Raw genomic sequence first — 56,394 nt, forward strand, 5'->3', positions numbered from 1 at the left:
GGGATTGGCTATCAGGTTGGAAAAATCTACCGGAAATATTGCTGGGATATCCTCAGTATCATAGTGGCGATAACGAGTGCAGCTATTGTAATTTACTTTGGAGAATGGATTAAAAACGCTATTCCGATAAATCTCATGGTGTGTATGTATCACCTGATACGTGGACAGATGCGATGTTCCTTTTGCATTTGCGTTGTGGTCAAGCTGTATTTTCTCACGAAACTGCATTGTTTTTTCATGATTTAACGGACAGAGAGCCTTTGAAATACACCATAACAGTAAGAACTGGATATAATCCAAGCCGTTTGCAGGAAGACGGTTTTCAAGTGTATACAGTAAAAAAGGATTTACATGAAATAGGGATCACAACTATGCTGACATCATTTGGACATTCAGTTCCGGTTTATGATATGGAGAGAACGATTTGCGATCTGCTTCGCAGCAGGAAAAATATTGAAATGCAGGTATTCCAAGATGCATTAAAGCAATATGCGAAACGTAAGGATAAAAACTTACGAATGCTTATGAAATACGCAGCTATGTTCCATGTTGAAAAGATACTAAGACCATATTTGGAGGTGTTACTTTAGATGATAACAACGGCAAGACAATTAAAGGATTTGGTTCGTAATCTGTCAAAAAAAATCCGCAGATGCACAGATTTTGATGCGGAATTATATGATGGAACGTTTTTTAGAACGAATTTCTTTATCAGAGTATAAAAATCAGTTTATATCAGATGGGAGATGACTCCCACCTCTATAGGTGGTGAGAAACAAGCTAGTATCAGTGGTGGGAGCCAATCCCCCATCTGATATAGCCTCCGGCAGGATTACAGAGGTGCGCAGTTGAAGTATGTCATGCAATTGCATGACGCGCACCTCGCAACAAGAATGCCGGAGCATTCTTGAATTTACAAAAGTTGCATGGAGAACAACTCAAAAAGCAAGTTTTATGGAATGCACTTGTGGCAACTGCAAGAAAACGTGGAACATTGGAGCAGATAAACTCTGGGGATAGAAGAGAAATATTTGATGAAATAGAAATAAGTTCTGTTATGGAAAATTTATGGAAAACATATCAAAAAAATTATTCTTACGCTGCTGATATTTCATGGCATACAATTATGAAATCAATTTGTACATTATATGGAAGTATGTTAAAATGAAAGAAATTAAGTTAAAAGGGGAATAAGAAATATCCTTACAAGAGTATTCGGAATTTCTATAAAATATGAAGCAGGGAATCATCAGGATTCTTTGCCTGTTTATATTGCAAGGAGTTATGATTTTCACACAGCATATATTGGAAACAGACGCTGTATAATGCTTACTCCGACAGAAGAACTTGCCACACTTCCGGCATTGAAAAAGCAAAAGCATATTTGACGACTCCTTTCAGAGGATAACAGTGCTGACGATAGTTCCATTGTTTTATCTTTTGGAGATACAAACGATGAGAGAATTGAAGAAGCAGTACTCTGATATTAATTCAAGAATGCCTCGGCATTCTTGCTGCGAGGTGCGCGTCATGCAATTGCATGACATACTTCTACTGCGCACCTCTGCAATCCTGCCGGAGGCTATATCAGCTGGGGGATTGACTCCCCCACTGATACAAGCTTGTTTCTCATCATCTATAGAGGTGGGAGTCATCTCCCAGCTGATATATATAGTTAATAAAGAGAGGTGCATATGCTATGCCAGGTATACTTGTAATTGAAGATGATGAAAATTTAAATCGTGGAATTACATTCTCACTGAAAAAATCCGGATATGAGGTTTTTTCAGCAGAATCAGTGAAAAAAGCGAAAAGAATTGCAAGTGATCATAATGTGGATGTTACCATTTGTGATGTGAATCTTCCGGATGGAAATGGACTGGAATTTGTAAGGTGGATGAGATGCAGTCAAAATACATACATTATCTGCCTTACGGCACTAGATCAGGAGATGGATCAGGTTATGGGATATGAAGCAGGGGCAGATGATTATATTACAAAGCCGTTTAGTCTTTCGGTACTTCTTTTGAAAATAGAAGCACATTTCCGCCGCAGACAGGAGAAAACGGAAGCCGGAAAGATGATTTCGGGAGATATCGTATTTATCGCAGGAGAAATGAAAGTCCTGATAAAGAGTCGTGAAATCAGTCTGACAAAAACGGAGTTGAAAATGCTGACTTTTTTTCTTCAGAATCCGAAACAGATTCTTTCAAAAACACAAATATTGGAAAATGTGTTTGATCTGGAAGGGGATTTTGTGGATGAAAATACAATCGCTGTCAATATCAGAAGACTCCGTGAGAAAATTGAAGACAATCCGGCTGCACCGGTCTATATAAAGAATATCAGAGGACTTGGATATATATGGAATCAGGAGGTAAGGCAGTGACAAAGAGATATCACAGGAAACTCACATCAGCCTTGTCATTGGTATTGCCGGTCATATTAGTGTTTGCAATATTAAATTGCTTTACCACGTATGTGTTTTATGAAGATTATAAATATAAAATGAATCTTATGACAGAGATTGCTGCAAAGGAAGAATTTTCCGGGCTGGATGCTGTTTCGGAATTGCTTAAGAATAAGGATATTGAAACTAACGAACAGGGAAGGCGATTATTGGAGCAATATGGATACTGGGGGAATAAAGGGAATGCATTTTATTCGCAATTCCGGCATCAGGTTATGGTGACCGGTGCTGTAAGCACTGTGATATGCGTGCTTCTTTTGACTTTTTTACTTTATTGGAAGAAAAAAGAAGATGCGTGTCATCAGAAAATTTTAGACCAATTGGAAGAAATTCTGATCAGATTCCGTGAAAATAAATTTGATGATTTACTAAAAACGGAAAATCATGCAGAACTGGAAAAATTGAATGACCAGCTTGAAGCAATCGGACATCATATTCAGTTGATAAAGGAAGAAGCAAGGGCAGAAAAGGAGAACACGAAAGAAATGGTTTCTGATATTTCTCACCAGTTAAAGACACCGGTTGCAGCTTTGGATACATGTTTTAGTGTGCTGATGCAGAATGACTTAAGTGCCACAGAACAGGAGGAGTTTCGTATCCGTTGTCGGAGTGCTCTGGATGGACTGGAGACATTATTGCAGTCGCTTCTTGAAATATCCAAGATGGAAACTGGACTGATTCAGATTAATAAGAAAAAACTTCCGCTTATGGATACTGTCATATCTGCTGTGAATCGCACTTATACTAAAGCGGATGAGAAAGAAATTGAATTCGTTTTTGACTATGAAAAAGAGCTGGAAACATGCACGATTATGCAGGATAAAAGGTGGCTTGGTGAAGCTGTGATCAACGTTCTGGATAATGCGGTCAAGTACAGTCCGTGTGGTTCAAAAATATTTATCCGGTTACAAAAAAGAAACGATCTTGTAAGAATGGAAATTGAGGATCAGGGAATTGGTATTCCGCAGAATGAGTATCACAAAATTTTTCAACGATTTTACAGAGGAAGTTCCAGGGAGGTCATGGAAAAGAGTGGTACAGGAATCGGACTTTTTCTATCGAGAGAAATTATCGAAAAACACGCAGGTACGATTACGGTAATCTCCGGCAAAAAGAAAAAAGGAAGCACGTTTGTGATTCAATTACCATATGTTGGTTAAATTTTAATTGGGCAGAAATCTTACAATTCTGTAAGATTTCTGCCCAATTTTTGAAAGTGAAATGAAAGATTATATTGCTACAATCAGCATGTAGGTTGAAAAATGATATATAAACAGGCAAAGAAAGTGTGCTGAAAAGGTACGCTTTACAGAATTGAAAAGGAGGCAACACATGAGTGTGATATTAGAAACCAGGCAGCTTTGTAAGTTTTATGGTGCAGGTGAGAATCAGGTCAAAGCGGTAAATCAGGTGGACATTCAGATTGAGCAGGGAGAATTTGTCGCAATTGTTGGAAAGTCAGGTTCCGGTAAAAGTACATTACTTCATATGCTTGGAGGGCTTGATACCCCGACAAAAGGCAGAGTTACTTTAGCGGGGAAAGATTTATACAGGATGAAGGAAGATGCCCTTGCTGTTTTCCGCAGAAGAAAAATCGGATTTGTTTTTCAGGCATTTAATCTGGTTTCATCTGTTAATGTCTGGGAAAATATTGTACTGCCACTGGGGCTGGATGGAAGAAAAGTGGATGAAGCGTATGTAAATGATATTATTGCAACTCTGGGGATTGAAAACCGGATTTATAATCTGCCAAATCAGTTATCCGGAGGACAGCAGCAGAGAGTAGCAATTGCAAGAGCACTGGTGAATCGTCCGGAAATTATATTTGCGGATGAGCCGACAGGCAATGCAGAGTTAGTACGACAAAAATTATAAAAAATGAATGTCCATGCTTCCGTCTTCATGCACCAGCACAGATTCGACAAAAGACTTCCAGAAGACGTTCTTTTCCTGATTGCTGAAAGTGTTGTACACAGCTTCCCAGTCATCGTTCAGCAGCTTGCGGACGCTGTCGAGATTACGAACAGGGGCAGCAGGACACTTCTGAAGTTCTTCGATCTGTTTTTTGAATTTATCATATTCACTTCTGTATGCGTCTTTATCAATTAAGTCATCCATAAACAAATCATACAGCTTCTTGATCTTGCGTTCGATCTTTGACATTTCTTCGACAGGATTCTTCTGCACCGCACTGGCAGCAGTCACTTCATACTTCGCAACATAGTCTGACAAAGCTGGTCTGATATGATTCAGCATGTATTCTTCAACGTATTCTTCACGATACGTTTTGCCGCGATCACAAAGTTTTGACTGTGCCTTGAAGTTACACCGATAACTTTTGTATGCTTTTTCTGTGCCGTCTGCCATTTTCCTATATGTAACAGTGCCAGTCATAATGTGATTGCAGGATGAACAGATCAGAAGACCTGAAAAAATATAGAATTGCTGTGTGTGTCTGATCCGAACATTCCTGATCGCAAGTTTCTGGATGCGCTCAAAGCGTTCAGGACTGATTGTCGCAGGACAGAAGTCAGGATCATCACGATACTGACCTTTGAAAAGCGGATTCTTCAGGTATCGTGCAACTGTATCATAGCAGACACGAATGTTGTATTTGTCCTGAAGAAAAAGCTGCGTGTCACGCTTGCTGCATGTAGCTTCAAAGCGGTCAAACATATCAAGCGCAAAGCAGTTCCATTCAGGATCAATGATGACATGCTTTTCTGCATCCAGCTTCAGACCGCGTGGAAGGCTGCCTGACACATAGGTTTTATTCTTCAGCTTATAAGCGAACACATCTTTGATTCGGTCGGAATCACGATCACATTCATCCTGTGCAACAGACAGACGGATGTTGATGTGCAGTCTTCCGTTCGTGGTTGTGGTATCATAGTTTTCCGTGACAGCCTTCCATTGCACACCATTAGCTTCAAGTATTTCCTGAATTTTATGATAATCGCCGATATTCCTGAACCATCGGTCAAGTTTGGTAAATATGATCAGGTCGAAAGAATGAGCCTTCACACCATCCAGAAGTCTGACAAACTCTTTTCGTTTGTTGAACTTCTTTCTTGCTGTCAGGGCTTCGTCAATGAATGTGTCAACAAGTATCATCCGATTAACTTTGATGAAATCTTCAAGAATCAGATCTTGCGCTTCAAGCGTATCGCCATGAAGCACCTGATCATCGTGACTGCATCTGATATATTTAACTACACGAAGCCCGAAAAGTTGTGGGTTTGGAGTAAAAAAAGACATATAAAAACCTTCTTTCTGGTAGCGAAAGAAGGCTTGATATGATAGAATGTAAAAGGACATAATATCATCGTGGGCGGTCTTCCGCGATATATTTTGTTTAACATTTTGCAAGGGAAGTCGCTGGTCACGGCTTCCTTTTTTATTTGTATAGAGTGCCTGAAGCGTGTACATAATCAAAACTAGGAGGATGACGCAATGGAAATCCTAACGTGGCAGGCACGAACAGACAGACACTTGACTTTGAAGCAGCTGGAAGCCCTGACAGGAATCAGCAAGTCAACGCTGAACACGATTGAAAACGGCATCACATCGCCAACACTGCGCCAGCTTGAAACGATAGCAGCTGCACTTGATGTCAAGATCACTGATCTGTTTGATTCTGAATATAAATGATAAACTGTGCGCCGACAATGCTTCTGACGCTTATTTCCTGATATATGGAAATAACTGGAAGCGGTCTTTTATTCCAATAATTTCCATGATACAATCCCGACAAGAGAAGGGAGGGAAGCCGATGATCCGAAAGAGAATCAACACGCTTCTGAATAAGTTGTCGGATGCACAGCTGAAGCGCATATATAAATACATAAAGTATGTATACATACACGGATAAAGTAAAAGGAAGTAGGACTGGTCAGGTCACTGCTTCCTTTTTGTCATTCTGGCTTATCAGATAATAATTTTGTGATGCGATCCAGCTGTCGGATAATTATGAAATTTTGTTCAATCATTGCACGCTGGTAGTACATTTGATTCTTCAAGATGTCACGATCAGAACCAGCACCAAACGTCAGCCCCATTTCCATCAAGCCAGTACCAGACAATTCGGTCATAATATTTCTGATAGAAGCAATGTCGGTCGGATTCTGCAATTCTTCAAGACCATACTTGCGAAGCATGGCAAGATTCTTCTGATCAAGTCTTGCTTGTGCTTCAGCCTGTTTTCTTGCAGCCTTTTCTTCTTTAGATTCTCCGTTAAATAAGCCCATTATAAATCCCCCTTTATTATTCAGTTTTATCCCAGCCAACCTTCTTGACTAGCTGCTTCATATATTCTTTGATTCTTTCACGGCTTCCAGCTGGTAAAGACACATACATTTCAACAAGTGCCTTGTCAAAATCGTTCAAATCATACTGCACACACAATTCATCAACGATTGTCTGTGGCAGATTGTCAAACATTTCCCCTTCGCCATACATCAAATAATCATAATTTACATTGTATTCACGGCAAACAGAACGCGCCATCTGATCGGTTACATTGTTCACACCATTTTCAATGCGGCTGACAGTTTGCTTTGTGACACCTAACTTTTCGCCGAATTTATCAAGCGTCAAATCAAGCGTTTTGCGAATCTCTTTTATACGTTCGCCTTGCGTCATATTTATTCCACCTTTCTGCATATGTGCTTTTCTGATTGTAGAATAGCACGGAAAAAGTCAAAGGTCAATAAAAAAGTTCCATAAAGTGACAAAAAAGTGTTGACAAAGTCAAAGAAAGTGACTATGATGTAACTGTACGGAACAGAAGAAAGCAGGAAAGAACGGATGAAGCGAGAGGGCGGCACGCAAGTGACATGGCGGTCAGGCTGTAGGATAACAGACAGAGCGTGTGCAGAATAAACATGATCCGTCAAAGTAGTTGAAGAAAGCAGGAACATCAGGGCAAGAAAGCAAAGTGTTCATACTACTGGAAGAAAATGAACAGGTTGAGCCGATCAACACTTTACCCCTAAAACAAGAAGATGTTAAGCGGAAGAATCAATCGCGCGAGATGACACAGCACTTCTGTTTCTTACATTAAAAACCAGAAGGGAGAAGACAAGATGACAACAACAAAGATTTACAGAAACAAGAGAAATGAAAACAAGTTCATTGAAGTGAGAAATGACGGACATTATCACAATACAGTCAGGCAGTACATGTTCTGGAAGAATGCAGGAGTGAAGAACCTTCTGGGCGACAGATGTCTTCATAGATGGAAAGCAAGAAATCTGAAAGCATTGCTTGAAGATTATGAACTTGTCAATGCATAAATACCATACGAAGGGAGGAAACAACATGGCAGCAGTTACAAACGAAAAGAAAAACCTGAACAGCCAGACTGAAGATGTCAGCGAATTTATTATGCTGCTGAAGCAGATGTCTGACAGCGACAGAATGGTCATCAAAGGGATGATGATGTGGGCGGCAGGAGAAAACAGACCAGTGAAAACAGCCTAAAAGGGCATAGGATGTCCCCGACAGAAATGTCGGGGAGTAAATGAAAGGAAAGTACAACATGAACACAAAAGGAAAGATTGATTTTACAAAGACAGACAACATTCAGTTTATTGAAGAAGTAGCCAGCGAGATCAGCAAGGAAGACAAGAACTGGCAGTGGGAAGCAAGAGAGATAAAACAGCATAGCTTGTTGCTGTGGTGGGAATATCTGGAAGACGAAAAACAGGAAGGCTTCAGGATTGAATATGACGAAGCTGAAGAAGTATTCAGCGTATATGACGAATGGGACAACGACATCACATACGAACTGGAAGACACACTTGACCTAAAAAGTACGATGCGAAGTGTGTTCTGGTATGCATCAAGCAGATATTAAGAAGGGCGGTGCAGCAGTATGAAAAAGCAGAATTTATTCACAGAAGAAGAACTTGCAAAGGTTACAGACGAAGCGGAAAGAAAGCACCTGATCGAGTGCGCGCAGGATCAGTCAAAGATTGATTTGCAGTATATGAAGATCATGGGAAAATACGACTTATGGGAAAAAGGAAGCCGATCAAGATATTTTCACGCAACAACACATGAAAACGCAGAAAAGATCATGCAGGACGGAGTGATCCGAAAGGGAATGGACGGCGGCGTGTATATCTGCAAACAGCCACTTGAAGCAGCGCGATTTGTTGCGATCCGCGGACATGAAACAGGAACGATCTTTGAAGTCGAACTGGAAGAAAGGAAGATTGTGGAAGCACACGATCACAACGAAGCCTTCTTCGGTTGCAAAGCGTACATGTACATGGATGACATACCGACAGCAAAGATTGTGAAAATGTCAAGATATTCAACGAAGGAAGATTGACTGTAAAGCCGAAACAGCGCGACATGCGCTGTCGATGAATGATGGCTTCATTCATCCTGACGATGGCAAGCTAACAGCCAGCATCAGAACATTGTGAAAAAATAGCGGCGTGTGTGTACTGCCAGAATTACACATGGATGGTCAACAAGTTTTAGGGATGTTTTTAATGCGAAAACAAACGACACAATGAAAAATCAAGACCAGAAGGGGGAATGTTGAAAAAAATTATTTTGGACTTTGCGAAAGCAGTATGTGAAGGAGAATGAACGATGATTGATGAAAAGAAAATTGAACTGATAAAGAAGCTGCAAAGACTTGCGGAACGTGGAGTGGGCGGCGAAAAAGAAGGCGCACAGAAGAAATTGCAGCAGCTTATGAAAAAATACGACATTGAAGAAAGCGATCTGTCAGATGACAAGCTGGAAGACCATGAATGGAAATATCACAACGACTTTGAATTGCGCTTACTGAAACAGACAATATACAAAGTGCTAGGAAAAGACGGATTGAATCAGATGTATCACTACAGATCAGGAAAAGGAAAGAAAACCATTCAGGGTGTACAGTGTACAAAAGCACAGGCAATTCAGATCGGGATTGAATATGAATTTTACTGTGAAACATGGAAAGAAGAACACGACTTCTTCTTCAAGTGCTTCGTACAGAAACACAAGATTTTCCCAACCAAAGAAGAAATGATAATAAGACCACAAGACGATGTTGAAATGTCTGACGAAGATGCGATGCGGATGCAGATGGCTATGTCAGCAATGAAAGACAAGAGCATGACGCAGAGAATTGAGGGGTAGAAGATGCGAGGAATGAACCTGAAAGACAGAATACAAAAAGTCATTGACCAGAGAAGAAAACAACTGATCAAAGAACGTGACGAGTACGAAAGGAAAATGCACGACACAGTAAGTTATTACGGACTAGGCGGCGCATACAGAAGACAGGAAGCTGCGAGAGATAAAAGAGAAGAACAGCTGAACGAGTTGGACGACTTTGAAAAGCAACTGAAGAATACAACACGACATTTTGAAGCAACTGTGTACTTCTTCGGATGCAGTAAGTGTGGCGCGGTCTGCATGACAACGAAGCAGCCTTTTGATGATTGGCACGAATGTCCAACATGCAGACAGATGATCAATTTGCGCAATGTAAAGAGCAAAACGATCAGGATTGCAGATGACGGAACAGCATGGCTTGAAATGCTGAAGGAAGCAAAAGAATAGGAGGAAACACAATGGCGAACATAGATGTCATGTACAGCAGCAAGACAGATCAGTGGGCGACACCTGACGACTTCTTCAAAGAACTTGATCAGGAATTTCATTTCAACCTTGATCCTTGCGCTGACGAACAGAATCACAAGTGTGAAAAGTATTTCACGAAGGAAGACAATGGTCTTTCAAAGGACTGGGGGGTATCGCGTGTTTTGCAATCCTCCGTATGGTAGAGCAATTACAGACTGGGTTGAAAAGGCATACAGAGAAGGAACGAAAGACAACACAATCGTTGTTATGCTTATACCAGCAAGAACAGACACGCGATACTTCCACGACTTTATACAACATAGATCAGAAGTCAGATTTGTCAAAGGTCGCCTGAAGTTCGGGAACAGTAAACAAGCAGCCCCATTCCCTTCGATGGTTGTTATATTCAGGGGCGCAGGAATGTGAAAGGAAAGAACAATGAAATAGCACAGGAGAAAGCGAAATGATAGCAGGATTTAAAGAACACGGCTTCATGGTAGCTGCGGAACACATGCCAGACACATGCACAAACTGTCCATTCTGGCTGACTGATTTAGAAATGCAAGAAGACGGCATATGCTTCCTGACAGGCGAAGTGATCCCAACACCTGAAAGAACATGCGACACAAAGGTCATGGGAAACTGCCCGATCGTGCCACTAGACAGGCTGAGAAAGAAGAACACAAGGAAGGAGAAGAACATGAGCCGACCGACAAAGACATGTTATGACTGCAAGAACGCTTGCTGGGATTCTGTACCATACGGAAGCACAACAGCAACAATGTTCGGAGGTTGTGACAAAGAAGATGAAATGACAGAGGAAGAAGCAGAGAGATTCGGAGAAACAGAAGACTGCCCGTTCTGGGAAAACAGATACAAGGAGGAAAACGCATGAACACACCAGATGCAAGAAGAATATTTGAAGCAATAGCAATGATCCTGTCGAACAGGAATGATGGAATCAGGGTGCAGCTGTCGGAGATTAAGACAAAGGCAGCGAAAGCATCTTGAAGGACAAAAAAGAAAGCCTTCGGACTAGCTTGGCGGCTTCCGAAGGCGATCCAGATTGTGACTTTTTAAGGTCTGCACATCTATAAAAAATTATACAGCAGACTTCCAAAAAAGTCAATAAATCAGGGACTTTCAAAAGGCTTCGCGTCCTTGTAATAGATAGTAACAAATCAAAGAAATATATAAATATCTACAACAGGAGCAAAGAAGGACATGAAGAGAAGGAAGAAAGCTGTGTATATAGATTATGACTATGAAGCAGCATACCAGAAGATGTTGACTGACTTGGAAGAAGACAACATGTGCAGGATGCTGAATGAAGGCAAGGTCAGATCAATATATGCCACTAAGGAGATAAAGGCAGCAGAGCAGATGGATGTTGAAATATATCCAGAGTTCAGAAGAGGACAGAAAGAGCAAATACCAGACGAAGCAAAGCTGAAGAAGCAAAGACAGGCGCAAAGAAACCTGAATGAGAAGAACAGCAGGAAGGAATGTGAACGGACGATCAATGCGAATTTCACGGACAATGACATCTGGGGAACACTGACATATACAGACGACAACATGCCGAACAGCATGAAGGAAGCAAAACACGACATGACGCTGTACATAGGACGATTGAACTATGAACGAAGAAAGAAGGGGCTGGCGAAGCTGCGCTATGTGTATGTGACAGAGTGTTCAGACAAAGGACGCTGGCATCATCATTTTGTATGTGACGGCGACATGGGACTGGAAGCGGTTGAAGAAAAGTGGAAGAAGGGGCGCAGAAATCAGGTGCGCAGACTTCAGAAGGACGAAAACGGACTGTCAGGAATGGCGAACTACATCACAAAGCAGAAGCACCCTGACAAGAAGGGGAAAGAGTCAAAGCCAGTCGGGAAGTATCAGAAAGCATGGAAAGCCAGCAAAGGACTGAAGAAGCCAGAAGTACATAAAAACCACTATAAGTTCAAGCAAAAGGACATTGACGAAGTTGTGACAGGGAGATGCGATCTTGAAGACAAGCTGAAGAAATGGTATGCAGCAGACGGCTACAAGCTGACATCGTATGAAGTCAGATATAACAACATGAATGGCAGATTCTACATATACGCAAGAATGTACAGACAGCCAGAGAAAGGAGAAAAGATTGACAAAGCAACAAGTAAGGTTAAGCAGAAAACAGCGAAGAAGAAGACAAAGAAGAAGACAGCTGCACGATGCAGTACATAACTTCATCAGGACAGCAAAGAACTTTCTTCAGCGCAAACCGAAGACGGCAGCAGCAATCCTGATCACATTTATCACAATATATGTGTCGGTAATGCTGGGATTTGCGATCGGCGACATGATCAGCGCAAAAGGAAAGACGGCAACAGAACAGGAAAGCGAAGCAGAAGAACAAACAGAAAGTGACTTGGATGCAGATGAAGAATATCCATTCAATACAATGTCACAGGATTGGAGTGGCGAAGACATGGAAGGATTCTGCTATCACGAAATATCAGACGAATGCAAGGCAGCAGGCGGCAAGTTTCCAGTAATGGCGCAGATATATACATACATTGTTTGCCAGAACTATGGTGTTGACTATGAAATGGTGTTCGCACTGATCGAACAGGAAAGCGAATGCAACTGGAACGCTTCAGGCGATGGCGGCACATCATGGGGGTATATGCAGATAGCGCAGAAATGGCACAAAGAAAGAATGCAACGCCTGAACTGCACCGATCTGACAAATCCATATCAGAATGTGACAGTCGGCATTGATTACCTGAAGGAGATTCAGGACAGCTTGCAGGAAGTTCCAGAAGATGTGCGTCCATATTACGTTCTGGCAGTCTACAACTACGGAGCAGCAGGCGCAAAGGAAAACTTGTGGAATCATGGTGTGTATAAATACAGCTATAACACAGCGATCATGGAAAGAGCAGCACAGCTGAAGGCAGAGAAAGAAAGACAGGAAACGAAGGAGGAATAAAAGTGGACAACAAAAAAAGATTGTGCTTGGAAGATGCAGTCACGAACGCAGAAATCTACGCAGTGAAAGTGATTGAAGAAGAACTGAACCGAAAAGGAATCGCACCGAACAGCATTGAAAGAAAAATCATCATCACACGTACAGCGGATGTGCTGGCGGCACACAGGGAAGAAGTTAGGGATATGTATAAAAAGTCAGGATCACTTCTTCAGGACTGGATCATAAAGATGTCAGGCATAAAAGACCTGATCGCATTCAAGAAAATGAAGCAGTTGGGATTCACTGGCGATATCATGCAGGACATGAAGAAAATGGAGGAAGCACGATGAATATGAAGTATGCGATGCGTTCGGAAGATACCGAACAGATCAATGTCATCAGCTGGGCTTCTTGGCAGATGCAGAAATATCCTGAACTGAAATGGCTGCATCATATCCCGAACGGCGGCAGCAGGAACAGAGCCGAAGCAGTAAAGCTGAAGCAGATGGGCGTGAAGTCAGGCGTGTCGGACTTATGCCTTCCGTACCCAAAAGGAATATATTGCGGACTGTACATCGAAATGAAGTATGACAAGGGCAGACACCAGCCGTCACAGAAAGAGTTCTTGACCGATATGGCGACAGCAGGACACTATGTCGCGACATGTTACACGGCAAGGGACGCGGTTGAAGTTCTTGAAAAATACTTGAATTTGAAGCGCTTACAGACACACATTCATGTGTCAGATTCAGACACCGCAATCACGGAAACAGCAGAACGCATGAAAGAGCCAAACAACAGCGTATGGAAAGACGGCGAAGTGAAGCCGCTGAAGGTGTAGTGTAGGACATGAACGGATATGCGGCAGCAGTCAGACAGTTTTATGACATATACAGACCGATTGCAAGAAGGTATGGGCTGCGGATGTCAAGCCACACTTCAATATACGATGACGGCTGGATAAAAATATACAAGGGCGAAGGAGCAGACAGACAACAGATCATCAAGATTGAAGAAGCGAACGACACAGACCTATACGACAGGGCAAGGGAAGCGGTGATCAGCTGGGAGAACAGCAAGAAGGAAAGAAATGCAAGACGATAGGAAAGCACATCAAATCACATTGCAGGAACTTGGGATCATACCAAAAGAGCCAGAGCAAAAAGAAGTCAGAAAACAATATGCTTTTCCTTGCGGCGGTTGCGTGTGTAGCCACTGCGCAAACAATGTGGAAACGCCAGACACATGCACAGGAGAAATGAAAGAACCTTGCTTCACATGTGACTATTGCAAGCATTATGACGGAAAAGGAACAGACAGGCGACTTCAAGATTGTGACAAATACATTGTGACGGACGAACATGCAAGAAGGTTAAGAAGACACATGAAAATAATAAACAGGAGGAAAGCACATCAATGAAAATAATAGCAGTAATGAATCAAAAAGGCGGCATCGGAAAGACAATGACCGCAGCAGCTATCGCCTACATAATGGGCGAAGAAAAAGGAAAGAAGGTGCTGATCTGTGACGCGGATCAGCAGGGCAACATATCACTTCTTTACGACAGATTTGATCCTGAAGGACAGGGAATGTCAGAATTGCTTGAAAATCATCAGGCAGCAGGCGGCGCATATTCGACAACAGACCTGATCCGAACAACACCATATGGAAATATTGACATAATACCAGCGAACGGATATTTGATGCGAACAAACATGACACTGCTTCAGGAAGAAGGAGAAGATCAGATTCTTCGATTTGCAGCAGCAATGAATGAAGTCAGAACTATATATGATTATTGCATTGTTGATTGCGGTCTGATCATGGACATGACAGTCACAAATGTGATGATTGCAGCAGACCTTGTGATCGTGCCTGTCAAGATCGGCGGCTTCGAGATTGAAGCAGCTGCAAACATGGACAGTCAGCTGACATCGTTCAGAAGGATAAATCCTGACATTCGCATGAAAGTATTGATGACGATGCGTCAGAAGAACCAGACGACACTTCAGGTTGAAGAATGGCTGAAAACACAGTCAGGACACGATTGCTTTGCGACAGCGATCAGGCGATCAATAATCGCAGAGAAGTCAACAGTCGCACAAGTGCCGCTTCCAAAGTTTTCAAAAAACTGCATCGTGACGCAGGACTATCGTGCAGCAACATATGAATTGATGAAAGAGGTGTGAACATGGGAGTGTATGAGATAATCACAGGAATCACAGAAAACGAAGAAAATCTGAAAGTCGAAATCAGGCAGACGGAAGGAACGCTGGGAGGAAATCTTGTGTACATCAAAAACACAAAAACAAACAAGGCGTATTCCTTTACATTAGCGGACGGCGATGAATATGGCGCAGACGCAATGACACGAAATGCAGTCGCAAAGCTGCATTCGGATATGTGCGGCTGCAACGAAAAGACACTTGACAGAATCGAACATGCGCTGGGAATAAAACTTGAAACATGGCAGTCAGAATATATCCTGTCAGAAGGCATCACATATCCGTATGAAGGAAGAAGGACAGGGAAGACGCTTGCATATCAAATCAAGACGCTTCTGATTGCACACAACGACATAACGATCTACGGCAACGAAGCGCAATACTACGTTGACGAAATACATGGCAACATATACGAAAAAAATTATGTCATAGACCTTGCAAGGCTTTCAGAACACCTTCGCAAAGCTGGCATCGGAGTTCCGAAAGTGACATTGAAACTGGACAAAATGAGAAGAAGGGAGGACGGAATGCGATGGAATTGAAAGGACAAGTCACAATCAGCATTGAAGACTTTGAAAAGCTGAAGGCAGCAGCAGAGCAGAAAGAGTATGCGGAAAACAGACTGACTACATTCAAGGACAGAATGTCACAATTTTATGAGATTGAAGACACAGAGTTCTGGAAACAGGTCGAAGAGATTGACAGCAAACCAATGACAGACAGACAGATCGCTATGGCACTATCGAAGGCAAGGGAAACATTGAAGATTGTTGTCGATACAAAAGCACTGAAAAAGACGATCAGGTCAATGATAAATAAAAAAGCCTATCCAGATAATGACGCACACATTGACCTAAGCAACACGACAGACAAAGAACTGAAAGCAATAGAAATATGCTTCAGAGAACAGGAGGACTGACAATGGCGTGGAATGTAATGGAACAGCTGAACGCAAACGCAAAGAAGGCAGCAGTCGGGGACAACACACCGAAGGCACACTTCAGGACACAGGATGTCAGCATCAATAAAATGTACAGCAATGATAAAAACTTCTATTCGGTTGAGGACATCGAACCGCTGGCACAAAAGATTCTACTTGTTGGATTGATGGAAAATCTTGAAGTCGTCCACGATCCTTGCGACAGGGGCGAATATAGAATCATAGCAGGGGAAAGACGATGGCGTGCGCTGAAGATACTTGTTGAAAAAGGCTATACAGAATTTGAAAAGGCAACGTGTCAGATTCAGACACCAGCGTCAGAGGAAGAAGAAACACTTCGCCTGATCATCGCGAATGATTACAGAAACAAGACAGTGTCAGACCTTCTGGAAGAAGAAGACAAGCTGAAGAAAATATTGCAACGCATGAAGGAAAACGGACAAAAGATCATGGGAATCGACCTGAACAGCGGTCGCATTCGCGATGTCGTTGCATATTTCTTGAAAATAGCACCGACAAAGGTTGCGCAGATCGAGAGCATCAACAAGCGTCTGATCCCTGAGTTTTCAAAAGAACTGAAAGAAGGTCGCCTGACTTTTTCTGCTGCCTATATGATCAGCGGAATGAATGAAGAAACACAAGCAGAAATGCTGGAACGCTATCAGGAAAACGGCTTGACCTACAAGGAAGTGAAAGAGATCAAGCAGCAGCAGGAGGAAAAGGCAGCAGCGGAACAGATTGAAGGTCAAATGGACATTGACCAGTTCACAGAAACAGAAGAAGAGATCGAAGAACCTGAAGACGATGCAGAGGACACAGAGGACGAAGACGAATGGGAAGACGCACACCCTGAAAGCATCACATCGCTGTGTTATAGCTGCAAGAGATATTCAGACTGCAATGTGAAGACAGGAACATGTCAAAGCTGTGATCAGTACATCAACAAGGCAGAAGCCGAAAAGACCGAAGAAGAAAGATACAGCGAAGAACAGGACGCGATTGACAGAGAAACAGCAAAGAAACTTCGCGAGAAGGCAGACGAAGAAAAGATGCAGCAGCTTCCTTCGGACAGCAACAAGGACAAGTGCATCAGAATGTCACAAAGCGCATTTGAAGAAATTGAAGAAGGCAAGCCGTACATCATCACGAAAGACGACAGCTTCAGAAAAGGACAGGAAGTGACGCTGATTGCATTCAAGGAAGGCAAGGCGACAGGGCAGCAGTGCAAGAAGACAATTATCTGCGTTGACACAAGCATCACATCATCAGCACTTGAAGACGGCTATTGTATTTTAGGACTGGGAGAAGTCGAAGAAACGCTTCAGGAAGCAGCAACAGGCGCAGGACAGGACGCAGACAACAGAACACTACAATATGGAGCATAGGAGGAAAAGACATGCAGTCAAAAGAAGAAATTAAGGAAATGGCGCAGACATTCAGAGAAGCAGCAGACATTCTGGACGAGATCGCAGAACTTGACGACAAGGAAGGCATGACAAGAGAGGAAAGAAAAGAGAAAGAAGAAGAACTGTCAGCAAGATTCTTGCTGAAAATGATTAAGATTCAGCAGGCATAAACAGCAGAAAGGGGAAACAGCATGAATGAAATAATCTGCGATAAATGTGCGGCAACATTCACACCTGACATGATAGAGATTCAAAACAGAGTGATCACACAGGACGAGGAACACAACGACATCATCGAACAGTATTATGAATGCCCGATCTGTGGCACACATTACACAATCACAATCACTGACAGGGTACAACGAATAGCGATTCAGAAGCGCAGACAGCTTCAGACGGCAGTCAAGAACGCGATCAGGGCAAGAAGACCAGCAAGGGAGCAGACATACAAAAACAAAGAAAAAGAACTTGCAGACGACATTCAGGCGCGTGCAAAGATGCTAAAAGAACAGTACGCAGAATATACGGAGGAATAAAAACATGTATGAACATTTCACAAAGACACAGCAGCAGTTCGATGTCAGACGCGGCGATGTGTATTATATCAACAACAACAGAGGACAGAGAGGAAACGAGATCAGGAAGGACAGACCAGCCGTCATTGTGTCGGCTGACTTCCTGAACAAACACAGCGGTGATGTAGTCGTTGTGTTCCTGACATCACAGCCGAAGAAGGACATGTCAACACATGTGACGATCAGAACAACTGGAAGGGTATCTGAAGCACTGTGCGAACAGCCGACAACAATCAGCGTTGAAAGACTGAATAACAGGATCGGAAGCGTGACAGACAGAGAAATGCAGCAGATCGACATTGCGCTTCAAATTGCATTGAAACTGGATGCAGGAGCAGACACGAAGGAATATGTCGAAAATCAATCGGGGGGGGCATCGCGTGAGCAGATGATCAGGCTTGAAGCAGAGCGCGACACCTACAAGAAACTTTATGAAGACATGATATGTCGAAGATAACAGGAGGAAAGAAACATGCGAAGTATATGGATTGAAGAAGCAATCAGCAATCTGGGTGGAATTATCGTGATTATATTGCAGTTGGGATTCATAGCAGTCCTGACAGCACTGATCATCTTGATTATTACAGAGATAATCAAGGCAGCAGTCAAAGGAAACAAAGAACAAAAAGGAGCAAAGAAGAATGAATAAGGTCATATTGATGGGAAGGCTGACAAGGGATGCACAGACACGATATACAGAAGGCGCAGAGCCTATGGCAATATCGCGCTTCACACTTGCGGTTGACAGGAGAGTCCAGAGAGATCAGGAAGGACAGTCAGCTGACTTCATTTCCTGTGTGGCATTCGGAAAGACAGGACAGTTCATGGAGAAGTACGGACAGCAGGGAACAAAGTTTGTGATTGAAGGACGCATTCAGACTGGCAGCTATACAAACAAAGAAGGTCGCAAGATTTACACAACGGAAGTTGTTGTTGAATCGGTCGAGTTTGCGGAAAGTAAAGCGGCGGCAGGCGACAACCAATCAAGACCACAGCCAGCACCAGACAGCGGCGATGGTTTTATGAACATACCAGACGGCGTTGACGATTTGCCTTTTACATAAAGGCGCAGGAAGGAGTGAAAGACATGAAGCTGAAGGAATATGCAACAAAGATAAAAAACAGGCTTGTGGGACAGCGTGCGAAGCCACAGGAGGAAGAAAAAGACGATCTGTCAGAACAGATTCTTGAAAGAATACAGGAAATGATCAAAGAGGACAGACAGGAAGCTGTCAGGGCAGCAGTTGTTGAAGAACCTGAAGAAATAACAAAGCCAGAAGAACCAGAACCGAAGAAAGAAGAAAGAAACGTCAATACAGATGTGCTGCGATTGCTGGCGATCACGAATGACATGAAGATTGATCCTGAATGGTCGAAAGACGAACTGATCAAGGCATTGTCAGAGAAAGGAAAGCTGACAGAAGATGAAGTTGTGGAACTTCTTGGATCACTGGACGTATGGGCGCACAGAACCAGCGAAGCACTGGCGACAACATTCAGGAAGATCGGAGAAACGGCAGTGCAGGCAGGCGAAGCAATAAAAAGAGCATTTAAAAAGGCAGGAATGACATCTTTTCAGTTCAGGAAGCAACTAATCAGCAACAACAGGCGCAAAATGAAAGGAATGCCGATGATCAGGGCGAAGGCACTTGAAAAAGCCAGAAAGAATAAAAGGCGAAAGCCTAAGAAGTAGGGAAGAAGGTGTGCAATGTGCAAAATAGCGATGAAACACAGCAGGACATGACGGAAGCAATCAGGATCGCGGTGCGAAGGGCATTTGCTGAAGTCAGAATCGAAGAAAAGAGGGCAGAGAAGAAGAAAACACTGTATAACACACGAAGATTGATGGAATCGTACATCGACCTGAAAAAATATATAAATAATGCAATCACGGAAGAAGAAGAGGTCGCAGAAGCAGCATACAGCGTCCTGAAGGGCGAAAATGCAAAGCTGAAATCTGTCAAGGAAGCAAAAATGGTCACGGCGATGATGATAATTAACATTGACAGGGCATTGACCGAACTGGAAGCCGAAAGCAGGAAAGAAGGCACATTGTACAAGTTTGAAGCGTTCAGAATGCACTATATTGACGGATTGACCTTTGAAGAGATTGCGGATCGGCTGAATTGTGGAAAAAACAGCCCTTCAAACTGGTCTAAAGCGATTTTGAAAAAAATGTCCGTCAAATTATTCGGAATTAACGGAATTTGAAAAACGCGATCTGAAAAAAGGCTTTTTTCGAGGGAAACGACAGTGAAAGCATGGGAAAAGCGTGGGAAAAGTGGGGGTTTTTATAGGGGACATCCTAAAGTAAAATAGTATCGTGAAATGTTGTACAGAAAGACCGAAACAGCACAGAAGTGTTGAATCGGTCTTTTTTATTGCATTTCTGCCCTCTTATTTGCGGAATGTGGGTGCTTATATAAGGGCATCCACAGGAAGCATAAAAACAAGGCTTTATATAGGGGCATACCTGACAGGGGCGCATATATAGGGCATATATAAGGGGCATATATAAGTGGCTGCGTATAGAGCCTATACAGACGGATATATGAAGCATATGCAGCAGTAGGAAGGCGGTGCAAGGGTTTGTTATTTCACAAGTGCAGATGTGGGGCTTTAATACCACAGAATATAGCTGAATGTGAAGCCTGTGCAGCGAAGGCAGCAGGGCAGCAGTCAAGACACATGGAATACAACAAACACCGAAGAAACAAGAAGACAGCAGCCTTCTATGTATCAAGTGAGTGGAGGAAGACAAGAGCCGAAACAATCAGGCGGTTTGATGGCGTTGATATATATGCCTTCTATGTGCTGCATGTAATACAGACAGCTGACATGGTGCATCATATCACACCTATTGAAGACGACTGGAACAGACGACTTGATGCAACCAATCTGATCCCATTGAGCAATCACAGTCATGGAATTATTGAAGCCTTGTACAGCAAGGATGAACAGACGAAAAAAGCGACACAAAAGATGTTGTATGACCTGATAGAACGCCACTGGAAGGCGACAGGGGGAGTATGAAAAAGTATCGGGTTAAGTTTATTTAGTCGCGCTTCCCCTTTTCCGTGGAGAAAACTCCCCACGGAAAATCCAGATCAGGGCATCCGAAAAGGGTGCGTGTCAGATTCTGACACACCGCAAGGAAACCAGCAAAGAAGGGAGGTCGCAGAAGAATGGCAGGACAACGACAGCCGATCGCGCTGGTACAAGCAAAAGGAAAAAAACACCTGACAAAAGCTGAAATTGAAGAACGTCAGCGAACAGAAGTGAAAGCGGCTGCGGATAAAGTGACAGCACCGCAATACTTATCGCCGACACAAAAAAGAACCTTCAAGAAAATCGTGAAGGAACTTCGTGCGATTGACCTCATATCAAATCTTGATGTTGATGCGCTTGCAAGACTGGTCATCGCACAAGAAAAATACATCGCAGTCACGCAAGAACTGAACAGACAACCGATCATGGTGGAAATTGAGATCGAAACAAAGCAGCTGGACGAATACGGACAGCCAGTGAAGATCAGAAAAGAAGTCGTGAACGGAGAAGTGGAAAGACTTGCGCTACTTCAAGACAGATATTTCAAACAATGTCGTCAGGGGGCTGCGGACTTCGGACTGACAGTGTCAAGCCGCTGTCGCCTTGTAGTGCCAAAAGCAGACAAGGAAACACCGAAAGAAAACAAGTTCGCGAAATTCGCATAAGGCGAACGCATGACAACAGATAGAACTACACAATACGCGCTGGATGTCCTTGCGGACAAGATTGTTGCTGGCGATCTGGTCAAAGCAGCATGTCAAAGACATATAGACGACATGAAAGCGGCTGAAGCTGCGCCATATCGCTATTACTTTGATGTTGAAGAAGCAGAAAGGATCATTGACTTCGCAGAAACGCTGACCATTGCGGAAGGCGAAGAAGAACAGCCAGTGACAGCATATCCGTTTCAGTGCTTCATTTTAGGAAGTCTGAACGGATGGAGAACTAAAGACGGACATCACAGACGATTCAGAACCAGTTATATACAGCTGGGGCGACAGAACGGCAAGTCATTCCTGAATGGTATTCTGGCGGCTTATTACGGCAATTTTGACAAGTACAAATATGGTCAGGTTTACTGTACAGCCACAAAGAAGGATCAGGCAATGATTGTCTTCAACGAAATTGTGAAGTTCATAAATTCTGACAGCGATCTGTCAGAGTGCTTCAAGATTCACGAACACAATTCAACAATTGATTGCAAGATCACACACAGCAAGATCAAGGCACTGTCAGGCGACACAAAGTCAATTGACGGCTTCAGACCATATCTGGGAATCGTGGACGAATATCACGCACACAAAGATGATCAGATGTACAAGCTGCTTGAAGGCGGTATCAAGAAAATGAAGTCGGCACTGATCAGCGTGATCACGACAGCAGGATTTGATCTGAAATCGCCATGCTTCGCGCTATACGAATACTGCGTGAAAGTCCTAAAGGGTATCGCAAGCAATGATTCACAGTTCATTTACATTGCGCAAATGAATGAATCTGACGACATGTGGACACCTGAAAACTGGATCAAGGCAAACCCGATTCTGGAATATGACAGGGATGCATTGCAGAACATGATCCCGATTGCTGCAACAGCAAAGGAAATGGGAGGATCAACACTGCGCGACTTCATTGTCAAGCAGCTCAACATGTGGATTCAGTGGACAAACGATGTCTATATCAAGGACATGGATGTCTGGACAAGGGCAGCAGTCAAGAAGACGCTGGCTGACTTCAGAGGTCAGAAGGCTTATGTCGGACTTGACCTGTCATCAGGCGGCGACTTGACATCAATCGCAATCGTGATCCCATTCATGCGCGGCGAAGACAAATGTTACTTCGTACACGCACACAGCTTCATTCCGAAAAGGAGAGTTGAAGAACACATCAAGACGGATCGTGTGCCTTATGATCTATGGATCAGACAGGGACTTGTCGAAGTCACTGAAACGATGGGCGGCGTAAAAACAGACTACAAGTACATAATCGCGTACTTGCAGAAGATCGTGAAGCTGTATGAATTGGATGTGCAGTGGATTTGCTACGATCCGCACAATGCTTCAGCGTTCCTGACAGACTTGGAAGCACTGGGATTCGACAGCATCGCAGTGAAACAGTCAGCAAGAGAATTGAACGATCCGACAGTTGACTTCAGGCTGGAACTGGAAGCAGGGCATGTCGAACATGACGGAAGCGAAGCAACAAAGTGGTCTATTGCGAACGCAAAGACGACTTCAAACAGCTTCGGGGAAATAAAAATTGATAAAGAATACGCAACAGAGCGAATCGACATCGTGGATGCAATCATTGATGCATGGATGATGGCAATGAAGGGCGAAATCAAGCCAGATGTCAACAGATACCTTGATATTTGGTTCGCAGGAACAGAGAAATTGCGACAGAAGGGAGGTGCGCAAGGTTGAACATGTGGAAAACACTGAACAAAGGAATTATGAAAGCATTCGGAATGAATATTGAAACAGATACAGCAACACTGAATGATGAATCGTTTCTGGAATGGGTTGGGATTAAGCGCGACAGCGAAAGTAAGAACCCGACAGCTGACGTGACATACTTCACTTGTTTGAAAATGATGTCAGAAACAGTCGCGAAGATGCCATGGAAACTATATCAGAAAACAAACAAGGGCATCAGTGAGCCGATAGACAACGACATTGCAAGGCTTATGAAGCAACGCCCGAATCCTTTTATGACGCCGACAACCTTCTGGAATGCAGTAGAAATGAACAGAAACCATTATGGAAACGCATATGTCTATGTACGCAGGAAGTTCAAGCGCAAGAAATATGGTGGAGAATATAAAGCACTGGACATGTGGATCATGCCATCGAACAGGGTGCAGATCATAGTTGACGACAAAGGCATTTTTGCTGGCAAAGGGAAAATCTGGTATCTGTACAGCGATGAATATTCAGGCGAACAGTACATATTCAGGACAGAAGATGTCTTGCATCTCAAGACTTCACACTGCCTGAACGGGATAGTCGGACTACCAGTGCAATACATCCTGAAGCAGACTGTTGAAGGCGTGATTGAATCACAACGCTTCCTGAATAATTTGTATAAAAACGGCTTGACAGCGAAAGCGGTGCTGGAATACACAGGCGAACTGAATGAAGATGCAGTCACAAAGCTGCGACAGACTTTTGAACGCTTCGGAGCAGGAAGTCAGAACACAGGCAAGATTCTTCCTGTGCCGCTGGGAATGAAGTTGACACCGCTGGATATTAAACTGACAGATTCACAGTTCATTGAATTGAAGAAATATTCTGCACTTCAGATTGCAGCAGCATTCGGAATCAAGCCGAACCAGATCAACGACTATGAAAAATCATCATACAGCAATTCAGAAATGCAGCAGCTGTCATTCTACGTGGACACAATGCTTTTCGTACTGAAGCAGTACGAAGAAGAAGTGAACTACAAGCTATTATCGGATGACGAAATGGAAGACGGACTGTACTTCAAAATGAATGAAAAAGTATTGCTTCGTACCGACAGCAAGACGCAAATGGAAATCCTGAAAGAAGGAATCAACAACGGCATCGAAACAGTAAACGAAGCTAGAAGAAAACTTGATTTGATGGATATGGAAGGCGGCGACACATTGATTGTCAATGGAACTTATGTGCCATTGACGAAAGTCGGGGTAGCATATGACAAAGCTGAAGAACAGGACACTGAAGAAAACAGCGATTCTGACAATCCTATAAATGAGCCAAACACAGAAGGCGGCGAAAATACGGATCAGGATGAACAGGAGCAGGAAACAGCCGAAACGAATGAACCTGACACCGATCAGGAAGGAGGGGAAGACGATGGCGAAGAAAATGAACTTCACAAGAAGAAATCGAACGAAAAGAACGATTGAAAATGTCGGCTTCATGCAGATCAAAGACGCGGCAGCAGGCGGCGTTGAACTGTACATATACGGCGACATTGTATCTTCGGCGTGGGACAAGTGGACATCAGAAGACACCTGTCCACAGGACATCACAGACTTTCTGAACGGCATTGACAACAATGCAGAACTGACAGTGTACTTCAACAGCTGTGGCGGCGATGTATTCGCAGGAATTGGCATATACAACATTTTGAAACGCCACAAAGGACATATCACAGGCATTGTGGACGGAATTGCAGCGTCAATCGCATCCGTGATCCTTATGGCGTGCGATGACATTGTTGTGTCAACAGGCGCACAGATTATGATTCACAAGCCGCTGACAATGGCGTGGGGCAATGCAGACGACTTCGCGGCGGTTATAAGCCAGCTTGACAGCTGTCAGCAGATGATCACAGACATCTACATGACAAAAGCAAAGGAAGGCGTGACAGCAGACCAGTTTGAAGAACTGATCAATGCAGAAACATGGATGTCGGAAAGCGAAGCATCAGAGTGTCGCGCTTCAGACTATTTCAACATCAAAGTGGATGAATCAGCGGAAGCAGTCGCAGCATGTGTCGGCTACATGATAGACAGATTCAAACATGCGCCAACAGGAATGAAGACTGAAACAGCTGAAGACATCGAAGCAAGACAACAGCAGGCAGACGAAACAGAAGAAATTCTGGGCGATCTGTACATGTATGGAATTTAAGAAAACGGAGGAAAAAGCAATGAGCAAAGAAGCAAGAGCGTTATTAAAAAAGATCAACGACAAAAAGAACGCAATCAAAGCCCTTGTGAATGAGGGAAAAACAAAGGAAGCAAAGGAAGCAAAAGCAGAACTTGTGGACATGCAGGATCGTTTCAACATCCTTATGGATTTAGAGGATGACGAGGACGAGAGCATCAAAGACCAGCTTGACAAGGACGAAGCAACAAGGGTTGAAGGAAAAGACAAAGCACCTTCAAAGAAAGACATTGCGCGTGCATTTGTCAATCGTATTGTCTGCGGAATGCGCAAGACAAAAATGGACGAGAAAGACAAGAAGATCATGGATGCAATGTCGGAGAAGACAGACGAGGACGGCGGCTTCACAGTTCCACAGGACATTCAGACAGACATCCACGAATTAAGAAGGACAGATGACGACCTTGAACAGTATGTCAATGTTGAGCCTGTCAGCACACTGTCAGGAAGCAGAGTGCTTGAAAAAGATGCAGATTCGACACCATGGGATGATGTAGATGAAGCAGCAGAGTTCGGAGAGGAAGAAACACCGAAATTGCGACAGATCAAGTACAAGATCGGCAAGAAGGGCGGCATCCTGAAAGTAACACGCGAACTTCTTCAGGACACAGCAGAAAACATTCTGGGCTTCCTGAATAAGTGGATCGCGAAGAAGTCAAGAGCCACAAGAAACGCCGCGATCCTGAAGAAACTTGCAGAGATTACAAACACGAAAGAAGTTGCAATCAGCACTGTGGACGATCTGAAGACAGTCTTCAATGTGACACTTGATCCAGCGATTGCAGCGTCTTCAATCGTTCTGACAAACCAGTCAGGATTCAACTATCTTGACACATTAAAGGATGAACGCGGCGACTACATTTTGCAGCCAGATGTCACAGACAAAACAAAGATGCTTCTTTTTGGTGTATATCCGATCAAGAAGGTCAGCAACAAAGTTTTGAAGAATGTCGAAGTGAAGACTGATGGAAGCAATGTGTCAGCGTACAAGTACCCACTTTATATGGGCGACTTGAAGGAAGCAATCACTTTATTTGACCGCGAGAAGATCAGCATCGAACTTTCAACCGAAGCTGGCGATTTATGGGCGAAAGACCAGACAGGAATCAAGGTGCGTGACAGATTCGATGTGCAGGCATTTGATGAAGAAGCAGTCATCAAGGGAGAAATCACAGTTCCTGTTGCTGGTTAATGGCAGCAGACTTCAGGAGAGGAGGAAAAGGCATGGAACTGGAAGAACTGAAGGCATATTGTCGTATCGACTATGACGATGACGATGAAGTGATCAAGCTGATTTATGCAGCAGTACTTGAAGAAATGACAGACCTGATCAAAGACTTCAATCCTGAAGCACTCACGAACCGCCAGAAACTGTTGATCTGCATGTATGTCAAAGAAGCCTACGACAACAGGGACAGAACAGCACCAACAGACGACAAAGTCAGATTCGCGGTGCAGTCGATGATGCTGAAAGAAAGGTTGAAGTGATATGTCAAGCGCAAGGATCAAAATATACAAATATCAGTACGGGAAAGTTGATGGAAGGCGAGTGGAAATAGAACCGATCTTGTATCACGAATGCTGGTGCGAGATCGGCAGCCTTTACGGAAAAGAACTGTACAAGGCAATAGAAATCAGGCTGGAAGACACGATTGTGTTTGACAAAGTCAGGTATTGCAAGAAGGTCAAAGAGATAGCAGCACACCTGAAGGACTACTTCGTGGAGTACGAAGGCGAAAAATACAATATTTTCGCAAGGGACTTCAGACAGAATGACAAGCAATATGTACAGCTGAAGGCGAACCGCGTCACATAGATGTGTCAGATTCTGACACGGAAAGGAAGCAGCATGAAAGTGACTTTTGAATTTGAAGGACTGAAAGAACTTCAAAACAGACTGGAAACGCTTGCGAGCGATTCAGAAATCAGAAAGACAAACAAGCAGATATTCCAGCGTTCTGTTGATTATACCGAACCACGAATGAAGGCGGTTATGGCAAGGTCAGCAGACAATTCAAAGTCAGGAAAGAAGGGATACAGACCTTCTGGACACGCTGCGGATAATATCCCCACGAAAGCGACAACAAAAGGCGGCGAAGTCGGCTGGACGCTTCTAGGAGATGCTGAAAATTGGTTTTATATGAAATTTGTAGAGTGGGGGACAACGAAACAGCCCCCACAAGACTTCCTTTACAACACAATGGAAGAATGCCGCGGACAGTGGGACACGATAGCGGATCAGGAATATCAGAAGTTATTGAATGAAAAGCTGGGAGGATGACACATGGACATTGTGAAGAAGACACTGGATGCGCTTGCAGTGCTGGAAGCAGAAGGAATCACAGTGCAGCAGGGCTGGTATGACGCAGACATCAAGGGACTGCATGTGACTGTGTGGAATCTGGGGGACTACGGCGGCGAACATTCGGATGATGACGAAGAAGTCGAGATCGCAGCAGTGCAAGTGTGCATCTGGTCAAGCACAGATCAAATCAGGTTAAAAAAGAGAATCAAGCGACTTATGAAAAAGGCAGGATTCGCATTCATGGGCGCAAATGACAATCTTGAAACAGATACAAAAATATTTATGAATGCCGCAAGGTTCATGGCGGCAGAAGAAGCAGAACAGGAGGACGAAGAAGAATGAGTGAAGCAGGAAAGCAGCAGATCATCAGATCAAGAACAAAGTCGTTTCGTGACATTTATGTCGCACCAGTAACACAGAACGATGCGACAGCATACGCAGCAGGCACACCAGTCAAACTTGCGCGTGCCATTTCAGGAAAAGTGTCTGATAAATTCAGTGTTGAAAAAATTTACAGCGACGATGGAGTGGAGGACACAGTTGAAACCTACGAAGGAACAGACGTGGAGTTTGAAGTCAATTCACTTGCACCGCAGGACAAAGCAATGCTGTTCGGTCATTTATACAAGAATGGCTGGCTTGTAAAAAACAAGGACGACAAAGCACCTGAAGTCGCTGTCGGATATAGAGCAAAGAAGCTGAATGGCAAATACGAATTTGTATGGCTTTATGTCGGAACATTCGGACAGGGATATGACGACAACTATCAGACACAGGAAGATAAAGTCACAACACAGACAGCAACACTGAAGGGCAGCTTTTACGAACGCGCATGTGACGGAAACTTTGAAACACAGGTTGATGAAAGCAACCTTCTGGCAGAACACACGGACGCAGCGACAGCGATCAAAAACTGGTTTGGAAAAGTACAAGAGCCAACAGAAGCAGCGTAAAAGAACAATAGGAGGGCAAACACATGAAACATGAAGTAATTATCAACAACAAAAAGTATGAAATGCCGAAGATGGATGTTGACACATACATGGAATACCTTGAGATCAGGGACGACATCATGGGAACTGAAAAGAAGAACGGACTGTATACAGCCGCGCAGTTCCGAAAAATGATGGACTGCATCTGCATGGTATACGGCAACCAGTTCACTGTTGACGAGTTGAAGGACAAGGACACAGGACTGGGCGTGGCTGCAATTATCATGGAATTTGCGTCAATCGAAACATCATTAGGCGATGAGGTCAACGCAAAGGTCGAGAAGTTACAAGAAAATTTTTCAAATGGCAAATAATACCCGAACTGACACTGATCTGCAATGAAAAAGAATACATATGCACTTCAGTGTCAGTTGAAAAGTACAGAGCATACACAGAACTAATGGAAAAGAATGGCGGCGATGATGTTGCATCGGCTTTTCAGTTCAATGCGGCAATTATGAAGATGGTCTTCGGAATATCCGAAAGGGAAGTGCTGAAGGCAGATGTCGCGGAACAGCTGGCAGCAGCAAAGATGATTCATTTTGTGATGCAGGACATCATCACGCAAAAATTCCTTGAATTAAACCCAAACAGACCAGAGGAAGTCGAGAAGGAAAAGTCGGCATTCGATGAATACGATGAAGAAAACGGATACAACGAAGCTGAAAATCAGCTTGACGATGAAAACATCTGGAAAGTATGCCGCGACAATGTGGACAGGGTTGTGAAATTGTGTATAAAAGGGCTGAACGATTCACTTTCAAATGTTATGAAGTCGGATATTATGAGCCTTTTGGATCATGTGGCGTTCGAGATCAAGACCATCAACGAGAAGTGATGAAAGGAACGTGCATATATGGCGCAGGCATCAATCAAGATCGGTGCTTCAATGTCAGAATATCAGGCAGCAATGAAGGCGGCGGTCGCAAGTATGAAGCAGCTGTCGTCAGAATACAGCCTTGCTGCGGCAAATGCAAAGCTGTACGGCACGAAATCTGACGCGTTAAAGGCAAAGATCAGCGAACTTACACAGAAAATGGATGTCCAGAAGACGAAAGTCGAGGACTGCAAGTCACATTATGAAACACTTACAACCAGACTGGACAACAACAAGAAAAAAAGCGAAGAACTGAAGGCAAAAGTCGCAGAACTGTCAAAAGCATATGAAGAAAGCAAGGAAGCGACTGGCGAAAATTCAGAGGAAACAAAGAAATTAAAAACAGAGCTGGACAAAGCAGAAAAGCAGCTGGCAACAACAGAAGCGCAAACAACGAAGTATGAAGCAGCAGTGAAGAAACAGGGCGCAGCAGTCACACAGGCTGAAGCTGACCTTGCGAACATGGAAGTGCAGCTTCGTGATGTCAATGCGGAACTTGCACGCCAGAAGTTCGATGAATACGCGGAAAAGGCTGGAAAAGTCGGACAGGCAGTGCAGACAGCAGGACAGCACATGATGAAGGTCACAGCCGCGATCGGCGGCGTGGCAGCGGCATCAGTAACAGTTGCAGCAAACTTTGAACAGCAAATGTCAAAAGTGCAGGCAATCAGCGGAGCAACAGCAGAGGACACAGACAGGCTGACAGAATCGGCGCGTCAGTGGGGGCGTGATACAAAGTATTCAGCAACCGAAGCAGGCGAAGCGTTTGAATATATGGCACTTGCTGGCTGGAAGACAGATGACATGCTGGAAGGCATCGGCGGCATCCTGAATCTTGCAGCAGCATCGGCGATGGACTTGGGAACAGCTTCAGACATCGTCACAGACTACTTGACAGCGTTCGGACTATCGGCGAAGGACGCTGGAAAATTCGCAGATGAAATGGCTTACGCAATGAGCCATTCAAACACAACAACCGAAGCACTTGGCGAAGCATACAAGAACTGCGCTGCGACAGCGGATTCAATGGGCTATTCGGTAGAAGAAACAACAGCAGTATTGATGACAATGGCGAACGCTGGTGTGAAGGGTGGAGAAGCAGGAACAGCCCTGAACGCTATTATGACCAGACTTGCGACAGACACAAAAGGATGCGCAACGGAATTGTCGAAGTACGGTGTTAAAGTGTACGATGCGCAGGGCAACATGAACAGCTTGTCAAGTATTCTGACAGGCGTGCGCGGAGTATGGAACAACCTGACAGACGAACAGCAAGCGAACCTTGCAAAGACAATCGCAGGAACGAACCAGTTCAGTGCATTGCAGACGATCATGTCAGGACTGTCAGACGAAGCGATTGCATCGGGAATGTCCTTCAGCGATTATTCTGAAGCACTTCAGAACTGCGATGGAACAGCTTCAGACATGGCGGCAACAATGCAAGACAACCTTCTGGGAAGACTGACACAGTTGAAGTCAAAGCTGGAAGATGTCGGAATAACTATCGGCAACTCACTTATGCCATTCATGGAAAAGGCAGTGGCAAAAATTGGAGAACTTGCAGACAAGTTCGCAGCATTAAGTCCACAGCAGCAAGAAACGATCCTGAAGATCGCAGGCGTTGTGGCTGCGATCGGACCTTTGCTGACGATAGTCGGAAAAGCTATCAGCGTATCTGGACAGTTATCATCAGGAATCGGAAAAGTTGTCGGCAAGTTGGCGACAATGGGAACGACAGCATCAGGAGCAACAGGCGGCATGGCTGTATTAAAAGGCGCACTTACAGCGATCACATCGCCAGTCGGAATTGCAATAGCAGCAATCGCAGGGATCACAGCAGTCGTTGTGACACTGTGGAAGACGAATGAAGACTTCAGAAACAAGATCACGGAAATCTGGAACAGGATCAAGTCGGTGTTCACAGAGTTCGGGCAGCACATAACTGACAGACTCAATTCGCTGGGCTTCGATTTTGAAAACTTCGGGGAAGTGGTCAAGGCAATCTGGGAAGGCTTCTGCAATGTATTAGCACCGATCATCGAAGGAGTGTTCAATAATATTGCAATCTTCATTGAAACAACGCTGAATGTAATCACAGGCGTGTTCGATTTCTTCGTGTCATTATTCACAGGCAACTGGCAGGGATGTTGGGACGCAGTGAAAAGCATATTTGAAAGCGTGTGGAATGGGCTGAAGGAATATATCGACAACATTCTGAACACAATCAAAGGCGTTGTTGACGCATTTCTGGGCTTGTTTGGAACGTCATGGGACGAAGTGTGGAACAGTATCAAGACAACCTTTGAAAACATCTGGAATGGCATTGTATCGTTCTTTTCTGGCATACTTGACGGAATAGTGAACACAGTCACGACAGTGTGGACAGCGATCAGCACGACAATTTCAGATGTACTGACAGGCATCTGGAACACCTTCAGCAATATATTCACGACAATCAGGGACTTTGTATCAACAGTCTTTGAAACGATCAAGAATGTGATCACAGTTGTGATCATGGCGATTGCAGAATTTTTCAGCGCAGCTTTTGAAATCCTGACAGTTCCGTTCCGATTCATTTGGGAGAACTGCAAAGAAACAATTATTTCAATCTGGGATGCAATCAGTACAAAGATACAGACAGCAATCACGTTTGTACAGAATATTATCACGACAGTATGGAACGCGGTCAGCAGCGTATTCACGACAGTGTGGACGGCAATCAGCACGACAGTGTCGAATGTCTGGAACACGATCAGCACGAAGATACAGACGACATTGCAGACGATCCAGAATATTATCACGACAGTATGGAACGCGGTCAGCAGCGTATTCACGACAGTGTGGACGGCAATCAGCACGACAGTGTCAAATGTTGTGAACAGCATCAAGAACACGATCACGAATGTATTCAATGCGGTCAAGACGACAGTCAGCAACATATTCAACAATGTGAAGTCAACAGCGACATCAATCTGGAACAGCATCAGCAGCACGATCAGCAATGTTGTGAACAGCATCAAGAACACAGTCAGCAACGTGTTCAACACATTAAAATCAACAGTCAGCAACGTATTCAACAGCATAAAATCAACAGCAACATCGGTCTGGAATGCGATCAAGAATGCAATCACGACACCGATCAACGCTGCAAAGAATGCAGTGCATAATGCAATCGAAGCGATCAAGTCGAAGTTCAACTTCAGCTGGTCACTTCCGAAGCTGAAATTGCCGCACCCGAAGATCACAGGCAGCTTCAGCCTGAATCCACCTTCAGTCCCACATTTTTCGATAGATTGGTACAAGAATGGTGCAATTATGAATGATTCAATGATCTTCGGAATGAACGGAAACACGCTGCTTGCTGGTGGAGAACCAGAAACAGGCGGCGAAGCGATCCTTCCACTGAAGCCATTCTATCAGGAATTAAACACAATGCTTGATGAAAAGCTGAAAAAGATTGAATCAGGAACAAACGTGAAAGTCGAAAACCACACATATATTGACGGCGAAGAAATTGCAAGCAAAACATACACGAAGGTGGATGAACAGCTTGTAGAAGATAAAAGGAAAGGAAGGTAAGGCAGTATGAAAGTTAATGGTATAGACGCAAGAAAATACAATGCGAAGCAGCTGACAGCCGAAGTGCTGCCACCTTCGCTTGCTGTCGATTATGAGATCGTGACAGGCGCGATCCTTCCGACAGAATTTGAAACAGACATGGAACTGGGAAAACTGAAGCTGTGCATGTACTTCAGGGGCAAGGATAGAAACAGCCTGATCAGGAAGATGTCAGCATTTCTGGAAAACTTCACAAAGTCAAGCGTGCTGGAAGTGGATGGCTACAAAGGAAAGTTCAAGGCATACACAGCAAGCAGCGACTATTCAAAAATGAAAGTGAAAACCAGATACAAGCTGAACATCGTTCTTGAAGGCTATTTTTTTGATGATGAATTAAATCTGGAATATGACGGAATCACACAGACAACGATTGATCGACAAGGGACACGAAAAGCACCAGCGATCATTGAAGTCTATGCGAAGAAGGCGTTGAAGAATTATAAAATCAGTGGATTTGAAGACGACATCATCGTGGAACAGCTGGCAGCAGGGCAGACGATCATCATTGACGGAGAAGAAGGACGCATCACGAACAATGGCGCGGACGCATTCGGAAATGTTGACTTGTGGAAGTTCCCAGCAATCGCGCAGCAGCAAACAGCCCTGAAGTTTTCAAACGCAGATGCAGTCGTTCGGATCAGGTACAAGCCCATGTGGATATAAGGAGGAAGACGGATGCAGATTTTTAATGACAAAAAGCAGCGTGTCGGAATCCTGAAGGGCTTCAAAGATCGCAAGATCGTGAAGACGCTTAATTCTGGCGACAGGGAACTGTCTTTCAAATATCCTTCAGATGGCGAAAAGGTTGACCAACTGAAAGAAGAATATTACATCAGGACAAAAGATGATGAATATGTAATCAGGAAAAAGAAGACAGGTGTGCAGTTTAATGAGTACACAGCGCAGCTGAATGTCGAAGAACTTGAAGGGGCGGTGTTCCCTTATGGGTTTGAAAGCAAGGAACAGACGATCAGGGCGTGTCTTGAATTTGCCTTTGAAGGAACAGGCTGGAAGGTTGGCGTGTGCCAGATCATGAAGAAAAGGACGATCAACAAGGACGAAGAAACAAACGCATGGGATGTCCTTCAAGACTGCTTGTCAACATACCGCGTTGAATGCAAGATCAGAAGCCTTGAAAAGACGATTGATATATACGAACAGATCGGAGCAGACCGCGGACGATATTTCATCGAAGGACTGAACCTGAAGAAGCTGACAGTGACTTCAGACACATATGATTTTTATACACGACTGATCCCACTTGGTAAAGATGGAATCGGAATCGAATGGCTTGGCAAGCCGTATCTTGAAAATTATCAATACAGCAGCAAGATCAAGACATATGTGTGGAGCGATGAAAGATACACAAACACAACAAGCCTGATCGAAGATGGAATCGCAAAGCTGGAAGAAATGTCGAAGCCTTATGTTGCATACAAAGCAGATGTGATTGACCTTGCAAGGCAATCAAAGAAATACAGCAGCGTATTTGATTTTGACATCGGCGACACTGTCTGGATGATCAGCAAGTCAACGAAGACAAAAGAGAAGCAGCGAATTGTGAAGCTGACGGAATATCCAGAAAGCCCACAAAGCAACACTGTCGAACTTTCAAACGCAACGAAGACTTTTGCTGAAGTACAGCAGGAAGCAACGGATCAGGCGAAGTCAGAAGCAATCAAGATCGCCAACAGCAGCGCGAAGAAAGTTCTTGAAGATGGATATTACACGAAAACAGAAGTCGAAACACACATAACAGCATCGAAGGAAGAAATCGAACTGGGCGTGTCAAAGACCTATGAAACGAAGACGACAGTCACAGAGAAGATTAAGAGTGCAAACGAACTGGCACAGTCAGTAGCGGACACGGCTGAAGAAAATGCGAACGATGAAACCGATAAAAAGCTGAAAGAGTATTCAACGACAAAGGAAATGAACGCGGCTATCAAATTAAAAGCCGACAGCATCACGACTGAAGTCAACAAGAAGGTCAACAATTCGGAGTTCGGAACAAAGATCACACAGAACGCCTACAACGTGCGTGTGGCTTGGAATAATAACAGCAAATACATTCAGCTGGAATATGGTCAGCTTGCAATCTACAACGGCGATGTGACGGCAGCAGAAAAAAGAGCAGTATTTGACGAACGAGGAAATCATTTCTATCGTGATGGGTATTATGTTGGAAAAATAGGGACAAACGAATGGTCGGGGAACAACGCGCACAAAGGGCTTGTGTTCGATCTGGACTATCAGGGCAAATACATGGCATTTGCACAGATGAAATCACAGGGCACAGGATCATACACAACAATGCTGTGCTTCTCACGCGCGAATAGTATATATGACCAGTACGGCATCCATCTGGGATGCGACTTTTATGGTCATTGGTTCGACATGTACAATGTTGATCTTCACGATGTCAATATAAACGGCTACGGCGTGGCAGATGGTAAAAGCATACCGATAGTGACAGAAATTCACGACAACGGAAACGGAACAGTCGGCTGGACGACATCATCAATCAGTGTCAGAGGTGGAATGATTACAGCAGTACCACAAGGGAGCGCGAATATATAATGAGCAAAGAAATCATAATCGAAGAAGATACAAAGACGGAAACAAAAGAAATGATCCTTGATCTGCCTGAAGGCGAAAGAGGAATCACAGAAGAAGAAACAGAAACAAAGGAACAGCAGATCAAAAACACGATGCTTGCGCAGATGGATTCAAAGCTGGACTTGATACTTGCATATCAGGAAGCTGCGCTGGAATAACAGGAGGATGGCACATGAAACCGATCGAACAAAGAATTGCTTGCGCGAAAGGAGAAATCCTGAACGCAATGGCAACAATCAGCACAGAACACGATCTGTCAGCGACAGTCATGGAAGGCGTGCTGGCTGACATACTGTCTGAAGTGAAGTCACAATCAAAGATGGAACTGCTGAACGCATACAACAAAGAAGTGAACGATGCACAACAGGAAATCAAGCAGCTGAAGGAAGAACTTGAAAAAGCGAAGGCAGCAGCAAAGAAGACATTGAAGGCCGAACCTGACACCGATCAGGAAGGAGGGGACGACAATGGCGATGCAGCTAATAACTGACATAACACTGGAACTGACAGGCGATGAACGCTTGTATATGGCATCAGCGAAGCAGGGCGACAAGCGCACACGATTCATCAGGATCGCGCTAACAAACAATGGCAAGGTGTTCACGATCCCGACAGGGTACATCGTAATTGCGAATATCAAAAAGCCAGACAAACACTTTTGTTATAACGAATGCACAGTGACCGACAACAAAGTCATGGTCGAACTGACAAATCAGGCACTTGCGGCAGCAGGAACAGCACACTGCGACATTGAGATCAGGGACGCACAAAACGTGTATGTGTTATCTTCACAGGCGTTCACGATTGAGATTGAAGAAACGAACAGAAATGACGCTGCGATTGAAAGCTGCAACGAGATCACAGCACTGGAAAAGAAAGTGCAGCAGTACATCGACAACATCGTTTCGACAAAGAATGACATCTTGAATGTTGAAGCCGCGATGAAGGTTGCTGAAGCTGCCAGAGCATCGGCAGAGGTTGACAGGATCAACGCTGAAGCACGAAGAAAGAAAAGCGAACAGGAAAGGGAAACTGCTGAAACGGCAAGACAACAGCAGCTTCAGATCATGCAGGAAGCGACAGGAGCAGCAAACAGCGCAGCTTCTTCAGCAAATACGGCAGCAGGCGCAGCAAATACAGCGGCGGCACGCGCTGAAGCGACATACAAGTCACAGGAAGAATTGCAGAAGATGTATGAAAAGATGCTGGACATCAAGGGAGCAGTCGGAAGCACGATTGACGGCGGCACAGCGTTCAGCGTTGATCCGATGACTTGTGACGGCGGCACAGCATTCACAACAGAGGAATGCGAAGCAGATGCAGGCACAGTGTAGGAAGGAGGAAACACGATGGCAACATGGACAGTCAGACCGAAAAAGGACACGACAGCGAACTGGAAGGCTTCAGGACGCATCCTTGAAGTAAATGAATGGGGCGTTGAAGAAACCACATCAGGCAAGTACATATTGAGGATCGGAAACGGAAAAGACAAGTTTCTTGATCTTCCAGCGGTTGTTGATACGCCGACACTTGAAACGATGTACAACACGATTCAAAACTTCAACAACAACATGCAGCAGGCGACATCAGCCGCGAACGCAGCAGCACAGTCGGCACAGCAGCAGGCAGCAGCCGCGAAAGCAGCCGCAGCAGCTTGCAAGGACATCCAGAAGGGAATCAATTCAATGTCGGATTCTGCAACAGGGAAGAAGTACACGATCGGCGTTGAAGCAGGGCTTGTGTACTTGGAAGAAACAACGTAACAGGAGGAAAAAGAAATGGCAAGGCTATATGTAGCAGACAAAGAAACGCTTGACGCTGTGAAGGCTGACACAACAGGAATACTGGCACAGCTTCAGGATAAAGATGGAAAATTCAGCAATGTCAAGCGATATGGAATCAAGATTAACAAGGCTGACAGCAATCCTGACACGCGCATCACATATCTGTATGATGCAGCAGGATTCACACCAGCAAAGATGAACTTCACAGACGGATCATTCGACTTCGGTTCATGGGGCGAAGTGTTCTTCGTTAAGAAGAACAGACCAGTCATGCTGAAGGCAGACAGAACAGTTGCGTATGAGTTAAACCACACAGACCATTCAAAGAAGCTGGACGGAACTGCATCAGATGTCGGGGACGCATCAACGACACTGAATGCGATGTCTGAATTTCCTTTGATGTGGCTGTGCCAGTATGAAGTCGGAAATTATGAATATATTATCGTATCTGACACAAGAGTTGATGAAAGCTATCACGCGGACGCATTCATGCGCGAAGACGGAACAATCGCAGATCATATGTACATGCCTATGTACGGCGGCAGCTATGACGGCGCGAAACTTCGCAGCCTGTCAGGAAAGAAGCTGGACTGCAACACGAACGCGCAGACAGAGATCAACAGGGCAGCAGCGAACGGAACAGGCTGGACAATCATTTCATGGAGCAGAAGAAACCTAATCGAAAGCCTTCTGACATTGATCAGTAAATCTGAAAACTTTCAGGCGAAGTTCGGTCAGGGCGTATGCAGCACATATGTCGAAGATTCATCGAAAGACTATGGAAAAGTTGCAACAGGAACGCTGGACGCAAAAGGGCAGTTCTTCGGGTACAATGACGGAACGCATGAAGTGAAAGCGTTCTACTGCGAAAAGCTGTGGGGCAACCGCTGGGACAGACTTGTGGGCTATCTGTGCGACAACGGAACGATCAAAGTGAAGATGTCGCCGCCATACAACCTGACAGGAAAAGACTTCACGAAGGTCGGTACAGCGTGCAAAGATGGCGGCTATCAGAAAGACACATTGATGACAAGATTCGGACGATTTGTCAAATCGGTCGGCGGCAGTTCTTCGACATATCGCTGCTGCTATTACTGGATCAACATGGCGATCCTTGCGGTCTTGCTTGTCGGTGGTGGCACCGGCAGCGGCGCGGTCTGCGGCGCGTATGTGTATTTGAACAACGCTGCTTCGGTTGCGTCTTGGCTCATCGGCGGCTCTCCTTCTTGCGAAGAACCTTTGGCGGCATAAGCCGCACAGGGGGACAGGGGGAGCAATCCCCCTTGAAGTGTGAGTATAAAGAAAATTGAAAATATAGGGATATTGTGTGCGCCTTCCGATGCTTCTGCCTTGCGGTCGCGCTTGTCGGTGGTAACACCAACAACGGCGCGAACTGCGGCGCGTATGTGAATTTGAACAACACTGCTTCGAATGCGAATTGGAACATCGGCGGCTCTCACTCTTAACAATCATGGGACAACAACCTAATGCACACGATATTCCGCGCCACTTGGCGAAAGTTAAACCGAAGAAAGGGTTGTGCTAGTAGGGCAAAAGCCGCGAACGTGCAACAGGTGTTAAGAAGGAAACCTTTTGAATGAAGACATATAAACACATTTTTGATGAAATGCTGAAAGAAGAAAACATCAGACAATGTTTTCACGATGCAGCAAAGCGCAAGACAACGCGTCCCGAAGTTGCCAGAGTGCTGAAGGAAGAAAGGGAAGTCGGCAATGACAGACCTGATCCACAATGTCTTCAGGAACATGTGAAAGCACTTCAGAAGATACTTGAAGAAGAAACATTCAAACCGCCAGAGCATAGAAAACAACTGATCAACGAATACAGCTGCGGAAAAGTCAGGGAGATCATAAAACCTGAATATCAATATGAACAGGTTGTGCATCACTGCATCATCAAACAGCTTCAGCCGATCATCCTTCATGGACTTTATGAACACGCGCTGGGAAGCATACCGAAAAGAGGATGTCACAGCGGAAAGAAACGCGTTGAAAAGTGGATAAAAGGATATAAGGGCAAGAAGTTCTATATCCTGAAGGCAGATGTCCGACATTGCTTTGATACAGAAGACATTCGCGTCATAGAAACGAAGCTGCGGCGCGTGATTAATGATGAAAAATTCATCAGGTTATGTGTCACAGTCATGGAACATGAAGCGACAGTCAAACCGCCTGAATTTGATGATATGTGGATAAAGGACGAACAGTGGCAGGATGCAGAATTTTTGTCAGGGCTTCCACTTGGGTTCGTGACTTCACAATGGTTCACATAGCTGAATTTCAAGCCGTTCGATCACAAGGTTATTGAAGACTGGAAGGAACTGGGCGGCGTTGATCATTACATCAGATATGCAGATGACATTGTTGCATTCGGTCGAAATAAGAAGAAACTTCACAGACTGGAAGAAGCAATGCAAGACTATCTGAAGAATGAAATGCACCAGAAAATAAAATACAACTGGCAAGTATTCCGTTTTGAATATCCAGACAGGAAAGCACCGCCAGTCATAGACAAGAAGACAGGAAAAGAAAAACCGAAGACCAGAGGGCGTGCGCTGGACTTCATGGGATTTGTATTTCATTACAACCGCACAACGCTTCGCAAATCAATCCTGAAGCGTGCGACAAAGAAGGCACACAGAATCGCAAAGAAAGAGAAAGTCAACTGGTATGATGCTTCAGCAATGCTGGCATCAATGGGCTGGTTTACACATACGGACACTTATGGCTTTTATGAAGATCATATCAAGCCATATGTCAATATAAAGCAACTGAAAAAGAAAGTCAGCAAGCATTCAAAGAAAGGAGTGAAGAACAATGATGTCAGAATGGTATCAGTCAGAAAGTATGGACAAGCCGACAGAGTGGGACACGACATCAAGCCCGACAGTGGTCTATCAGCGAAAGAACATCGCAGAACAGATCAGGAAGGGCATTGACGGAGAAAAAGACCGCACTGTCTATGTGTACAGCGAAAGGACTATGACACAGGAAGAATATGCGCAGCTTCAGGCAGAGCTTGAAAGCCCAGCGACAAAGATGATCATGCAGTCAATGTCATCAATCGAAATGAACATGGCAATGATGCAGGAACTTATGGAGGGATAAGACATGGCAGAAACAAAGGCAAATGAAACAGTCACAGAAACAACCGAAAAGGTACACAGCAAGAAGTTTGACATGCTGAAGGAACGCTGGGACAAAGATTATATCACGAAGGACACTTTGAAAGGATGGGTTGTCCTGAATGAGAAAAGAGCAGGCAAGGGAATCACAGCAGAGGAATACAAGGAAATTACTGGCGAAGAGTATGAAGCCAGTGAAGAATAATGACGCAGATTGAATTGATCGACAGGCTGTGCGCCGTGAATACGCTTCTGACAGACATTGTCAGGGAACAGGCAGAAATAATGGCGCAACATGGAATCGAAGCGATACAGACGCAAGACGAAGCCACAGACAGGCTTGACGATCTATTCGGGAAGCGCAAAAGGGCAGAAGACGAAAACGATGCAATCGAAGCAGCACTTCGCAAATATATTTGACGGAGGAAAAGAAAATGACTATTGAAGTATCATTGTTACTTTCAGGCGTGTCGATTGCGTTTGCAATCTTCTTCGGAATCAGCACACGCAACAGAAATGTGAAGAAGGACACACAGGACGAAGCCAGAGAGGATGCAACGATCCTGACCAAACTGGAAAATATTCAGAATACTATGATTGAAGTGAAGTCTGAAATGGGATCATACAGAAACGAAATGAAAGAGATCAGGGAGTATTACATCAGGGCATCAGAAAGCCTGAAGCAGCTTCACAAGCGTGTGGATAGAATTGACAAGATCATTGATGAATCACATCCACATCAGTACATCGAAGAGTAACAGGAGGAAAGCGCGTGGAGAAGTACAGCTATACAATACCAGCGAGCAGAAGAAAGAAAAGACACAAGAAGTCACTGACAAGCTGGATCATGGAGTTTTCAAAAAAAGTTGTGGTTGTCTGCGTGCTGCTTTACATCATCATTGAACTGTTTTCAGTAATAGCGATCTGGCACTTCGCAGACACATCGGTGCTGACCACACTGATCAGCGAAACATCTGAAGTGCTTCGCATGGGTGTGTTCGGGTACATGATAAAGGCAGGAATTGAGAACTGGCAGAAAATCAAAAAAGGAAAGCAGGAAAGTGAAAACGAGGAAGGCGGTGCGAACGGATGAAAAATGCAGCTTTAATATTAAAAACAATTTATGATAATTTGCCGATGATCCTGACAATCATTGCGATTGTGGCAGGCATCGGAATCAAGGTCAGAAACTTCCTGAAGCAGTCAAAGGAAGACCAAAAGAAGCAGCTTCAGGAACAGGCAGACAAAGTCGTGGAACTGGTAAAAGAAAGCCTTCTGTCTATCGTATCAAAGGCAGAAAAGGAATGGGGAAGCGGCACAGGAACAATCAAGAAGTCATGGGTATGGGAACAACTTCAGGCACAACAGCAGAAGTTGACGGAATACATATCAGAAGGACTGATCGACAAAGACATGGTCGATGATCTGATTGAAGCGGCAGTTGAAGAACTGAACGCTATTTTGAAAAAGAATCAGAAGGCTGCTGAAGCAGTCAAGCCGCCTGAAGAAAGGGAAGCGGCAGCGGTAGCAGCTGCGATTCAGGCGCAGAAGATACAGACGGAATAAAAAGACAGGAGGTCAAAAGGAATGCTACATGCTTACATTACATCATACGCGATCTGCTTCATGGCGACAGTAGTCATCATTATGCTATTGCTGATCGCAGGCGTTGAGATTGACAAGGAAGAAGCGAAACATCACGGCGCAGAGGTTGAGCCGCCGCCAACAGCGAAGGACTGGATCGGGTATATATGCAAAGCATTCCTGATCGCCTTCGTGGTATCGTTTGCAGCCCCGATTATGTTGGTATTTTATATCTTCATATTCGGCTGCATCGTACTTTCAGCACTTACAGATGATCATTATTAAAACAGGAGGAAAAGAACATGGGAACATTATGCGGATGGGCTAGTATTGACGAAAGAGGAAAAGCAACAGGAGGACAGAAGGGCGATCAGACAGGTCGTGAAGTAAAGACTGGGAACTGGTATGGCTTCGGTCAGACAGTCGTGCTTCGTTTCAAGGACAGAAACAAGGCAACGAAGGCGGCGACAGCGATGAAGCAGCTGTGCGGCAACGATTCAGTCGGATATTGTCAGGGACACAGAACTTCACTGTACACAGAACTTGAAAAGGTCGGCTGGAATCCGACAGCATTGAAAACACCTTGCGAAACTGATTGCAGTGCGATGATGTCGCCAGTGCTTAAATGCGCAGGAATCAGCGTGTCTAAGGATATTTACACAGGCAACATGGTCGATGCTATTATGGCGACAGGAGAGTTTGAAAAACTCACAGGAAGCAAGTACACAGGAACAGGCGACAATCTTATGACTGGCGATATTTCAGTGGCAGCAGGCAAGCACACAATCATGGCACTGGAAAACGGATGTAACGTGTCAGGCGGCAACGGATCAGGAAACGGATCAGGAAGCGGATCAGGAAATAATCCAGCTGTACCATACGGAACAGCAAAGACAGCGACATTCACTGGATATGTGAACACAGGCGCATTGAACGTCAGAAAGCAGCCTGATCCAGATGCAGACAAACTTGTGTCATATCCTTGCATTAAGCAGAACACAGAAGTCGGAGTGTGCGGAAGTGCAAAAGCACCGAACGGAGCATTGTGGTATTACATCTATATTGACGGAGCAAAGGGCAAGAAGTATGGATATGTAAACGCAAGATACATCACAGCGAAATAAGGAGGAAGCGCGATGGAATACTTCATGGGCGAAACATTCGACAAAGAAAAAAACAAGCCATACAAGAAACTGGATGCAGCAGAGAAAGCAGCAGAGAAACAGAAAGCAGCCGTATTCGATGAATCTGGCGCAGTGGTAAAAGACTTCAGGAAAAAGGAAGAAAAGCCAGCAGAGCAGCCACAGACAGCCACAGACACAATTCAGGAGCAGCAGGCAACCAACAGCACAGATCAGACCGATCAGACCGATCAGGAGCAGAAGACCGATGCAGAAACAGATCAGACAGATCAGGAACAGCAGCAGGCAACAATGACCGACACTGTACCTGAAGGCGCGCTGGACACAGATGCAGACGGAAACGTGCCGACATACGATACTGACGGAAATCAGGTCGGAACTGCAACGCCTGAAGAAATCAAGGCGGCTGAAGAAGCTGTCACAGAAAACATTGACGGCGTGCCAGCGGTAAGAATCAAAGGAAAGATCAGAAGGGTGTTCAATGGTAGCATCAGGATCAGGAATGCGCCTTCATGGGACAATGAAGCGGTCAGAGGTGCAGCGGCATTTACAGAAAAGGAAGTCACACATGTGATGGAAGTTGACGGACAGCCGATGTACAAGACACTTGACGGATATTTCATCAGCGGCGATCCGAAGCTGGTTGAATATATCGAAGAATAATGTCGATAATTTTGGAGTAAAAGAGAAGCAAGACGGACAAATGCGCCGCCTTGCTTTTTAATTTATCCACATATTGTGTATAAGTCGGAGGATAACCACAAAATAATGATTGTACTAACAAAGCAGTACCGACAGGCAATCTTGATTCTAAGACCAGTGATGAGGTAATCGCTCTGCTTAAGATGACAGCAAAAAAATATGGACAGACAATTGTAATGATTACCCATGATGACGAAATTGCACAGGTCGCTGACCGTATTCTGGTGATTGAGGACGGACAGGTGGTGGATTTCAGATGAAGACAATAAGCAGGATTGCATATAGCAATGACAAAAGGAACAGGACAAGAAGTATACTGATCATGATGGCAATCTGTCTGGCCACGATGCTGCTTGTTATCATCAGTACTGTGGGAAATGGGGTAATTCATTTACAGAAAAGTCAGGCGGCAGGATCATATGGAAGCAATTATGGTCTGTTTGTTTCCGCAGACGGATCGCAGTTAAAAGAAGTAAACCGCCGTGCGGAAATAGATGCTACAGGCACTATGTGCACCGAAGGTATCATAAAAGGCAATGAAAAAGGCGGGTTTGTCTGCATGGATGAGACTGCAAGAAAAATGCTTCCTTATAATAAAGAATATGAGTTGAAGGAAGGAAAGTATCCGGAAAAAATGCAGGAAATTGTCGCAGGAAGAGCATTTTTTCGTGCAATGGGGTATGGTGATGTAAAGATCGGAGATACGGTTACACTGGATTACCGCGCAGGGATGCAGTCAGAATATAAGCCGGAAGAATTTGTTGTCAGCGGAATCCTATATGATCGGGATGAGTATACCATCGAGGCATCTTATGTTGCTTTCGGGTCACAGGAGTTTTATGATGAGCACGTCGCAGAGAATGACAGACAGTATAATATTTATTTTACTTTAAACGATTCTGCAAATGTATCTATGAATAATATTGATTCGGTTATAAAGCAGATTGCAGCAGCTTGTGGGATCGAAGAAAAAAACGTTATAGTCAATGATCTCTATTTGCAATGGGTCTTGCAGCCGAGTTATGAAACGATTGCGGTATGCGGGGTTTTGATTCTTGCAATTGTACTTTTCTCTGTTGTGGTCATTTATAATATTTTTCAGGTCGGTATTGCCAACAAGATACAGGAGTATGGAAAAATCAAGGCTCTGGGAGCAACAAAAAAGCAGATGAAACAACTGATCTTCAGAGAGGGCATTTTTTTGGCAATTTTTTCAATACCGGTTGGATTGCTTCTGGGCTTTCTGATTGCAAAATGCGGTTTTAACTGGCTGGTAGAACAGGGGAATCTTGTATCAACCGGAACTGACTCTATGGGAGTCCAAAATCAGCAGGTGTCACTGTTTTCCCTGCCTGTTATGCTTCTATGTATTTTCGTATCATTTCTTACCGTTGCTTTGGCACTGCGTAAACCAATGAAAATTGTTTCACGGATTTCACCTATCGAAGCAACACGGTATTTAGAAAATGCAGAAACACACAAAAAAGGAAAACGAAATGGCAGAAAAAATGTCACCGTGTTTTCTATGGCAATGGCAAATGTAATGGGTAACCAAAAAAGAACCATTGGTACCATCCTCACACTGGGGCTTTCCTGCGCATTGCTTGTGATTATTTCTAATTATGTGGGAAATATTGACACGGAGCATGAAGCACGTCTTTCCGTTAATCATGGACAATTTGAACTGCAGCTTGACTATTCTGCTGAGTATGATGAAAGATATCCGGAGAATAATCTGGATACGATTCTGACGGATGATCCATTGAATGATTCGCTGATTGAAGAAATCAAAAGCATTCCGGGAGTGACAGATGTCATGACGAGAGAGATTGTCTCTGTAAATCTGAACGGAACAAGATTTCCGGCTGCTGTTGTGAGTAAAAAGGATTTTGATTTTATGCGCCAGGACGGGGATATTGGCTCTATGGACTATGATCAGGCGGTAAAGAATGGTGAAATTTTCTTTGGTTGGTCGATGTGGATGGAACAAGATGGATATGCTCCGGGTGAATCCATTGCATTTGACTTTGAGAATGGAAGTGGAACCTATATCTATCAGGGAAAGATTGCAGGATCCTTTGTAAGTGCGGACACTTACCTTGTCATTCCGGAAGGCGTATACCGTTCCATGAATCCGAGAGGAACAGCCTATGGCTATCTGTGGGTGGACTGTGACAAAAAAGATGTGGCATCTGTGGAGCAAAATCTGAATACATTGATTTCTAATACTTCGCATATAAAAATGGATACTTATCATGCGCAGTTACAATCTGCAGAATTCTCAGCTCGCACGATGAAGCTTGGCTGTTATCTGTTTATTGCGGTTGTAGGATTCATCGGTTTTATGAATATGGCAAATACCATGATCATGAATATTACGACAAAAAAGCAGGAATATGGTGTATTACAGGCTGTGGGTATGACAAATAAACAATTAAATTTATGTCTGCAGTTACAGGGACTGATTTTTACGGTTGGCACCATATGTGTAGCACTTGTCGTTGGTCTGCCACTTGGCTACGTGCTCTTTGCCTATGCAAAGCATAATGGGATATTTGGAATGAATGTCTATCATGTTCCAATTACACCAATTCTTGCTATGATTTTGCTGGTTAGCCTTTTGCAGATTGTGCTTTCCTGCGTTTTAAGCAGTAATCTGAAAAAGGAAACGCTGGTAGAAAGAATAAGGTATCAGGGATAGCAAGTATTGCTGGGATATCCTCAGTATCATAATGCATGGTGCCCCATGCGGCGTTCATGACATTCACACTGCCGTCCTCGTTGTAAGTTGCAACCATCAGAACCGGTATGGGGAAAATGCCTTCGGTAATTTTCAATTTTGTTCTCATGATAACTCCTCCTTGTGATCATATTGACAGGACCGTTCATCCTGCTTATAATTATACGCAGGAAAATCAGAAATTCAAGTACTGGTAATTATGACAGGTACTATCCTTGGAGAAAGCAAATGATAAAGAACTATATTGAGAACGCCAATTTTGAGGACACCGGTTTTGCCTACACGCTGTCGCTGATCTCAGGCAAGCACAAGATGGTCATCTCAGTCTGAGTTGAGACTCCCACTTCTGCAAGTGGTGAGTAGTAACAAGTATTTCTCAGTGGGAGTCCAATCTCCGACTGAGATAAATGCTCCGCGAGGGCGCACATTGTCTGGGAGACAATGGTTTTGCGCCGACCGGAACGGAGTGTAGAGTGCAGTGATTCTGAAAAGAAGATGTCAGCTTGCGCTGACCAGAATCACGCACCAAGTCTCACGTGCGTTCGACTTGAATCTCTATTGTCTGATGGAGTTTGAAACCGTGCGGTTCAATGAGCTGAAACGGTATCTGAAAACCATTTCCGACAAGACCCTCAGCATGAATCTCAAGGAGCTGGAAGCAGACAAACTGATCGTCCGCACCGAGTATCCGCAGATCCCGCCGAAGGTGGAATATACGCTTTCGGAACGAGGAAAATCGCTGATGACTGTGCTGGATCAGCTTTGTGTCTGGGGCGAGGAGAATCGACTGACAGAGTGACAACTTCCAGTTGTAATAGGCTGATATATATGAAGGAAAAGTATACATCAGCTTATTTTTATATTGACAGAAGGTATACCGTCACGATATAATTTTATTATAATAATAGTAATTATTACTAAAATAGAAAGGAGAGGGGATTTACTTTATGGAGAAGAAGGCACTTTATAATTTATCGTATGGGGTTTTTATGTTATCAACACGTTCAGGGGAAAAGGCGAATGGCTGCATTACAAATACCTGTATGCAGGTGGCAAATGATCCGATCAGAATTGCTATTTCTGTACTGAACAGTAATTATACCTGTGAGTTGATTAAAGAGAGTGGTATTTTTGCACTGAGTTTATTGGACGAGCAGTGTTCCTTTGAGACAATCAGTCACTTCGGTTTTCAGTCTGGAAGAGATGTGGACAAATTTGATCAACTGCCTTTGCCGACGGACCATAATAATGTCCCGTACATGGGGTGGCATGCATGTTCTGTGATCAGCGGTAAAGTTGTGGAACAGCGTGATCTGGGGACACATACCTTGTTTATTGCGGAAGTGACGGATGCTAAGATGTTGAATGACAATGCTCCACTCACTTATGCAGATTATCAGAATCGTGTAAAACCGAAGAAAAAAGAGATATCCAAGGATAAGAAAATTATTGGATGGAGATGCAAAATCTGCAATTATGTATATGAGGGAAGTGAATTGCCGGCAGATTACACATGTCCTCTTTGCGGACACGATGCAAGTGATTTTGAACCGATATATGAGGGATAAACACCAAGTAATATTTGGAAAACTTGAGTAAGGAGAATATTTTCAGTTTGCGCAGGTAAAGAACGTAGATGAAGAGAGCAGGATATTTTCCCTGGCAGGCGATTGTTAGCCGCCGGGGCAAAATATCCTGCTCTCTTTTCATTACCTACCGTTTAATCATATACCTTTTTTCTATCTTACCGATTCACATCTGTATCTTACAATTTTGTAAGGATTCTGTAAGTCAAATCGATGGCTTGAACCCCGCCCATTTGTTATGATAGTCTCAACAAAGAAACAAGCATGCTGAAACAAAAATAAAAACATTCTGCAAGACATAAAATTATGAAAATCATGAAATGTCGGGCAGACCACAGCAAAGGAGTGACTATCATGGCAATTTTGGAAGTAAATAATGTAAAAAAGATATACACGACACGATTTGGCGGCAACCAGGTACAGGCGCTAAGCAACATCAACTTTTCCGTGGAAAAAGGCGAGTACGTGGCGATCATGGGAGAATCCGGTTCCGGAAAAACAACCCTGTTAAACATTCTGGCAGCACTGGATAAACCAACGGCAGGAGAAGTCCTGCTGAATGGCAAAAACCTGGTGTCCGTAAAGGAAAAAGAAATTTCAGCCTTCCGCCGGAACCATCTGGGATTTGTATTTCAGGATTTCAACCTGCTGGATAATTTTTCTCTGAAGGACAATATTTTTCTTCCACTGGTACTTTCCGGTGTGGATTACAGAGAGATGGAACAGAGGATTCAGCCAATCGCACAGAAACTTGGTATCAGGGATCTGTTAGAAAAATATCCATATGAAGTGTCCGGCGGACAGAAACAGAGGGCGGCGGTTGCCAGAGCACTGATCACCCGGCCGGAGCTTGTGCTGGCAGATGAACCGACAGGCGCACTGGACTCCAAAGCAACGGACAGTTTGTTAAATCTATTTTCCCAGATCAATGCAGAAGGACAGACCATTGTCATGGTAACGCACAGCACGAAGGCAGCCAGCCATGCAAACCGTATTTTGTTTATCAAGGATGGAGAAGTCTTCCATCAGATTTACCGTGGCAATGCCACAAACGAGCAGCTTTATGTGAAGATATCCGATGCGCTGACAGTACTGACGACAGGTGGTGAAGAACATGAGTAATCTGTATTTACGACTGGCAAAAACAAACATCAGAAACAACCGGCAGTTATATCTCCCATATCTGATTTCCGGAATTGTAACGGTGGCCATGTTTTATCTGATGATTTTTATTAATAATAATCCGGGCATGAAGACGATCCCGGGTGCTGCGAATCTGAAAATGATCATGAGTATGGGTGTCGGCATTATTGCCATCTTTGCCTGCATTTTCATCTTCTATACCAACAGTTTTATTATCAAAAACCGAAAAAAAGAAATTGGTGTGTACAATATCCTTGGAATGGAAAAACGACATATCGCAAAAGTACTGGGACAGGAAACATTTTTTGTGGCAGTGATCGCCATTGCCGGAGGAGTTTTATCCGGTATCGTATTTTCCAAGCTGATTCTGATGCTGCTTTACCGCATGCTTGGATTTCAGGAAAGTGTAAGTTTCTATGTGGCAAAAGCAGGTATTGAATATACGATTCTGGTTTTTGGGTTTGTATATGTTCTGACACTTTTATACAATTTATTACAGATTCGTCTGGCAAATCCGATTGAACTGTTGCGTGGCGGAAATGTCGGAGAAAAAGAGCCAAAGACGAAAGTACTGATGGCAATTGCCGGTATTGCGTGTCTGACAGTGGCGTACTACATTGCTATTACAACGGAAAATCCGATGGAAGTACTGACAAAATTTTTCCTGGCAGTTCTGCTGGTTATTATCGGAACCTATCTGCTTTTTACGGCAGGAAGTATCGCCATTTTGAAAATGCTGCGGAAAAATAAAAAATTTTATTATAACAAAAAGCATTTTGCAGCTGTTTCCGGTATGCTGTACCGCATGAAACAGAATGCGGCAGGTCTGGCCAGCATCTGTGTGCTGTCTACGATGGTTCTGGTTATGATTTCCATGACAGTAAGTATGTTTGCCGGAGTGGATGATGAACTGAAAGCCCGTTATCCATACGAAGTGAACTATATGGACCGGTCAGAGACCATGGATCCGACCGTGGATGTACAGGAACTTTATCAGAAAATGGCGGATACCATTCAGGCACAGGGAAGAGAAATAACAGATTCAGAAGTCTACAGTTACTTTCAGATATTTATGACAGTAAAAGGATCAGAGTTTTTACCGCTGGACGGTTCTGTCGATGTATCTGCTACAGATATGACAGGTGTTACTTTTATCACCAGGGAGAGTCTGCTGGCTTCAGACCGTTCCCTGAAAGCATCGGAAATGCCTGAACCGGAAGCAGGAAAAGTAAACATTTACAGCAAAACTCCTTATAATCAGAGCACGATTCAACTGTACGGACAGACCTATGCGGTGGATCAGACGTTTTCCTACGAATCGAAAAATGATTCTTTTATGGTATTGGATGGCAGTATCTATGTCATTGCGGATGAGTCAGTATTGCGACAGATTTTTGATCTTCAGAAAGCAGCCGGAATGAATGCGGATGGTTCCAGCATGCTCAGCATGTATCAGACAGAAATTTCCTTCGAATATGATGGAACAAAAGAAGAAAAACTGGCCTGCGCAGAAGCACTGAGCAAAGCCATGGAGTCCGGTGAAAATACCCATACCAGTTATCTGGAAAGCAGAACCGAGAATGAAAAAGACTTTTATGTATTGTACGGCGGTCTGTTCTTTCTGGGACTGTTCCTTGGCATCATGTTCCTGATGGTTACGGTGATGATCATTTTCTACAAACAGATTTCTGAAGGTTATGATGACAGAGAGCGCTATATTATCATGGAAAAGGTTGGTATGAGCCATGCGGAAGTAAAGGCTACCATTCAGTCCCAGATTCGGATTGTATTTTTTCTTCCACTTGTGATGGCTGCGATTCATGTGGCAGCAGCATTCCCGATGATCCGCAGGCTGCTGGCTATGCTGAATCTGACGAATGTACCGTTGTTTGTGACCTGTCTGGTTGTGACAATCCTGATTTTTACAGCTATTTATTATCTGGTATTTCGTATCACATCGAAAGCCTATGATAAAATTGTGTCTAAATAAGAAGCAATTTCAGGCGATTTTGCATAGAAAAATAGATTTGTCCGGTTGAATTTCGGACAGGATAATAGTATAATTTCCGTAGATTGTTAGAATTATAACAAACACAAGGAAAGATACGAGGAGGAATCTATCATGCTTAACTGGAAAAATTTAGATACCCTTGCTTCTTACGAGGAGCTGAAAAAAGTAGAGCCTGTCAATGTGGCAGAAGTGATGTCCGGGGAAAATGGGGCAGAACGTGTAAAAAATTACAGCATTCCAATGATGGATGGTCTTACTTATAATTATGCTGCAAAAGCAGTAGATGAAAAAGTGCTTGCAGCTCTGGCAAAACTTGCTGAGGAAGCACAGCTGATCGAGAAATATGAGTCTCTGTACAACGGAGCAGTGATCAATACCGGAGAGAAACGTCTGGTACTTCACCAGCTTACCCGTGGTCAGCTTGGCAATGATGTAGTTGCTGACGGTGTAAACAAACGTGATTTCTATGTATCACAGCAGGAGAGAATCGCTGATTTCGCAAACAAAGTACATGCAGGCGAGATCACAAATGCAGCAGGCGAGAAATTTACAACGGTTGTTCAGATCGGTATCGGCGGAAGTGATTTAGGTCCGCGTGCAATGTATCTTGCATTAGAGAACTGGGCAAAAGTAAATCATAAATTCAAAATGGAAGCAAAATTCATCAGCAATGTTGATCCGGATGATGCAGCAGCAGTATTAAATTCCATCGATGTGGCACATTCCATCTTCATTCTGGTTTCCAAATCAGGTACAACTTTAGAGACATTGACAAATGAGTCTTTCGTAAAAGATGCCCTTGCAAAAGCAGGTCTGGATGCTTCCAAGCATATGATCGCTGTAACAAGTGAGACATCTCCGCTGGCTAAGAGTGATGATTATCTGGCAGCATTCTTTATGGATGATTATATCGGCGGACGTTATTCTTCTTCTTCCGCAGTTGGTGGCGCTGTATTATCTCTGGCTTTCGGACCGGATGTATTTGCAGAGTTCCTGGCTGGTGCAGCAGAAGTAGATAAAACAGCTACAAACAAAGACTTATTAAAGAACCCGGAGATGCTGGATGCACTGATTGGTGTATACGAGCGTAACGTACTTGGATATCCGTCCACAGCAGTACTTCCGTATTCACAGGCACTGAGCCGTTTCCCGGCACATTTACAGCAGCTTGATATGGAGTCCAACGGAAAATCCGTGAACCGTTTCGGCGAGCCGGTTGATTATGTGACAGGACCGGTGATCTTCGGTGAGCCTGGTACAAACGGACAGCATTCTTTCTATCAGTTACTGCATCAGGGAACTGACATTGTACCGCTTCAGTTTATCGGATTTAAAAACAACCAGATCGGTACCGATGTAGTAATTCAGGACAGCACAAGCCAGCAGAAACTGTGTGCAAACGTAGCTGCACAGATTGTTGCATTTGCATGTGGTAAAGCGGATGAGAACCGCAATAAAAACTTCGAGGGTGGACGTCCTTCCAGCATTATCATCGGCGAGCAGCTGACACCGAAGACACTGGGCGCTTTACTTGCTCACTTTGAGAACAAAGTAATGTTCCAGGGATTTGTATGGAATGTAAACAGCTTCGATCAGGAAGGTGTACAGCTTGGTAAAGTGCTGGCAAAACGCGTACTTGCGCATGAGACAGACGGAGCATTAAAAGTATACAGTGATTTGCTGAATATCTAATTTTTGAAATTCAAGTCGAACGCACGTGAGACTTGGTGCGTGATTCTGGTCAGCGAAAGCTGACATATTCTTCTCAGAATCACTGCACATCCCCGCGGAGCGTTTATCTCAGTCGGAGATTGTACTCCCACTGAGAAAGACTTGTTATTACTCACCACTTGCAGAAGTGGGAGTCTCAACTCAGACTGAGATAAATTCAGGTTATGAAGAGAACTCTGGATATTTTGTCCCGGACGCTAATCGTCGTTTTCCGGGAAAAAATATCCAGAGTTCTTTTTTTCGTTGTGTAATTAAAAAAATTGCGTTAATATATCAGTTATGAAAATAAAAAAATAAAAAAGGAATGGTTGAATTATGAGTCTGATAAAAGGAATTCACCATGTAGCATTAAAATGCTGTGGAAAAGAGGAATTTGAGAAAACAAAGCAGTTTTACGGTGAGGTGCTTGGTCTTCCGGTGGCAAGAAGCTGGAACAGCGGCATCATGTACGATACCGGAGCTGGCCTGATGGAAATTTTTGAGACAGAGGAGACTCCTCTGGAGACAGGAACAATCCGTCATTTTGCATTTGCAGTAGAGGATACAGATGCCTGTGTGGAAGCTGTTCGTGCTGCCGGATATGAGGTGTTTGTGGAGCCGAAGGATATTGAAATCGCATCTGAGATTCCGTTTCCGGCGCGTATTGCGTTCTGCCGGGGACCAGTTGGCGAAGAAATTGAGTTTTTCCATGAAAAATAAACGAGTACAGGAGGAAATGCATTAGTGAGAAAAGGGAGAGCGATTGCGTTATTGCCGATCGCAGTTTTTCTGGTTCTGTATCTGGGACTTGGTATTTTATTTGAATATGTTATGAAGATCCCGATGGGATTTTACAATGTGCCGATCGTGTTTGCTTTTCTGGTGGCGATCTTGGTCGCCTGTCTGCAAAATCGTAAGGTCAGTTTTGATGAAAAACTTGGCATTATGGCGCATGGACTGGCAGATAAAAATATTATCACGATGCTGCTGATCTTTTTGACTGCTGGTGTATTTGTCGGCGTGGTTGGACGAAGCAGTGCCGAGAGTGTGGCGTATTTTATGCTGTCGATTATTCCGGCGCGGTTTTCGGTGGCAGTCTTATTTGGAGTAGCATGTTTTGTGTCTCTGGCAATGGGAACTTCCGTTGGAACGATTACGCTGCTGACACCGATTGCGGTAGCGGTATCGAACGCTTCCGGTTTTGGACTGCCGCTTTGCGTGGCCTCTGTCATGGGCGGTTCCATGTTTGGCGATAATCTGTCATTTATTTCGGATACGACGATTGCCGCCTGCAACGGACAGGACTGCGAGATGAAGGACAAGTTCCGGGAAAATTTCTGGATTGCGCTTCCGGCGGCGATTGCGACGCTGATTTTGATTTTGATTCTGTCCTTCCGGACGGATATCTCTGGAACCGTGACGGAGAGTTATCATTTGCTTCAGATTGTGCCATATATTCTGGTACTGATCGGTGGAATTATCGGCGTTAATGTGTTTGTGGTGTTGCTGATTGGAATTGTATCCGGTGCCATCATTATGCTGGCGGTGGGACATATCAGTCCGGCAGATTTGCTGGCAAATGTCGGAAACGGTGCTTCCGGTATGTTTGAGACCTGTATGGTGGCAATTCTTGTGGCAGCGCTTTGTGCATTGATCCGGGAATATGGCGGATTTGATGCATTGTTGGCAGGCATCCATAAAGTGTTTAAAGGGAAAAAAGGCGGTCAGCTTGGTATGGGACTGCTGGTTGGCGCTATGGATGTGGCGACGGCAAATAATACTGTAGCTATCGTTATGGCAAATCCGATTGCAAAAGAGATGGCGGAGGAGTACGGCATTACACCGCGAAAAACAGCATCGATTTTGGATACGTTTTCTGCAGTTTCGCAGGGAATTATTCCGTATGGTGCGCAGATGCTGGTAGCAATTTCCGCAGCGCATGAATTGGGATATGATCTGTCGGCATTTCAAATTATGCCGAAGTTATTTTATCCGATTCTGCTGTTGTTTAGTTCACTGGTATTTATCTTCCTGGTGCCGCAGAAGGAAAGAAGAGACATATGAATTACGAAGGAATGATTTACCGTCCGCCAAGTGAGGCATACAGCCTGATCTTGCAGGTGACGGTGGGATGTGCGCACAACAGCTGCACGTTTTGTACGATGTACAAAGAAAAAAGCTTTCATGTAAAGCCTTTGCGCGAAGTGGAAGAAGATTTAAAAGAAGCACGAGATTATTACGGAAATCGCAATCTGCGGATTTTTCTGGCAGACGGGGATGCACTGGTGCTGTCACAGGAAAAATTGTGTACGATTTTACGTTTGTGCAGACAGTATTTTCCAAAGGCAGAGCGCATTACTTCTTATGGAACCGCGCAGGATATTTTGCGAAAATCGAAAAAAGAGCTTCAGGAATTACATGAACTTGGGCTTGATATGATCTATCTGGGGGCAGAATCCGGAAGTCCGGAGATTTTGGAACATATCCACAAAGGTGTGACGGTGGAAGAATATGTACAGGCCGCGGAGCGGTTATGTGGAACAGGGATTCGGCTCAGTGTGACGCTG

General features: G+C 44.1%; 71 protein-coding genes and 5 pseudogenes (1 of these 76 only partly in view). 73 read left to right on the forward strand and 3 right to left on the reverse strand.

Annotated elements, in window-relative coordinates; genetic code table 11:
• Nucleotides 1-131 precede the first annotated feature (131 nt).
• From DXB15_RS12500 to DXB15_RS12530, 6 genes and pseudogenes are all read left to right on the forward strand, one after another.
• Nucleotides 132-590, forward strand: a pseudogene (locus DXB15_RS12500) (type IV toxin-antitoxin system AbiEi family antitoxin domain-containing protein); the annotation flags it as partial.
• Nucleotides 591-744: pseudogene (locus DXB15_RS12505) on the forward strand (nucleotidyl transferase AbiEii/AbiGii toxin family protein); the annotation flags it as partial.
• Between the two features lie 163 nt (nt 745-907).
• Nucleotides 908-1,168: a hypothetical protein gene (locus DXB15_RS12510; RefSeq protein WP_242979805.1), complete on the forward strand. Its 261-nt coding sequence runs from the start codon at nt 908-910 to the stop codon at nt 1,166-1,168.
• 531 nt (nt 1,169-1,699) lie between these two features.
• Nucleotides 1,700-2,389 (forward strand): response regulator transcription factor, encoded by a 690-nt coding sequence (locus DXB15_RS12520; RefSeq protein ID WP_118703132.1) that lies wholly within the window; start codon nt 1,700-1,702, stop codon nt 2,387-2,389.
• Nucleotides 2,365-3,630 (forward strand): sensor histidine kinase, encoded by a 1,266-nt coding sequence (locus DXB15_RS12525; protein ID WP_118703133.1) that lies wholly within the window; start codon nt 2,365-2,367, stop codon nt 3,628-3,630. Before DXB15_RS12520 ends, DXB15_RS12525 begins: the two co-directional genes overlap by 25 nt.
• A 172-nt stretch (nt 3,631-3,802) precedes the next feature.
• Nucleotides 3,803-4,324 (forward strand): annotated as a pseudogene (locus tag DXB15_RS12530) (ABC transporter ATP-binding protein); the annotation flags it as partial.
• Nucleotides 4,325-4,339: 15 nt separating this feature from the next.
• On the opposite strand, the gene DXB15_RS12535 reads toward DXB15_RS12530, so the two are convergent.
• The gene (locus DXB15_RS12535) at nt 4,340-5,728 is read right to left on the reverse strand and encodes a recombinase family protein (protein ID WP_158582264.1); all 1,389 of its coding nucleotides are present in this window, start codon (nt 5,726-5,728) and stop codon (nt 4,340-4,342) included.
• A 195-nt stretch (nt 5,729-5,923) separates the two neighbouring features.
• On the opposite strand from DXB15_RS12535, the gene DXB15_RS12540 reads away from it, so the two are divergent.
• Nucleotides 5,924-6,121, forward strand: coding sequence for a helix-turn-helix domain-containing protein (locus DXB15_RS12540; RefSeq protein ID WP_118703135.1), 198 nt, complete (start codon nt 5,924-5,926; stop codon nt 6,119-6,121).
• Nucleotides 6,122-6,384: 263 nt separating this feature from the next.
• Here the strand turns inward: DXB15_RS12540 and DXB15_RS12545 are convergent, their stop codons facing one another.
• Nucleotides 6,385-6,717 carry a hypothetical protein gene (locus tag DXB15_RS12545; protein ID WP_118703136.1) on the reverse strand — a complete coding sequence of 111 codons (333 nt, stop codon included), beginning with the start codon at nt 6,715-6,717 and terminating at the stop codon, nt 6,385-6,387.
• Nucleotides 6,718-6,733: 16 nt separating this feature from the next.
• Nucleotides 6,734-7,111, reverse strand: a complete 378-nt coding sequence (locus tag DXB15_RS12550) for a helix-turn-helix domain-containing protein (protein WP_118703189.1) — start codon at nt 7,109-7,111, stop codon at nt 6,734-6,736.
• Nucleotides 7,112-7,554: 443 nt separating this feature from the next.
• Here DXB15_RS12550 and DXB15_RS12555 point away from each other — a divergent pair, with 443 nt between their 5' ends.
• From DXB15_RS12555 to DXB15_RS12875, 66 genes and pseudogenes are all read left to right on the forward strand, one after another.
• The gene (locus DXB15_RS12555; protein WP_118703137.1) at nt 7,555-7,764 is read left to right on the forward strand and encodes a hypothetical protein; all 210 of its coding nucleotides are present in this window, start codon (nt 7,555-7,557) and stop codon (nt 7,762-7,764) included.
• Nucleotides 7,765-7,789: 25 nt separating this feature from the next.
• A complete protein-coding gene (locus tag DXB15_RS16975; protein WP_158582265.1) occupies nt 7,790-7,951 on the forward strand; it encodes a hypothetical protein in 162 nt (53 codons plus the stop codon).
• 58 nt (nt 7,952-8,009) lie between these two features.
• On the forward strand, nt 8,010-8,327 hold the full coding sequence (locus DXB15_RS12560) for a hypothetical protein (RefSeq protein WP_118699308.1): 318 nt from the start codon (nt 8,010-8,012) through the stop codon (nt 8,325-8,327).
• Nucleotides 8,328-8,345: 18 nt separating this feature from the next.
• Nucleotides 8,346-8,807: a hypothetical protein gene (locus tag DXB15_RS12565; protein WP_118703138.1), complete on the forward strand. Its 462-nt coding sequence runs from the start codon at nt 8,346-8,348 to the stop codon at nt 8,805-8,807.
• Nucleotides 8,808-9,076: 269 nt separating this feature from the next.
• Entirely contained in the window at nt 9,077-9,616 is a 540-nt protein-coding gene (locus DXB15_RS12570) for a DUF2786 domain-containing protein (RefSeq protein WP_118703139.1), read from the forward strand.
• Between the two features lie 3 nt (nt 9,617-9,619).
• Entirely contained in the window at nt 9,620-10,042 is a 423-nt protein-coding gene (locus tag DXB15_RS12575) for a hypothetical protein (RefSeq protein ID WP_147404802.1), read from the forward strand.
• Nucleotides 10,043-10,071: 29 nt separating this feature from the next.
• Nucleotides 10,072-10,489 (forward strand): annotated as a pseudogene (locus tag DXB15_RS17750) (DNA N-6-adenine-methyltransferase).
• Between the two features lie 37 nt (nt 10,490-10,526).
• The gene (locus tag DXB15_RS12585) at nt 10,527-10,958 is read left to right on the forward strand and encodes a hypothetical protein (RefSeq protein WP_118703141.1); all 432 of its coding nucleotides are present in this window, start codon (nt 10,527-10,529) and stop codon (nt 10,956-10,958) included.
• Between the two features lie 329 nt (nt 10,959-11,287).
• The gene (locus tag DXB15_RS12590; protein WP_118703142.1) at nt 11,288-12,292 is read left to right on the forward strand and encodes a rolling circle replication-associated protein; all 1,005 of its coding nucleotides are present in this window, start codon (nt 11,288-11,290) and stop codon (nt 12,290-12,292) included.
• A complete protein-coding gene (locus DXB15_RS12595; protein WP_243115648.1) occupies nt 12,210-13,040 on the forward strand; it encodes a transglycosylase SLT domain-containing protein in 831 nt (276 codons plus the stop codon). The genes DXB15_RS12590 and DXB15_RS12595 overlap by 83 nt, the downstream gene beginning before the upstream one ends.
• Before the next feature lie 2 nt (nt 13,041-13,042).
• On the forward strand, nt 13,043-13,369 hold the full coding sequence (locus DXB15_RS12600; RefSeq protein WP_118699315.1) for a hypothetical protein: 327 nt from the start codon (nt 13,043-13,045) through the stop codon (nt 13,367-13,369).
• On the forward strand, nt 13,366-13,860 hold the full coding sequence (locus tag DXB15_RS12605) for a VRR-NUC domain-containing protein (protein WP_118699316.1): 495 nt from the start codon (nt 13,366-13,368) through the stop codon (nt 13,858-13,860). Before DXB15_RS12600 ends, DXB15_RS12605 begins: the two co-directional genes overlap by 4 nt.
• Nucleotides 13,861-13,868: 8 nt before the next feature.
• Nucleotides 13,869-14,123, forward strand: coding sequence for a hypothetical protein (locus tag DXB15_RS12610; protein WP_118699317.1), 255 nt, complete (start codon nt 13,869-13,871; stop codon nt 14,121-14,123).
• Between the two features lie 312 nt (nt 14,124-14,435).
• The gene (locus DXB15_RS12620) at nt 14,436-15,209 is read left to right on the forward strand and encodes a ParA family protein (protein WP_118703143.1); all 774 of its coding nucleotides are present in this window, start codon (nt 14,436-14,438) and stop codon (nt 15,207-15,209) included.
• Between the two features lie 2 nt (nt 15,210-15,211).
• Complete coding sequence (locus tag DXB15_RS12625) at nt 15,212-15,787, forward strand: hypothetical protein (protein WP_118703144.1); 576 nt, start codon at nt 15,212-15,214, stop codon at nt 15,785-15,787.
• Nucleotides 15,778-16,164: a hypothetical protein gene (locus tag DXB15_RS12630; protein ID WP_118703145.1), complete on the forward strand. Its 387-nt coding sequence runs from the start codon at nt 15,778-15,780 to the stop codon at nt 16,162-16,164. The genes DXB15_RS12625 and DXB15_RS12630 overlap by 10 nt, the downstream gene beginning before the upstream one ends.
• A 2-nt stretch (nt 16,165-16,166) precedes the next feature.
• Nucleotides 16,167-17,570, forward strand: coding sequence for a ParB/RepB/Spo0J family partition protein (locus DXB15_RS12635; protein WP_243115649.1), 1,404 nt, complete (start codon nt 16,167-16,169; stop codon nt 17,568-17,570).
• A gap of 11 nt (nt 17,571-17,581) precedes the next feature.
• Nucleotides 17,582-17,761, forward strand: a complete 180-nt coding sequence (locus DXB15_RS12640) for a hypothetical protein (protein WP_118703146.1) — start codon at nt 17,582-17,584, stop codon at nt 17,759-17,761.
• 21 nt (nt 17,762-17,782) lie between these two features.
• Entirely contained in the window at nt 17,783-18,127 is a 345-nt protein-coding gene (locus DXB15_RS12645) for a hypothetical protein (RefSeq protein WP_118703147.1), read from the forward strand.
• Nucleotides 18,128-18,131: 4 nt separating this feature from the next.
• Nucleotides 18,132-18,623, forward strand: coding sequence for a type II toxin-antitoxin system PemK/MazF family toxin (locus DXB15_RS12650; RefSeq protein WP_118699323.1), 492 nt, complete (start codon nt 18,132-18,134; stop codon nt 18,621-18,623).
• Between the two features lie 15 nt (nt 18,624-18,638).
• Complete coding sequence (locus DXB15_RS16980; RefSeq protein WP_158582266.1) at nt 18,639-18,815, forward strand: hypothetical protein; 177 nt, start codon at nt 18,639-18,641, stop codon at nt 18,813-18,815.
• Complete coding sequence (locus DXB15_RS12655; protein ID WP_118699324.1) at nt 18,808-19,230, forward strand: single-stranded DNA-binding protein; 423 nt, start codon at nt 18,808-18,810, stop codon at nt 19,228-19,230. Before DXB15_RS16980 ends, DXB15_RS12655 begins: the two co-directional genes overlap by 8 nt.
• Nucleotides 19,231-19,253: 23 nt before the next feature.
• Entirely contained in the window at nt 19,254-19,859 is a 606-nt protein-coding gene (locus DXB15_RS12660; RefSeq protein ID WP_118703148.1) for a hypothetical protein, read from the forward strand.
• A gap of 17 nt (nt 19,860-19,876) precedes the next feature.
• Nucleotides 19,877-20,377 (forward strand): hypothetical protein, encoded by a 501-nt coding sequence (locus tag DXB15_RS12665; RefSeq protein ID WP_118703149.1) that lies wholly within the window; start codon nt 19,877-19,879, stop codon nt 20,375-20,377.
• Between the two features lie 378 nt (nt 20,378-20,755).
• Nucleotides 20,756-21,199, forward strand: a complete 444-nt coding sequence (locus DXB15_RS12670) for an HNH endonuclease (protein WP_118703150.1) — start codon at nt 20,756-20,758, stop codon at nt 21,197-21,199.
• 152 nt (nt 21,200-21,351) lie between these two features.
• Entirely contained in the window at nt 21,352-21,879 is a 528-nt protein-coding gene (locus tag DXB15_RS12675; RefSeq protein ID WP_118703151.1) for a phage terminase small subunit P27 family, read from the forward strand.
• Between the two features lie 9 nt (nt 21,880-21,888).
• On the forward strand, nt 21,889-23,634 hold the full coding sequence (locus DXB15_RS12680) for a terminase large subunit (protein ID WP_118703152.1): 1,746 nt from the start codon (nt 21,889-21,891) through the stop codon (nt 23,632-23,634).
• A gap of 2 nt (nt 23,635-23,636) precedes the next feature.
• Nucleotides 23,637-25,103 carry a phage portal protein gene (locus DXB15_RS12685; protein ID WP_330427524.1) on the forward strand — a complete coding sequence of 489 codons (1,467 nt, stop codon included), beginning with the start codon at nt 23,637-23,639 and terminating at the stop codon, nt 25,101-25,103.
• Nucleotides 25,051-25,833, forward strand: a complete 783-nt coding sequence (locus DXB15_RS12690; RefSeq protein WP_118703153.1) for a head maturation protease, ClpP-related — start codon at nt 25,051-25,053, stop codon at nt 25,831-25,833. Before DXB15_RS12685 ends, DXB15_RS12690 begins: the two co-directional genes overlap by 53 nt.
• Nucleotides 25,823-27,061, forward strand: coding sequence for a phage major capsid protein (locus DXB15_RS12695; protein ID WP_243115650.1), 1,239 nt, complete (start codon nt 25,823-25,825; stop codon nt 27,059-27,061). Before DXB15_RS12690 ends, DXB15_RS12695 begins: the two co-directional genes overlap by 11 nt.
• A 32-nt stretch (nt 27,062-27,093) precedes the next feature.
• Nucleotides 27,094-27,357: a head-tail connector protein gene (locus DXB15_RS12700; protein ID WP_158582267.1), complete on the forward strand. Its 264-nt coding sequence runs from the start codon at nt 27,094-27,096 to the stop codon at nt 27,355-27,357.
• Between the two features lies 1 nt (nt 27,358).
• Nucleotides 27,359-27,685 carry a phage head closure protein gene (locus DXB15_RS12705; RefSeq protein ID WP_118703155.1) on the forward strand — a complete coding sequence of 109 codons (327 nt, stop codon included), beginning with the start codon at nt 27,359-27,361 and terminating at the stop codon, nt 27,683-27,685.
• 33 nt (nt 27,686-27,718) lie between these two features.
• Nucleotides 27,719-28,150, forward strand: a complete 432-nt coding sequence (locus DXB15_RS12710) for an HK97-gp10 family putative phage morphogenesis protein (protein WP_158582268.1) — start codon at nt 27,719-27,721, stop codon at nt 28,148-28,150.
• Between the two features lie 3 nt (nt 28,151-28,153).
• Nucleotides 28,154-28,516 (forward strand): hypothetical protein, encoded by a 363-nt coding sequence (locus DXB15_RS12715; protein WP_118699335.1) that lies wholly within the window; start codon nt 28,154-28,156, stop codon nt 28,514-28,516.
• A complete protein-coding gene (locus DXB15_RS12720; RefSeq protein WP_118703156.1) occupies nt 28,513-29,127 on the forward strand; it encodes a major tail protein in 615 nt (204 codons plus the stop codon). The genes DXB15_RS12715 and DXB15_RS12720 overlap by 4 nt, the downstream gene beginning before the upstream one ends.
• 23 nt (nt 29,128-29,150) lie before the next feature.
• Nucleotides 29,151-29,480, forward strand: a complete 330-nt coding sequence (gpG, locus tag DXB15_RS12725) for a phage tail assembly chaperone G (protein ID WP_118703157.1) — start codon at nt 29,151-29,153, stop codon at nt 29,478-29,480.
• Nucleotides 29,481-29,566: 86 nt separating this feature from the next.
• Nucleotides 29,567-30,004 carry a hypothetical protein gene (locus DXB15_RS12730; RefSeq protein WP_118703158.1) on the forward strand — a complete coding sequence of 146 codons (438 nt, stop codon included), beginning with the start codon at nt 29,567-29,569 and terminating at the stop codon, nt 30,002-30,004.
• An 18-nt stretch (nt 30,005-30,022) separates the two neighbouring features.
• The gene (locus tag DXB15_RS12735) at nt 30,023-33,622 is read left to right on the forward strand and encodes a phage tail tape measure protein (RefSeq protein ID WP_118703159.1); all 3,600 of its coding nucleotides are present in this window, start codon (nt 30,023-30,025) and stop codon (nt 33,620-33,622) included.
• 6 nt (nt 33,623-33,628) lie between these two features.
• A complete protein-coding gene (locus tag DXB15_RS12740) occupies nt 33,629-34,324 on the forward strand; it encodes a phage distal tail protein (protein ID WP_118703160.1) in 696 nt (231 codons plus the stop codon).
• A gap of 12 nt (nt 34,325-34,336) precedes the next feature.
• On the forward strand, nt 34,337-36,241 hold the full coding sequence (locus tag DXB15_RS12745) for a phage tail protein (RefSeq protein WP_118703161.1): 1,905 nt from the start codon (nt 34,337-34,339) through the stop codon (nt 36,239-36,241).
• Complete coding sequence (locus tag DXB15_RS12750) at nt 36,241-36,438, forward strand: hypothetical protein (RefSeq protein ID WP_118703162.1); 198 nt, start codon at nt 36,241-36,243, stop codon at nt 36,436-36,438. Before DXB15_RS12745 ends, DXB15_RS12750 begins: the two co-directional genes overlap by 1 nt.
• A gap of 14 nt (nt 36,439-36,452) precedes the next feature.
• Entirely contained in the window at nt 36,453-36,770 is a 318-nt protein-coding gene (locus DXB15_RS12755) for a hypothetical protein (RefSeq protein WP_118703163.1), read from the forward strand.
• Nucleotides 36,748-37,614: a BppU family phage baseplate upper protein gene (locus DXB15_RS12760; protein WP_118703164.1), complete on the forward strand. Its 867-nt coding sequence runs from the start codon at nt 36,748-36,750 to the stop codon at nt 37,612-37,614. The genes DXB15_RS12755 and DXB15_RS12760 overlap by 23 nt, the downstream gene beginning before the upstream one ends.
• Before the next feature lie 15 nt (nt 37,615-37,629).
• A complete protein-coding gene (locus DXB15_RS12765) occupies nt 37,630-38,043 on the forward strand; it encodes a hypothetical protein (protein WP_118703165.1) in 414 nt (137 codons plus the stop codon).
• Nucleotides 38,044-38,058: 15 nt separating this feature from the next.
• Nucleotides 38,059-39,315, forward strand: coding sequence for a hypothetical protein (locus DXB15_RS12770; RefSeq protein ID WP_118703166.1), 1,257 nt, complete (start codon nt 38,059-38,061; stop codon nt 39,313-39,315).
• 346 nt (nt 39,316-39,661) lie between these two features.
• Nucleotides 39,662-40,357, forward strand: a complete 696-nt coding sequence (locus DXB15_RS12775; RefSeq protein ID WP_118703167.1) for a hypothetical protein — start codon at nt 39,662-39,664, stop codon at nt 40,355-40,357.
• Nucleotides 40,358-40,495: 138 nt separating this feature from the next.
• Complete coding sequence (locus tag DXB15_RS12780; protein ID WP_118703168.1) at nt 40,496-41,023, forward strand: hypothetical protein; 528 nt, start codon at nt 40,496-40,498, stop codon at nt 41,021-41,023.
• Between the two features lie 43 nt (nt 41,024-41,066).
• Nucleotides 41,067-41,192, forward strand: a complete 126-nt coding sequence (locus DXB15_RS17445; RefSeq protein ID WP_256385922.1) for a hypothetical protein — start codon at nt 41,067-41,069, stop codon at nt 41,190-41,192.
• 3 nt (nt 41,193-41,195) lie between these two features.
• Nucleotides 41,196-41,414, forward strand: coding sequence for an XkdX family protein (locus DXB15_RS12785; protein ID WP_243115651.1), 219 nt, complete (start codon nt 41,196-41,198; stop codon nt 41,412-41,414).
• Nucleotides 41,414-41,629, forward strand: coding sequence for a hypothetical protein (locus tag DXB15_RS12790; protein ID WP_118699349.1), 216 nt, complete (start codon nt 41,414-41,416; stop codon nt 41,627-41,629). Before DXB15_RS12785 ends, DXB15_RS12790 begins: the two co-directional genes overlap by 1 nt.
• 14 nt (nt 41,630-41,643) lie before the next feature.
• On the forward strand, nt 41,644-41,967 hold the full coding sequence (locus DXB15_RS12795; protein ID WP_118699350.1) for a hypothetical protein: 324 nt from the start codon (nt 41,644-41,646) through the stop codon (nt 41,965-41,967).
• Between the two features lie 14 nt (nt 41,968-41,981).
• The gene (locus DXB15_RS12800) at nt 41,982-42,302 is read left to right on the forward strand and encodes a hypothetical protein (protein ID WP_118703169.1); all 321 of its coding nucleotides are present in this window, start codon (nt 41,982-41,984) and stop codon (nt 42,300-42,302) included.
• The gene (locus tag DXB15_RS12805; protein ID WP_118703170.1) at nt 42,299-42,775 is read left to right on the forward strand and encodes a hypothetical protein; all 477 of its coding nucleotides are present in this window, start codon (nt 42,299-42,301) and stop codon (nt 42,773-42,775) included. Before DXB15_RS12800 ends, DXB15_RS12805 begins: the two co-directional genes overlap by 4 nt.
• Nucleotides 42,776-42,796: 21 nt before the next feature.
• Nucleotides 42,797-43,078, forward strand: coding sequence for a hypothetical protein (locus DXB15_RS12810; protein WP_118703171.1), 282 nt, complete (start codon nt 42,797-42,799; stop codon nt 43,076-43,078).
• A 17-nt stretch (nt 43,079-43,095) separates the two neighbouring features.
• Complete coding sequence (locus tag DXB15_RS12815; RefSeq protein ID WP_118703172.1) at nt 43,096-43,917, forward strand: hypothetical protein; 822 nt, start codon at nt 43,096-43,098, stop codon at nt 43,915-43,917.
• Nucleotides 43,918-43,929: 12 nt separating this feature from the next.
• Nucleotides 43,930-44,598 carry a hypothetical protein gene (locus DXB15_RS12820; protein ID WP_118703173.1) on the forward strand — a complete coding sequence of 223 codons (669 nt, stop codon included), beginning with the start codon at nt 43,930-43,932 and terminating at the stop codon, nt 44,596-44,598.
• A gap of 128 nt (nt 44,599-44,726) precedes the next feature.
• Nucleotides 44,727-44,897, forward strand: a pseudogene (locus DXB15_RS12825) (ABC transporter ATP-binding protein); the annotation flags it as partial.
• Nucleotides 44,894-47,338: an ABC transporter permease gene (locus DXB15_RS12830; protein WP_118703174.1), complete on the forward strand. Its 2,445-nt coding sequence runs from the start codon at nt 44,894-44,896 to the stop codon at nt 47,336-47,338. The pseudogene DXB15_RS12825 and the gene DXB15_RS12830, both read left to right, overlap by 4 nt.
• A 547-nt stretch (nt 47,339-47,885) precedes the next feature.
• The gene (locus DXB15_RS12840) at nt 47,886-48,176 is read left to right on the forward strand and encodes a winged helix-turn-helix transcriptional regulator (RefSeq protein ID WP_242979806.1); all 291 of its coding nucleotides are present in this window, start codon (nt 47,886-47,888) and stop codon (nt 48,174-48,176) included.
• A 148-nt stretch (nt 48,177-48,324) separates the two neighbouring features.
• A complete protein-coding gene (locus DXB15_RS12845; protein ID WP_118703175.1) occupies nt 48,325-48,945 on the forward strand; it encodes a flavin reductase in 621 nt (206 codons plus the stop codon).
• A gap of 372 nt (nt 48,946-49,317) precedes the next feature.
• Nucleotides 49,318-50,085, forward strand: coding sequence for an ABC transporter ATP-binding protein (locus DXB15_RS12850; protein ID WP_109215147.1), 768 nt, complete (start codon nt 49,318-49,320; stop codon nt 50,083-50,085).
• Complete coding sequence (locus tag DXB15_RS12855) at nt 50,078-52,096, forward strand: ABC transporter permease (protein WP_118703176.1); 2,019 nt, start codon at nt 50,078-50,080, stop codon at nt 52,094-52,096. The genes DXB15_RS12850 and DXB15_RS12855 overlap by 8 nt, the downstream gene beginning before the upstream one ends.
• A gap of 132 nt (nt 52,097-52,228) precedes the next feature.
• The gene (locus DXB15_RS12860) at nt 52,229-53,809 is read left to right on the forward strand and encodes a glucose-6-phosphate isomerase (RefSeq protein WP_118703177.1); all 1,581 of its coding nucleotides are present in this window, start codon (nt 52,229-52,231) and stop codon (nt 53,807-53,809) included.
• Nucleotides 53,810-54,163: 354 nt separating this feature from the next.
• Entirely contained in the window at nt 54,164-54,547 is a 384-nt protein-coding gene (locus DXB15_RS12865) for a VOC family protein (protein ID WP_109216197.1), read from the forward strand.
• Between the two features lie 24 nt (nt 54,548-54,571).
• The gene (locus DXB15_RS12870) at nt 54,572-55,891 is read left to right on the forward strand and encodes a Na+/H+ antiporter NhaC family protein (protein WP_109216196.1); all 1,320 of its coding nucleotides are present in this window, start codon (nt 54,572-54,574) and stop codon (nt 55,889-55,891) included.
• Nucleotides 55,888-56,394, forward strand: partial view of a radical SAM protein gene (locus DXB15_RS12875; RefSeq protein WP_118703178.1) — the 5' portion only. The gene runs 363 nt beyond the window's last position; only the first 507 of its 870 coding nucleotides appear in the window; the start codon lies at nt 55,888-55,890; its stop codon lies off the right edge, out of view. The genes DXB15_RS12870 and DXB15_RS12875 overlap by 4 nt, the downstream gene beginning before the upstream one ends.

The organism is Roseburia sp. OM02-15 (assembly GCF_003481835.1).
Lineage (GTDB): Bacteria > Bacillota > Clostridia > Lachnospirales > Lachnospiraceae > Eubacterium_I > Eubacterium_I ramulus_A.

Bases quoted from the DNA above. Each gene is read 5' to 3' on its own strand.
- DXB15_RS12855 (WP_118703176.1), top strand. From the start codon at position 50,078: ATGAGTAATCTGTATTTACGACTGGCAAAAACAAACATCAGAAACAAC.
- DXB15_RS12775 (WP_118703167.1), top strand. From the start codon at position 39,662: ATGAAGACATATAAACACATTTTTGATGAAATGCTGAAAGAAGAAAAC.
- DXB15_RS12700 (WP_158582267.1), top strand. From the start codon at position 27,094: ATGGAACTGGAAGAACTGAAGGCATATTGTCGTATCGACTATGACGAT.
- DXB15_RS12740 (WP_118703160.1), top strand. From the start codon at position 33,629: ATGAAAGTTAATGGTATAGACGCAAGAAAATACAATGCGAAGCAGCTG.
- DXB15_RS12605 (WP_118699316.1), top strand. From the start codon at position 13,366: ATGAATATGAAGTATGCGATGCGTTCGGAAGATACCGAACAGATCAAT.
- DXB15_RS12760 (WP_118703164.1), top strand. From the start codon at position 36,748: ATGGCGATGCAGCTAATAACTGACATAACACTGGAACTGACAGGCGAT.
- DXB15_RS12810 (WP_118703171.1), top strand. From the start codon at position 42,797: ATGCTACATGCTTACATTACATCATACGCGATCTGCTTCATGGCGACA.
- DXB15_RS12690 (WP_118703153.1), top strand. From the start codon at position 25,051: ATGGCGAAGAAAATGAACTTCACAAGAAGAAATCGAACGAAAAGAACG.
- DXB15_RS12565 (WP_118703138.1), top strand. From the start codon at position 8,346: ATGAAAAAGCAGAATTTATTCACAGAAGAAGAACTTGCAAAGGTTACA.
- DXB15_RS12750 (WP_118703162.1), top strand. From the start codon at position 36,241: ATGAGCAAAGAAATCATAATCGAAGAAGATACAAAGACGGAAACAAAA.
- DXB15_RS12745 (WP_118703161.1), top strand. From the start codon at position 34,337: ATGCAGATTTTTAATGACAAAAAGCAGCGTGTCGGAATCCTGAAGGGC.
- DXB15_RS12830 (WP_118703174.1), top strand. From the start codon at position 44,894: ATGAAGACAATAAGCAGGATTGCATATAGCAATGACAAAAGGAACAGG.
- DXB15_RS12860 (WP_118703177.1), top strand. From the start codon at position 52,229: ATGCTTAACTGGAAAAATTTAGATACCCTTGCTTCTTACGAGGAGCTG.
- DXB15_RS12705 (WP_118703155.1), top strand. From the start codon at position 27,359: ATGTCAAGCGCAAGGATCAAAATATACAAATATCAGTACGGGAAAGTT.
- DXB15_RS12655 (WP_118699324.1), top strand. From the start codon at position 18,808: ATGAATAAGGTCATATTGATGGGAAGGCTGACAAGGGATGCACAGACA.
- DXB15_RS12585 (WP_118703141.1), top strand. From the start codon at position 10,527: ATGATAGCAGGATTTAAAGAACACGGCTTCATGGTAGCTGCGGAACAC.
- DXB15_RS12710 (WP_158582268.1), top strand. From the start codon at position 27,719: ATGAAAGTGACTTTTGAATTTGAAGGACTGAAAGAACTTCAAAACAGA.
- DXB15_RS12780 (WP_118703168.1), top strand. From the start codon at position 40,496: ATGCAAGACTATCTGAAGAATGAAATGCACCAGAAAATAAAATACAAC.
- DXB15_RS12730 (WP_118703158.1), top strand. From the start codon at position 29,567: ATGGAAAAGAATGGCGGCGATGATGTTGCATCGGCTTTTCAGTTCAAT.
- DXB15_RS12790 (WP_118699349.1), top strand. From the start codon at position 41,414: ATGACGCAGATTGAATTGATCGACAGGCTGTGCGCCGTGAATACGCTT.
- DXB15_RS12770 (WP_118703166.1), top strand. From the start codon at position 38,059: ATGGCAAGGCTATATGTAGCAGACAAAGAAACGCTTGACGCTGTGAAG.
- DXB15_RS16980 (WP_158582266.1), top strand. From the start codon at position 18,639: ATGCGAAGTATATGGATTGAAGAAGCAATCAGCAATCTGGGTGGAATT.
- gpG (WP_118703157.1), top strand. From the start codon at position 29,151: ATGAAACATGAAGTAATTATCAACAACAAAAAGTATGAAATGCCGAAG.
- DXB15_RS12540 (WP_118703135.1), top strand. From the start codon at position 5,924: ATGGAAATCCTAACGTGGCAGGCACGAACAGACAGACACTTGACTTTG.
- DXB15_RS12625 (WP_118703144.1), top strand. From the start codon at position 15,212: ATGGGAGTGTATGAGATAATCACAGGAATCACAGAAAACGAAGAAAAT.
- DXB15_RS12640 (WP_118703146.1), top strand. From the start codon at position 17,582: ATGCAGTCAAAAGAAGAAATTAAGGAAATGGCGCAGACATTCAGAGAA.
- DXB15_RS12620 (WP_118703143.1), top strand. From the start codon at position 14,436: ATGAAAATAATAGCAGTAATGAATCAAAAAGGCGGCATCGGAAAGACA.
- DXB15_RS12545 (WP_118703136.1), bottom strand. From the start codon at position 6,717: ATGGGCTTATTTAACGGAGAATCTAAAGAAGAAAAGGCTGCAAGAAAA.
- DXB15_RS12680 (WP_118703152.1), top strand. From the start codon at position 21,889: ATGACAACAGATAGAACTACACAATACGCGCTGGATGTCCTTGCGGAC.
- DXB15_RS12555 (WP_118703137.1), top strand. From the start codon at position 7,555: ATGACAACAACAAAGATTTACAGAAACAAGAGAAATGAAAACAAGTTC.
- DXB15_RS12685 (WP_330427524.1), top strand. From the start codon at position 23,637: ATGTGGAAAACACTGAACAAAGGAATTATGAAAGCATTCGGAATGAAT.
- DXB15_RS12610 (WP_118699317.1), top strand. From the start codon at position 13,869: ATGAACGGATATGCGGCAGCAGTCAGACAGTTTTATGACATATACAGA.
- DXB15_RS12785 (WP_243115651.1), top strand. From the start codon at position 41,196: ATGGCAGAAACAAAGGCAAATGAAACAGTCACAGAAACAACCGAAAAG.
- DXB15_RS12635 (WP_243115649.1), top strand. From the start codon at position 16,167: ATGGCGTGGAATGTAATGGAACAGCTGAACGCAAACGCAAAGAAGGCA.
- DXB15_RS12675 (WP_118703151.1), top strand. From the start codon at position 21,352: ATGGCAGGACAACGACAGCCGATCGCGCTGGTACAAGCAAAAGGAAAA.
- DXB15_RS12820 (WP_118703173.1), top strand. From the start codon at position 43,930: ATGGAATACTTCATGGGCGAAACATTCGACAAAGAAAAAAACAAGCCA.
- DXB15_RS12535 (WP_158582264.1), bottom strand. From the start codon at position 5,728: ATGTCTTTTTTTACTCCAAACCCACAACTTTTCGGGCTTCGTGTAGTT.
- DXB15_RS17445 (WP_256385922.1), top strand. From the start codon at position 41,067: ATGACACAGGAAGAATATGCGCAGCTTCAGGCAGAGCTTGAAAGCCCA.
- DXB15_RS16975 (WP_158582265.1), top strand. From the start codon at position 7,790: ATGGCAGCAGTTACAAACGAAAAGAAAAACCTGAACAGCCAGACTGAA.
- DXB15_RS12695 (WP_243115650.1), top strand. From the start codon at position 25,823: ATGGAATTTAAGAAAACGGAGGAAAAAGCAATGAGCAAAGAAGCAAGA.
- DXB15_RS12845 (WP_118703175.1), top strand. From the start codon at position 48,325: ATGGAGAAGAAGGCACTTTATAATTTATCGTATGGGGTTTTTATGTTA.
- DXB15_RS12850 (WP_109215147.1), top strand. From the start codon at position 49,318: ATGGCAATTTTGGAAGTAAATAATGTAAAAAAGATATACACGACACGA.
- DXB15_RS12660 (WP_118703148.1), top strand. From the start codon at position 19,254: ATGAAGCTGAAGGAATATGCAACAAAGATAAAAAACAGGCTTGTGGGA.
- DXB15_RS12520 (WP_118703132.1), top strand. From the start codon at position 1,700: ATGCCAGGTATACTTGTAATTGAAGATGATGAAAATTTAAATCGTGGA.
- DXB15_RS12715 (WP_118699335.1), top strand. From the start codon at position 28,154: ATGGACATTGTGAAGAAGACACTGGATGCGCTTGCAGTGCTGGAAGCA.
- DXB15_RS12720 (WP_118703156.1), top strand. From the start codon at position 28,513: ATGAGTGAAGCAGGAAAGCAGCAGATCATCAGATCAAGAACAAAGTCG.
- DXB15_RS12805 (WP_118703170.1), top strand. From the start codon at position 42,299: ATGAAAAATGCAGCTTTAATATTAAAAACAATTTATGATAATTTGCCG.
- DXB15_RS12570 (WP_118703139.1), top strand. From the start codon at position 9,077: ATGATTGATGAAAAGAAAATTGAACTGATAAAGAAGCTGCAAAGACTT.
- DXB15_RS12630 (WP_118703145.1), top strand. From the start codon at position 15,778: ATGGAATTGAAAGGACAAGTCACAATCAGCATTGAAGACTTTGAAAAG.
- DXB15_RS12525 (WP_118703133.1), top strand. From the start codon at position 2,365: ATGGAATCAGGAGGTAAGGCAGTGACAAAGAGATATCACAGGAAACTC.
- DXB15_RS12765 (WP_118703165.1), top strand. From the start codon at position 37,630: ATGGCAACATGGACAGTCAGACCGAAAAAGGACACGACAGCGAACTGG.
- DXB15_RS12865 (WP_109216197.1), top strand. From the start codon at position 54,164: ATGAGTCTGATAAAAGGAATTCACCATGTAGCATTAAAATGCTGTGGA.
- DXB15_RS12755 (WP_118703163.1), top strand. From the start codon at position 36,453: ATGAAACCGATCGAACAAAGAATTGCTTGCGCGAAAGGAGAAATCCTG.
- DXB15_RS12550 (WP_118703189.1), bottom strand. From the start codon at position 7,111: ATGACGCAAGGCGAACGTATAAAAGAGATTCGCAAAACGCTTGATTTG.
- DXB15_RS12645 (WP_118703147.1), top strand. From the start codon at position 17,783: ATGAATGAAATAATCTGCGATAAATGTGCGGCAACATTCACACCTGAC.
- DXB15_RS12650 (WP_118699323.1), top strand. From the start codon at position 18,132: ATGTATGAACATTTCACAAAGACACAGCAGCAGTTCGATGTCAGACGC.
- DXB15_RS12815 (WP_118703172.1), top strand. From the start codon at position 43,096: ATGGGAACATTATGCGGATGGGCTAGTATTGACGAAAGAGGAAAAGCA.
- DXB15_RS12575 (WP_147404802.1), top strand. From the start codon at position 9,620: ATGCGAGGAATGAACCTGAAAGACAGAATACAAAAAGTCATTGACCAG.
- DXB15_RS12590 (WP_118703142.1), top strand. From the start codon at position 11,288: ATGAAGAGAAGGAAGAAAGCTGTGTATATAGATTATGACTATGAAGCA.
- DXB15_RS12735 (WP_118703159.1), top strand. From the start codon at position 30,023: ATGGCGCAGGCATCAATCAAGATCGGTGCTTCAATGTCAGAATATCAG.
- DXB15_RS12560 (WP_118699308.1), top strand. From the start codon at position 8,010: ATGAACACAAAAGGAAAGATTGATTTTACAAAGACAGACAACATTCAG.
- DXB15_RS12795 (WP_118699350.1), top strand. From the start codon at position 41,644: ATGACTATTGAAGTATCATTGTTACTTTCAGGCGTGTCGATTGCGTTT.